Source organism: Streptomonospora wellingtoniae (assembly GCF_031845375.1).
Taxonomy (GTDB): Bacteria; Actinomycetota; Actinomycetes; order Streptosporangiales; family Streptosporangiaceae; genus Streptomonospora; species Streptomonospora wellingtoniae.
This window is the reverse complement of sequence record NZ_JAVREK010000030.1, coordinates 1-57,671: the sequence shown is the minus strand read 5'-3', so window position 1 is coordinate 57,671 and position 57,671 is coordinate 1. Positions and strand designations below refer to the sequence as shown.

42 protein-coding genes are annotated in these 57,671 nt (G+C 72.2%); 13 read left to right on the top strand and 29 right to left on the bottom strand.

What is annotated here, in order from left to right:
* Positions 1-636: 636 nt before the first annotated feature.
* Both recD2 and RM446_RS22265 read right to left on the bottom strand, forming a co-directional pair.
* Positions 637-2,874: an SF1B family DNA helicase RecD2 gene (gene recD2 / locus RM446_RS22270; RefSeq protein ID WP_311547360.1), complete on the bottom strand. Its 2,238-nt coding sequence runs from the start codon at positions 2,872-2,874 to the stop codon at positions 637-639.
* An 89-nt stretch (positions 2,875-2,963) separates the two neighbouring features.
* A complete protein-coding gene (locus RM446_RS22265; RefSeq protein ID WP_311547359.1) occupies positions 2,964-3,248 on the bottom strand; it encodes a winged helix-turn-helix domain-containing protein in 285 nt (94 codons plus the stop codon).
* A 392-nt stretch (positions 3,249-3,640) separates the two neighbouring features.
* Between RM446_RS22265 and RM446_RS22260 the strand changes: the two genes are divergently transcribed.
* Positions 3,641-3,844, top strand: coding sequence for a hypothetical protein (locus tag RM446_RS22260; protein ID WP_311547358.1), 204 nt, complete (start codon positions 3,641-3,643; stop codon positions 3,842-3,844).
* A gap of 180 nt (positions 3,845-4,024) precedes the next feature.
* Here the strand turns inward: RM446_RS22260 and RM446_RS22255 are convergent, their stop codons facing one another.
* The 4 genes from RM446_RS22255 to RM446_RS22240 form a co-directional block, all read right to left on the bottom strand.
* Positions 4,025-5,332, bottom strand: a complete 1,308-nt coding sequence (locus tag RM446_RS22255) for a TIGR02679 family protein (RefSeq protein WP_311547357.1) — start codon at positions 5,330-5,332, stop codon at positions 4,025-4,027.
* A gap of 76 nt (positions 5,333-5,408) precedes the next feature.
* A complete protein-coding gene (locus RM446_RS22250; protein ID WP_311547356.1) occupies positions 5,409-9,797 on the bottom strand; it encodes a TIGR02680 family protein in 4,389 nt (1,462 codons plus the stop codon).
* Positions 9,794-11,050 (bottom strand): TIGR02678 family protein, encoded by a 1,257-nt coding sequence (locus RM446_RS22245; protein WP_311547355.1) that lies wholly within the window; start codon positions 11,048-11,050, stop codon positions 9,794-9,796. Before RM446_RS22245 ends, RM446_RS22250 begins: the two co-directional genes overlap by 4 nt.
* The gene (locus RM446_RS22240; RefSeq protein WP_311547354.1) at positions 11,047-12,663 is read right to left on the bottom strand and encodes a TIGR02677 family protein; all 1,617 of its coding nucleotides are present in this window, start codon (positions 12,661-12,663) and stop codon (positions 11,047-11,049) included. The genes RM446_RS22245 and RM446_RS22240 overlap by 4 nt, the downstream gene beginning before the upstream one ends.
* 91 nt (positions 12,664-12,754) lie before the next feature.
* Here RM446_RS22240 and RM446_RS22235 point away from each other — a divergent pair, with 91 nt between their 5' ends.
* The 3 genes from RM446_RS22235 to RM446_RS22225 all read left to right on the top strand — a co-directional run bounded on the left by RM446_RS22235 (position 12,755) and on the right by RM446_RS22225 (position 16,357).
* A complete protein-coding gene (locus RM446_RS22235; protein ID WP_311547353.1) occupies positions 12,755-13,975 on the top strand; it encodes an ATP-binding protein in 1,221 nt (406 codons plus the stop codon).
* Positions 13,976-13,980: 5 nt separating this feature from the next.
* Positions 13,981-14,991: a ParA family protein gene (locus RM446_RS22230; RefSeq protein WP_311547367.1), complete on the top strand. Its 1,011-nt coding sequence runs from the start codon at positions 13,981-13,983 to the stop codon at positions 14,989-14,991.
* Between the two features lie 295 nt (positions 14,992-15,286).
* Positions 15,287-16,357 (top strand): serine/threonine-protein kinase, encoded by a 1,071-nt coding sequence (locus RM446_RS22225; RefSeq protein ID WP_311547352.1) that lies wholly within the window; start codon positions 15,287-15,289, stop codon positions 16,355-16,357.
* Between the two features lie 62 nt (positions 16,358-16,419).
* Here the strand turns inward: RM446_RS22225 and RM446_RS22220 are convergent, their stop codons facing one another.
* The 10 genes from RM446_RS22220 to RM446_RS22175 form a co-directional block, all read right to left on the bottom strand.
* On the bottom strand, positions 16,420-17,124 hold the full coding sequence (locus tag RM446_RS22220) for a hypothetical protein (protein WP_311547351.1): 705 nt from the start codon (positions 17,122-17,124) through the stop codon (positions 16,420-16,422).
* A 97-nt stretch (positions 17,125-17,221) separates the two neighbouring features.
* Positions 17,222-17,974: a hypothetical protein gene (locus RM446_RS22215; RefSeq protein ID WP_311547350.1), complete on the bottom strand. Its 753-nt coding sequence runs from the start codon at positions 17,972-17,974 to the stop codon at positions 17,222-17,224.
* Positions 17,975-18,011: 37 nt separating this feature from the next.
* Complete coding sequence (locus RM446_RS22210; RefSeq protein WP_311547349.1) at positions 18,012-19,184, bottom strand: C40 family peptidase; 1,173 nt, start codon at positions 19,182-19,184, stop codon at positions 18,012-18,014.
* Positions 19,185-19,877, bottom strand: a complete 693-nt coding sequence (locus tag RM446_RS22205) for a hypothetical protein (RefSeq protein ID WP_311547348.1) — start codon at positions 19,875-19,877, stop codon at positions 19,185-19,187.
* 39 nt (positions 19,878-19,916) lie between these two features.
* On the bottom strand, positions 19,917-22,211 hold the full coding sequence (locus RM446_RS22200) for a type IV secretion system protein (protein ID WP_311547347.1): 2,295 nt from the start codon (positions 22,209-22,211) through the stop codon (positions 19,917-19,919).
* Positions 22,212-22,444: 233 nt separating this feature from the next.
* Positions 22,445-24,958 (bottom strand): ATP-binding protein, encoded by a 2,514-nt coding sequence (locus RM446_RS22195; protein WP_311547346.1) that lies wholly within the window; start codon positions 24,956-24,958, stop codon positions 22,445-22,447.
* A 76-nt stretch (positions 24,959-25,034) separates the two neighbouring features.
* Positions 25,035-30,167, bottom strand: coding sequence for a TcpE family conjugal transfer membrane protein (locus tag RM446_RS22190; RefSeq protein WP_311547345.1), 5,133 nt, complete (start codon positions 30,165-30,167; stop codon positions 25,035-25,037).
* Between the two features lie 12 nt (positions 30,168-30,179).
* Complete coding sequence (locus RM446_RS22185; protein ID WP_311547366.1) at positions 30,180-30,452, bottom strand: hypothetical protein; 273 nt, start codon at positions 30,450-30,452, stop codon at positions 30,180-30,182.
* A gap of 120 nt (positions 30,453-30,572) precedes the next feature.
* The gene (locus RM446_RS22180; protein WP_311547344.1) at positions 30,573-31,547 is read right to left on the bottom strand and encodes a conjugal transfer protein; all 975 of its coding nucleotides are present in this window, start codon (positions 31,545-31,547) and stop codon (positions 30,573-30,575) included.
* 606 nt (positions 31,548-32,153) lie between these two features.
* Positions 32,154-33,014, bottom strand: coding sequence for an ArsR/SmtB family transcription factor (locus tag RM446_RS22175; protein WP_311547343.1), 861 nt, complete (start codon positions 33,012-33,014; stop codon positions 32,154-32,156).
* A gap of 527 nt (positions 33,015-33,541) precedes the next feature.
* Between RM446_RS22175 and RM446_RS22170 the strand changes: the two genes are divergently transcribed.
* Entirely contained in the window at positions 33,542-34,525 is a 984-nt protein-coding gene (locus RM446_RS22170) for an MFS transporter (protein ID WP_398695690.1), read from the top strand.
* On the opposite strand, the gene ychF is transcribed toward RM446_RS22170, so the two are convergent.
* Positions 34,515-35,609, bottom strand: coding sequence for a redox-regulated ATPase YchF (gene ychF / locus RM446_RS22165; RefSeq protein WP_311547341.1), 1,095 nt, complete (start codon positions 35,607-35,609; stop codon positions 34,515-34,517). The genes RM446_RS22170 and ychF overlap by 11 nt on opposite strands.
* A gap of 309 nt (positions 35,610-35,918) precedes the next feature.
* Here ychF and RM446_RS22160 point away from each other — a divergent pair, with 309 nt between their 5' ends.
* From RM446_RS22160 to RM446_RS22150, 3 genes are all read left to right on the top strand, one after another.
* Entirely contained in the window at positions 35,919-36,863 is a 945-nt protein-coding gene (locus tag RM446_RS22160) for an FkbM family methyltransferase (RefSeq protein ID WP_311547340.1), read from the top strand.
* 162 nt (positions 36,864-37,025) lie between these two features.
* A complete protein-coding gene (locus tag RM446_RS22155; protein ID WP_311547339.1) occupies positions 37,026-38,453 on the top strand; it encodes a DNA recombination protein RmuC in 1,428 nt (475 codons plus the stop codon).
* Between the two features lie 32 nt (positions 38,454-38,485).
* Positions 38,486-39,070, top strand: a complete 585-nt coding sequence (locus RM446_RS22150) for a DUF6542 domain-containing protein (protein WP_311547337.1) — start codon at positions 38,486-38,488, stop codon at positions 39,068-39,070.
* Between the two features lie 64 nt (positions 39,071-39,134).
* On the opposite strand, the gene RM446_RS22145 is transcribed toward RM446_RS22150, so the two are convergent.
* From RM446_RS22145 to RM446_RS22130, 4 genes are all read right to left on the bottom strand, one after another.
* Entirely contained in the window at positions 39,135-39,350 is a 216-nt protein-coding gene (locus RM446_RS22145; RefSeq protein WP_311547365.1) for an exodeoxyribonuclease VII small subunit, read from the bottom strand.
* A 201-nt stretch (positions 39,351-39,551) separates the two neighbouring features.
* Positions 39,552-40,787 carry an exodeoxyribonuclease VII large subunit gene (xseA, locus tag RM446_RS22140; protein ID WP_311547336.1) on the bottom strand — a complete coding sequence of 412 codons (1,236 nt, stop codon included), beginning with the start codon at positions 40,785-40,787 and terminating at the stop codon, positions 39,552-39,554.
* A 132-nt stretch (positions 40,788-40,919) separates the two neighbouring features.
* The gene (locus tag RM446_RS22135; protein WP_311547334.1) at positions 40,920-41,759 is read right to left on the bottom strand and encodes a patatin-like phospholipase family protein; all 840 of its coding nucleotides are present in this window, start codon (positions 41,757-41,759) and stop codon (positions 40,920-40,922) included.
* A gap of 247 nt (positions 41,760-42,006) precedes the next feature.
* On the bottom strand, positions 42,007-42,543 hold the full coding sequence (locus tag RM446_RS22130; protein WP_311547333.1) for a hypothetical protein: 537 nt from the start codon (positions 42,541-42,543) through the stop codon (positions 42,007-42,009).
* A gap of 398 nt (positions 42,544-42,941) precedes the next feature.
* Between RM446_RS22130 and RM446_RS22125 the strand changes: the two genes are divergently transcribed.
* Positions 42,942-43,910, top strand: a complete 969-nt coding sequence (locus RM446_RS22125) for a 4-hydroxy-3-methylbut-2-enyl diphosphate reductase (protein WP_311547332.1) — start codon at positions 42,942-42,944, stop codon at positions 43,908-43,910.
* A 126-nt stretch (positions 43,911-44,036) separates the two neighbouring features.
* Here RM446_RS22125 and RM446_RS22120 read toward each other — a convergent pair whose 3' ends face one another.
* Complete coding sequence (locus RM446_RS22120; RefSeq protein WP_398695700.1) at positions 44,037-44,627, bottom strand: TetR/AcrR family transcriptional regulator; 591 nt, start codon at positions 44,625-44,627, stop codon at positions 44,037-44,039.
* Positions 44,628-44,797: 170 nt separating this feature from the next.
* Between RM446_RS22120 and glpX the strand changes: the two genes are divergently transcribed.
* Together glpX and RM446_RS22110 are read left to right on the top strand one after the other, a co-directional pair.
* Positions 44,798-45,829 carry a class II fructose-bisphosphatase gene (gene glpX / locus RM446_RS22115; protein ID WP_311547331.1) on the top strand — a complete coding sequence of 344 codons (1,032 nt, stop codon included), beginning with the start codon at positions 44,798-44,800 and terminating at the stop codon, positions 45,827-45,829.
* Between the two features lie 212 nt (positions 45,830-46,041).
* On the top strand, positions 46,042-47,526 hold the full coding sequence (locus RM446_RS22110; protein WP_311547330.1) for a hypothetical protein: 1,485 nt from the start codon (positions 46,042-46,044) through the stop codon (positions 47,524-47,526).
* An 87-nt stretch (positions 47,527-47,613) separates the two neighbouring features.
* On the opposite strand, the gene RM446_RS22105 is transcribed toward RM446_RS22110, so the two are convergent.
* Together RM446_RS22105 and RM446_RS22100 are read right to left on the bottom strand one after the other, a co-directional pair.
* On the bottom strand, positions 47,614-48,438 hold the full coding sequence (locus tag RM446_RS22105; RefSeq protein WP_311547328.1) for an ABC transporter permease: 825 nt from the start codon (positions 48,436-48,438) through the stop codon (positions 47,614-47,616).
* Positions 48,435-49,502 (bottom strand): ABC transporter ATP-binding protein, encoded by a 1,068-nt coding sequence (locus tag RM446_RS22100; RefSeq protein ID WP_311547327.1) that lies wholly within the window; start codon positions 49,500-49,502, stop codon positions 48,435-48,437. The genes RM446_RS22105 and RM446_RS22100 overlap by 4 nt, the downstream gene beginning before the upstream one ends.
* A gap of 192 nt (positions 49,503-49,694) precedes the next feature.
* On the opposite strand from RM446_RS22100, the gene RM446_RS22095 reads away from it, so the two are divergent.
* On the top strand, positions 49,695-51,083 hold the full coding sequence (locus RM446_RS22095) for a class II fumarate hydratase (RefSeq protein WP_311547326.1): 1,389 nt from the start codon (positions 49,695-49,697) through the stop codon (positions 51,081-51,083).
* A gap of 168 nt (positions 51,084-51,251) precedes the next feature.
* Here RM446_RS22095 and RM446_RS22090 read toward each other — a convergent pair whose 3' ends face one another.
* The 5 genes from RM446_RS22090 to RM446_RS22070 all read right to left on the bottom strand — a co-directional run bounded on the left by RM446_RS22090 (position 51,252) and on the right by RM446_RS22070 (position 55,948).
* The gene (locus tag RM446_RS22090; protein ID WP_311547363.1) at positions 51,252-51,905 is read right to left on the bottom strand and encodes an aggregation-promoting factor C-terminal-like domain-containing protein; all 654 of its coding nucleotides are present in this window, start codon (positions 51,903-51,905) and stop codon (positions 51,252-51,254) included.
* 443 nt (positions 51,906-52,348) lie between these two features.
* Positions 52,349-52,564 carry a hypothetical protein gene (locus tag RM446_RS22085; RefSeq protein ID WP_311547324.1) on the bottom strand — a complete coding sequence of 72 codons (216 nt, stop codon included), beginning with the start codon at positions 52,562-52,564 and terminating at the stop codon, positions 52,349-52,351.
* A 262-nt stretch (positions 52,565-52,826) separates the two neighbouring features.
* Positions 52,827-54,095: a PhoH family protein gene (locus RM446_RS22080; RefSeq protein ID WP_311547322.1), complete on the bottom strand. Its 1,269-nt coding sequence runs from the start codon at positions 54,093-54,095 to the stop codon at positions 52,827-52,829.
* A 375-nt stretch (positions 54,096-54,470) separates the two neighbouring features.
* Positions 54,471-55,232, bottom strand: a complete 762-nt coding sequence (locus RM446_RS22075; protein ID WP_311547321.1) for an isoprenyl transferase — start codon at positions 55,230-55,232, stop codon at positions 54,471-54,473.
* Between the two features lie 128 nt (positions 55,233-55,360).
* On the bottom strand, positions 55,361-55,948 hold the full coding sequence (locus tag RM446_RS22070; RefSeq protein ID WP_311547320.1) for an RNA polymerase sigma factor: 588 nt from the start codon (positions 55,946-55,948) through the stop codon (positions 55,361-55,363).
* A gap of 181 nt (positions 55,949-56,129) precedes the next feature.
* On the opposite strand from RM446_RS22070, the gene RM446_RS22065 reads away from it, so the two are divergent.
* Complete coding sequence (locus tag RM446_RS22065) at positions 56,130-57,503, top strand: serine/threonine-protein kinase (RefSeq protein WP_311547318.1); 1,374 nt, start codon at positions 56,130-56,132, stop codon at positions 57,501-57,503.
* The last annotated feature ends 168 nt before the right edge of the window (positions 57,504-57,671 follow it).

The window sequence follows — 57,671 nt, the reverse complement described above, 5'->3', positions numbered from 1 at the left end:
GGCCGGGCGGGAACCGCTTACCCCGCGCGGTGAATCCGACTCCCCTCGCGGGGCACCGGCGACGGCCGAGGCACTGCGGCCGCTCCGGCGGCCGACCGGCGCACTGCGCCGGTACCGGCAGCCGATGCGGGGCACACCCCGCCCAGCGAACCACGGATTCCCGTTCGGCTTCCGCTTCATAACGGAAGCCTATTCAACCGGGAGCGCGTTCGGGGGCGGAAATCGAAAAAGCGCGGGGGACACGGCGCGACAGGCCGGGTGCCGCCGCCGATCCCCGCAATTCGCGACACCCGGGCGGATGCGGACATCCGCCCCCGAGGGGAAGGCGACGGCCCCGGCCGGCCGTGTCGCCGACCGGGAGGGATCGGACGCGACAACGGCCGACGGGCTGCGGCGCGGGGAGAGGGAGCGGCGCCGCGCCCGACCCGGATCACAGTACTGCACAATCCCGGATATTTCAGTTGTCCACTTATACGAATCTCCCGAGAAGTCCCAGCGGAGCGGACGAGCAGATCAGTCCGAATCGTCGGATTTGCCACAAAAGTTAGGAGTAAAATGGGCGCACCGCGACGGGATTCGCCACATTTTCTGACGGTCTAATACGGAGTTTCCGGAATCAGCGATTCGGGACTGGGGTCAGGAATCAGCCAAACGCTGCGCGAGGGCGGTGAACCGCCGTCCGGCTCCCGCGTTGCGGACCGCCTGGGCCAGCGCACGGCGCGACCCCACCAGCACGACCAGCCGCTTCGCGCGGGTGATCGCCGTGTAGAGCAGGTTGCGCTGAAGCATCATCCACGCGCTGGTCGTGATCGGAATCACCACGGCGGGGTACTCGCTGCCCTGCGAGCGGTGGACGGTCACCGAGTAGGCGTGCACCAGCTCGTCCAGCTCCGCGAAGTCATAGCCGATCTCTTCGTCCTCGTCGGTCCGCACCCGCACCGACTGCTCGACGGCGTCGATGCCGGTGATGACGCCGAGGGTGCCGTTGAAGACCCCGTTCGCACCCTTGTCATAGTTGTTGCGGATCTGGGTGACCTTGTCGCCGACGCGGAAGACCCGGCCGCCGAACCTGCGCTCGGCGACACCCTCGCGCGGGGGCGTCAGCGCCTCCTGCAGCAGGGTGTTGAGGTTGCCGGCTCCGGCAGGGCCGCGGTGCATGGGCGCCAGCACCTGCACGTCGCGGCGCGGGTCCAGGCCGAACCTGCGCGGGATGCGGTTGGCGACCACGTCGACGGTGAGCTCCGCCGTCGCCTCGGTCTCCTCGCTGGGGAACAGGAAGAAGTCCGACATCCCCGCGAACTCCGGCGGGGTCCCGGTGTTCACCCGGTGCGCGTTGGTCACCACGCCCGACTCCTGGGCCTGCCGGAACACGTGCGTCAACCGGACGGCCGGCAGCGGGGAGCGCTCGTCCAGCAGGTCGCGCAGCACCTGGCCCGCACCGACCGAGGGGAGCTGGTCGACGTCGCCGACCAGGATCAGGTGGGCGCCCGGCGGTACGGCCTTGGCCAGCTTGTTGGCCAGCAGCAGGTCGAGCATGGAGGCCTCGTCGACCACGAGGAGGTCGCAGTCCAGGGGGTTGTCGCGGTCGTAGGACGCGTCGCCGCCCGGCTTCAGCTCCAGCAGGCGGTGCACCGTGGAGGCCTCGTGGCCGGTCAGCTCGGTCAGCCGCTTGGCCGCGCGGCCGGTGGGTGCGGCGAGAACGATCTTGGCCTTCTTCGCCGCGGCCAGCGTGATGATCGAGGAGACGGTGAACGACTTCCCGCAGCCCGGCCCGCCCGTAAGCACCGCGACCCTGCGGCTCAGCGCGAGCTTGACGGCCTCCTGCTGCTCTGCGGCCAACTCGGCGCCCGTGCGCGAGCCCAGCCAGCCCAGCGCCACCTCCCAGTCGACGCCGTCGAAGGCCGCCAGCCGGTCCGCCGAGGCGTTGAGCAGAGTCCGCAGCTGCGAGGCCAGCGACGCCTCGGCACGCTGGAACGGCACCAGGTAGAGAGCCGTGACTCCGTCGCCGTCGGGGCCGGCGACCTTCTCCGAGACCACGCCCTCCTCGGCCACCAGCCGCGCAAGGCACTCGATCACCAGGCCGGAGTCGACCTGGAGGATCTTCACCGCCTCGGCGATCAGCTTCTCCTCGGGCAGGTAGCAGTGGCCGTCGCCGGTGGACTCCGACAGCGTGAACTGGATGCCGGCCATCACTCGCTCCGGGCTGTCGTGCGGGATCCCGACCGCCTGGGCGATGGTGTCGGCGGTCTTGAACCCGATCCCCCACACATCCGTCGCAAGCCGGTAGGGCTCGTTGCGCACCACGGAGATGGAGGAGTCGCCGTACTTCTTGTAGATCCGCACCGCCAGCGACGTGGAGACTTCGATGCCCTGGAGGAAGACCATGACCTCCTTGATTGCCTTCTGCTCCTCCCAGGCGTCGGCGATCAGGCGCGTGCGCTTGGGGCCGAGCTTGGGCACCTCGATGAGGCGCTCGGGGGTCTCTTCGATGACGTCGAGCGCCTCGACGCCGAAGTGGCCCACGATCCGCTCCGCGAGCCGCGGACCGATCCCCTTGACCAGCCCGGAGCCCAGATACCGGCGTACGCCCTGGACCGTGGCGGGCAGGACCGTGGTGTAGTTCTCGACCGTGAACTGGCGGCCGTACTGCGGGTGCGAGCTCCAGCGGCCCTCCATCCGCAGCGACTCGCCGGGCTGGGCCCCCAGCAGCGCGCCGACCACGGTGGTGAGGTCGCCGCCCCGGCCGGTGTCGACCTTGGCGACGGTGTAGCCGGTCTCCTCGTTGGCGAAGGTGATGCGCTCCAGGACCCCGTCAAGCACCGACGGACGGAACCCGCCGTCCCCCGAACCGGCCCGCTGCGACCCCTTGGCCATCAGGACACCCCTTCCGCAACCTCGGCCCCCCATGATGCCGCCCGAGGCCGACAGAGCGCTCACATCGGTGTGGCAGTGCCATCAGCGCGCTATTCCCGGCCCTGCCCGATGTTCGGGAGGGCGTCCTGGGCGATGAAGGTCCCCTTGCCATGCACGGTGACGACTACGCCGCGCTCGCGAAGAACCTGCATGGCCCTGCGGACGGTCATGTAGGCGACTCCGTACTCCTCTGCCAGATCGCGTTCCGCGGGCAAACGCGCTCCGGGCACCAGATCACCGGCTACTACCCGCGCAACGACGTGGTCGGCGAGGGCGGCATAGACAAGGTCGGGACCCTGGGGATCGAACTCCGGAATTCCGTTCTGCTCGCTCACGGGCGCAATGTATGGCCCCGGTGACCTACAAGAACGATTGGAGAGCTATACAGAGCTATAGGATTAGCATAGACTCCGCAAAGCGAGAGACCCCCGCGACCGCAGCCACGGTCCGGGGGCACGGCCACCAGCTTCCGAGGAGCTGACGACATGACCGACCTTAGCGGCAGTGTGCTGCGCCGCCTACGTCCCAGGCGTGCCCGCCTGAGCGCGCCGACGCCCGTATCCGATACCCGGCCTCCCTCCCACCGCAGGGCGGCACGGGTGCGCCCCTACGCCCTCGCCGCTCTCCGACGCGGCCGCCGCACCGGCGACCGGCCGTTCGCCGGGTCGCTCCGGCTCGGCGGATCGGAACCGGCGATCCGTCGCGACTTCGCGGGGGTGGTTCTCTAATGAGCGCCGATGACCACCCCGCGCTCCCGCTTCCGTCCGCCGAGTACGGCCTCACCGAGACCGAACGCCGCGCCCTGTGCGACCTTCTGGACGAGCTGGTCGAGGCCACCGAGGACCGTGTCTTCTGGTTCGGCCGCGCCCGCGAGGCGGCACTGGAGATCAAGCGGCGGCTCGACACTCTGCTGACCGACGGCGAGGTATAGCGGCCGCGCACCGGCGTCGACACGCCGGGCGGCTCACACAAGTCGGGGTACTCGGTCCCGTCCTGGACGGAGAACACCGGCATGCGGCGAGCCCGCGCTGCGCGCGGGGTCGCCGCCGTTTCCCATGCCCGTCGAGTCTGTACCTGGGGACGCGCACACCGCCGCCGTGGCATCGCCGGACTAGTCGGCGCGCTGCGTGAGATCGGCCAGGAGCACGTCCAGCACCGCCTCCTCCTCCACCCGCCGCCCGGCGCCGCTCATCGCCGGTGCCAGTTCGGCGTCCCAGTCGGCGGCCACCGGCTCTCCTGACAACTCCCCGCTGACTCCCGCGCCGACCGCCGAGCGGTAGTCGGCGGCGCTGTAGCGCCACGGGTGCCAGTTCAGGCGGCGCAGCAGCGCGTTGGCGATGCGGATGCCGCCCCAGTCGAAGTCGCCGTGGTAGCGGAGCATCGCACCGTCCCGGCACAGCGACCGCAGCAGCACCAGGACCGCTGCGCCGGGCTGGCCGCGCGTGCACACCAGCGGCGGGCACGCCGGCCCCAGCCGGTCGGCCGCGGCCGCAACCACCGCCGGGTTCTCGCAGAGGTGGACGGATTCCGCGCCGTCCAGCGGGCGCACCGGGTCGCGCACCAACTGGCGCAGAGTCAGCACGGCGGGCTGACCCGCGTTCCGCATCTCGGCCAGGGCACGACCGGTGGCGGTGCCCGTGTCACCGGGAAGGCCGGTGGCCAGGACGGTGGCCGACAACTCGTCCTGCAGAAGGCCGACTGCCGCCCACGCTTCCCGCCTACCCTCCGCGCCGCTGTCCGCATTCGCCGCGGAGTCCAGTCCCGCCAGCGCCCGGGCCGCGCTGAGCGCGAGCGTCCCCAGCGGCCGCCCGTGATCGAGCGCGTGGGCGTCGCCGCAGACCCGCGCGGCGAACACGGCCAGCCCTTCGCCCGCGGCCGGCAGCTGCCCCACCACCGCGGCGAGTCTCCGCAGCTCCGGGAAGGCGCCGGCGGGTTCGCCGAGGAGGCGCCGCGCAAGCCCGGAGGCCCGCAGCCGTCCGCACCAGTCCGCCAGTTCCTTGCGCGGCGCGCACACCCCTTCCAGCGGTGCGAACACCCGGTCCCACTCGCGGGCCTCGGCGGCCGCGGCGTCGGCGCGCACGGCGACAGGGCCGCGCAGCTCCTCGACGGCCGCGGCCAGGCCCCGCGGGCAGACCTCCGACCGGCGCAGCACGGCGTCGACCGCCTCCAGTCGGACGCCCAGCGAGCGCCCGGGCGCAGGCCGTCGCCCCAGGAGCCGCTGAACGGCGAGGCGCTGCCCGTCGGTGGCGCGGGCGAGCGTCACCGTTCCCGTGAGGGCGCGGCCGCGTGCGATCCGGCTGCGCACGCGGTCCACGAGCCACCGCGTGTCCTCTCCGCCCAGCAACCGGTGCAGGCGCTCCCGGTCGACGCCGGCTCCGGGACCGGATGCGCGGCCGTCCGGCTCGCCCTGTCCTCTCATCGGCTCTCCTCCCCGTTCACCGGCGACGCGTCCGGGGGTCTCCGCAGCCACCCGCCTCCCGCCCGCCCGGCCGCGGTCACGACCAGAGCGCGTCCTGGCCCGCGGCGGCCGCTTCTCGGGATTCGCCGAGCGCTCCCGCATCTGTGCCGGGTGCCGGTCCCGCCGCGCCGCTCGGCGCCTCCGCCACCCGGCTCCTGCGGTGCCCGTCCCAGCGCCAGCGTGTCACCAGGACCGCCGGGAGCCCTTCCAGCCGGGAGAGCTGGCAGATCGCCAGACCGGGGACCTCCGGGTAGCACCCCCACTCGCGCTCGCTGGTCATGACCACGTCGAGGTCGAACGAGGCCAGCAGGCCCAGGCACTTGGCCCGGGAGTCGTCGTCGACACCGGCGAACGCCTCGTCCAAGGTGATCAACCGCGGGGCACAGGGATCGCCCGCACTGGCGTAGTGGCCCGATGCGGCGGCGAACAGCGGGACCGACATCGACAGCACGCGCTCACCTCCCGAAGCGGGTCCGGTTGCAGGCTGCCACCGGCCGCCCTGGTGGCGCTGGACCGCGAACTCGTGCCAGCTCCGGTAGTCCAGTGCCTGCTTGAGATGCTCGTACCAGGTCCCCCCGCTCTGATCGGCGGCGCGCACCCGATTGATCTGGCCCTGGAGGAAGTCGCCGAGCACGGCCCGATCGTCCGGTGACCACGCATCGCTGTCCTGGAGCAGGCGGGTGCGCGCATCCTCCAACCCGGGGGGCGCGTCGCGGCGCGAGGGCCGCCACACCAGGCGCAGTCGCATTCCGGTACTGGTGGGGCGCTCCTCCAGCTCACCGTTCATCTCGACGACCCGGCGCTCGGCCGCCACGATCAGCTCCTGGAGCGACCCGGCGACCTCGGTGATCAGGTGGTTCTCCAGCAGCTCGCGCTGGCGCGCGGTGAGCAGGCGGTCGCGCTCCTCGACCTCCGCCGCCAGCGCACCGACGAGCTCGGGGACCTCGCGCTCGCGGCCGTTGAACACCACCCGCACCACGACTCCCTCCTCAAGGGACTGGGTGCTTGCCTGGTGGCCGCGTGCCGAAAGGGTCTCGCCGAGGGGGGACAGCTCCGCCGAAAGCCGCTTCTGCACGCGTTCCCACGCGGTGTCGGAGTCGTCGGTGTCGGCGAGGCGGGCTCCGATCGTCCGAGCGAGCTCCACCGCGGGACGTACCGCCCACTCCTCGCCGACCGGCGGTATCTCGGCATCGGGCAGCGCCACACCGAGTAGCCCGGTGGCGGCGAACCTCCGCAGCGCGGCGACGGCCTCGCCTCTGGACGCGACCGCGGCCTCGATCCGGGTGTCCACGTCGGCGATGCGGGTCTGCTCGGACGCCAGCTCCTTGTTCGCCTCGATCAGCTCCTGCTGCGCGGCCTTGCGCCGCTCCGCGCAGTCGCGCTGCGCGGCGCCGTTCTCGGCCAGGCGGCGCTGCAGCTCCTCAACCGCGGCGCCGACGGTCTCTTTCAGGGTGGTGTGGCGCTCCCGGGCGGCCGCCAGCGCGTTCTCGGCGGCCTGGCTGCGCTCGGCCATCTCCTCGGCGTAGGCGGCCAGGCGGTCGGCGTCCTCGCGCTGGACCGCCGCGTCCGCGGCGGCGGCGCCGCGCTCGCGCACGGCCGGCCACACGTCGGCGAGCGCGACGCGGTACTCGCCCAGGGCCGAGCGCAGGGACCGCAGTTCACCGGGGTCGACGGGAAGGCCCAGGTCGGCAGCCGCGGCGCGCAGCTCCGCCGTCGCCGCCGAAGCGGCTCGGGCGGCGGTGGCGGAAGCGTCCTCGAGTTCGCCGCGGGCCTCGCGGGCGCGGCGGGCGGCCCGGTCGGCTTCGGCATGGGCGGCGTGCGCGGCCACGACCGCGTCGTCGCCGGGCAGGTCGGCGAGCTCGGCGTCGAGTACGGCCCGGCGCCCGTCGATTTCGGCGGATCGGGCGTCCAGCTCGGCCACGGCGGCGTCCACGTCGTCGATTCCGGCGCTGACGACCTCGATGCGCGCGCGGCGCGCGGCCTCGCGGGCGCCTTCGCCGAGGAACTCGGCTCGGTCTTTGCTCCAGCGCCCACGCAGCACGCCGAGGCGGAAGCGGCCGCGGACGTCGACGACCGCTGCGGGTACCCGCCCGTTCCCCTCGGCGGCCGCCGGGCCCTGCTCGGAATCGGTGCCGGGCTTGCCGAGGCCGATGGACTCCAGCAGCCGGGCGACGGTGTCGGGGGCGACGGCGGCGGCCTGGGCGTCGCCGGTGTCGACGGCGGGCAACAGGGCAGACGCGAGCGTCGGCTCCGCTGCGGGACCATCGGCGCGCAGCACGGTGTCGTGGGTGCCCGCGTCCGAAACCGAGCCGTCGGGCGCCACCCACGCGTCGAGCAGGCCGGCCGCCTCCAGCGCGGATTCGAGACCCGCGCGCTCGGCGTCGGAGACGGCGTCGCGGAAGTCGACGAGCCGCCACAGCGGGGCGCCGGGCCTGCTGCCGCGGACGCCGGGCGACCGGGTGTAGGGAGTGGGCGGTGCGGACTGCCCGCCCTCGCGCAGCCGGCCGAGCTCCGCAGTCAGCTCGCCGCGCTTCTCGGTGCGGCCGCGGCGCTCCACACTCACCCCGGCGGCGGCGTCGGCGAGGATGTGGCTGGTACCCCGCGCGGCGTCGTCGCATTCGGTCCGCGCCGGGTTGGGTCCCTGCGGATCGGCCGCCCACACCTGGAGGCGGTCGAGCAGGCCCTCGGGGTGGGCCGGCCGCAGTTCGGTGCAGCCGGCCAGGTGCGCGCGGACGCCGTCGACCAGACCGGCAGCGGCGGAGGCGGCGTCCCCCTCGGCGGTGCGGCTGTACGCCTCGCGGGCGGCGAGCTCCTCGTCGGCGTCGGCGAGCCGGGTCTCCGCCGCCGTCCGGGCCGTCTCGGCCTTCGTGGCCGCCTCGGCCAGGCGCTCGACGTGGTCCAGGCCCCGCTCGCGGCGGCCGGCGAGTCCGGCTGCCGCGTCGTGGGCGGCACCGACCGCCGCCGCCACCGCGCCCGCCGTGTCCATCCCGCCGGTCGTGCCGGGCTCCTCGGTGCCCGCACCGGTCCCGTCACCGCCGCCCGCGCCGGCCGCCGCCCGCGCCACCAGGGCTGCGACACCGGTGTCGTGGGCGTCGCCGATCCCGGCGGCGGAAGCGGATTCGTGCGCCCTCCGCAGCGCCCCTTCCACCCGCCCGGCGGCGTCGCGGCGGCGGTCCTCGGCCGCCTGGAGGCGCGTGCGGGCGCGCGTGTGCTCGCGGGCGCTGCGTTCGGCGTCACCACGACGGGAGCGCAGCGTCTCGTCGGCGCCGCGGGCGTCTTCGGCGGCGCGGTCCAGAGCCTGGGCGTCGCGCATCTCGGGGCCTTCGCGCAGCGCCTGCTCCTCGGCGCCCAGGCGGGCCGCGCGCTCCTCCAGGCTCTGCTGGGCCGCCTCGGCCGCCGACACCCGGGACTCGGCCGCGGTCCGGCGGGAGTGGGCTTCCCGCAGCTGTTCACGCAGCCGCTCATAGTCGGCGTGGCGCTCGCGCGGCGGACGGGAGCGGCGCAGCGCGGCCACGCGCGCGTAGGCGCGGTAGTGGCCGAGGAAGCGCTCGGCGGCGCCGTGGGCCTCCTTCATGGCGTCCAGTTCGGCCCGGTCTTCGTCCAGGCTGCGGAACGATTCGGCGGCGTCGGCGACCACAGCGTCGTCCAGCGGCGGCAGCGCCTGGGTGAGCGCCCGCGAGAGCGCAGCCTCGTCGGGCCGCTTGGACAGCTGCGGCTGGCGCAGCTGGATGAGCAGGTCGACCAGCGCGCGGTAGCGCTCCTCGCCGAGCCCGAACAACTCCTCGTCGACCGCGCGGCGGTAGTCGCGGGCGCTGTCGTAGACGCGGCCGTGTTCGCCGATCGCTTCGGCCAGCCGGTCGCGGGTGAGCGCGGTGCGGGTGTTGTCGAGCAGCCGGAGACCATCGTGGTCGCCGGAGCCGATGCGCTGGGTGGTGACGAAGAACCAGTGCCGCGCGATCCCCTTGCCCGCCACCGCCTTGAGGCCGCAGCCCAGCGTCCGGAAGTGCACGGTGCCCGAGGGGTCGGCGCGGCCGAACTCGATCCACGTGTAGCCGAGGCGTTCGGGCGCGTCGTGCTCGCCGCCCAGCAGCAGGTTCCACTCCATGCGCTTCTTCGGGTCGCCGTCGGGCTCGACCCGGCTCGCGGTCATGTTGCCGTCCAGCAGGAACGGCAGGGACAGGGCCAGCACCTTGGACTTGCCGGTGCCGTTGTTGCCGCGCAGCAGCAGGCGGCCGTCGCGGAAGGGGAACTCCTCGTCCTCGTAGTAGAAGAGGTCGACCAGGCCCAGCCGCAGCGGCTGCCACCGGTCGCGGGCGGGGACGGGCAGCCGGTCGCGGACTGCGGCGCCGTGCTCGGGTTCGGCGCTCCCGCCGGGCTGGGCGTCACCGCCCGCGCCGTGCACCGCGCCGGCGAAGGGCTCGCTCATGTCCCACTCTCCTGTTCGTCGTGGCGGCTCCGGCCGGCGCTCCCGCGCACCACGGGCTCGCCCACCCCGAAGCGCGCCAGGGCCGGCAGGGCGTGCACCGACCAGGAACCGCCGGAGGGGTCGGGGGCGGTGCGCACCAGGGCCAGGGCCTCCAGTTTCTCCACCGCCCGCGCCACCAGATCGCGTTCGGCCCCGGATTCCTTCGCGGCCTTGGACCAGTAGCCGCCGTACCGCTCGGCGAACCCGCGCACCTGCTCCTCCAGTTCGGCGCGCGGAACCGCACGCGGCGGCCCTTCGGCGAGGTACTCGGCAAGCAGCAGCGTGACATGCCCGTGCGTGCCCTTCTCGGGCATGCGCACGTCGGTGAGGTCGTCGTCGGGATCGGCCATGGCGATGCCCTCGGCCCGGACCTCGGCGACCAACCCGGTCAGCTCGGAGATGCGGTGGGTGATGGCGGCGCGCTGGCCGACAAGGTACGTGCGCTCCTCCTCGGTTAGCGCCGAGTAGTACAGCACGGGGTCGTCCAGGAGCCGGCGGGTGAGGGTGTGGCGGATCCGCCGGTTGCGCAGGTCGGTGCTGTCCATCGACTCCAGGACCGGGTCGGAGGTCAGCGCCGCGAGCCGGTCGGGCGTGGAGTCGGCCGAGACCAGGGACGGCCCGGGTCCGCCCGCGAGCAGCCCGGTGAGGACGCGGCGCCGGACGTCGTAGAGCGCGTCGCCGGTGGAGCGCAGATAGTCCTCGTCGTCTCCGGCCACCAGGGCGATCACCCCGAGGCGGGAGAGCAGCCGGACCACGGCGACCAGGTCGGCCCGCTCGCCGCGGTCCTCAAGGGTGAAGGAGATGCCTGCTGCGGTCAGACCGGGGTCCGCCGCCTCCAGGACGACCTGCTCGGCCAGTCGCCCCAGGGCGATCTGCGTCTCGGAGCGCTCCAGCACCGCCAGCGCCAGGCACAGCAGTACATAGCGGCGGCGGGTGAACGGCGACCGGGCGCCGCCGGTCTCGCGCGCGGGGTGGGTGGCATCCTCCGCGTTCCCCGGGGACTTGCGCAGCCGCGCGGCCTCGCTGTCGACGTACAGGCCCCATCCCGTGTTGCGCTCGAACCAGTCGCGCAGCTCCCGCGCGTGCTGGCGGACCAGGCGGAACTCGTCGGCGGTGCGGCCTCCGACGCGCAGCAGCGGTTCACGCAGCAGCGCCCGCGCGGCGCGGCGGACCTCGGCCCGCTCCTGGTCGGCGCTGCGACTCGCGGTACTCACGCCGACGCACCGCCTTCGAGGTCGGTGATCTCCACCCGGTGGTCGGGGCCTCGGAACACTCCGTCAGGCGTGCGGATCTCGGCGGTGCGGCCGTCGCCGAGGGTGAGCAATCGGATCCGCAGCCCTCCGTCGTTGCTGGTCGTGGACGTCTCGCGGGCGTTGGGCGGCCAGTGCGCCAAGGCGTCGCCGAGCAGCCCCAGAAACAGCCGGAACGCGGCGGGATCGAGTTCGCCGATGTCGGAGAGCCGGATCTCGCCGCCGGTGTCCAGGCGCGCGCGGGCGGCCGCGACCTCCTCGGCCTGCCTGCGCGCGTACTCGGCGAGGTGGCGGCGCTCGGCGCTGCGGTCGGTGACCTTGCGCGGGCGGCCGCGTCGCTCGTACTGCCCGGTGCGGCGCAGTTGCGGGCTGATCTGCACGGAGCGGGCCTCGGCCCAGGGCGTGGCGGCGGGCTCCGGCTCCTCCTCCCGGGCCTGCAGTGTCTCGGCATCGACGGTCAGGTGGCGCGCGGAGTGCAGTCCGAACGCGGCCCGCCACAGCCGGTGCCGGGAGGCGTCATCCGGCGCCTCGGCGAACCAGCGCGCGAGTGCCCGGAAGTCGGCTGAGCGGTCGGAGCGGCCCGAGCGCCGCTCGTTGAGCGCCGCCACCACCGCCAGCAGTTGCGGGATGGCGCTTCGGGCCGCCGACCTGAGCAGCTTGGCCTGCGGCTCGTGTCCGGGCGCCGAGAGGAACCAGCCGCGCAGCCCTTCCCAGCGGCGGTGCCATTCCGCCAAGGCGGACCGGCGAGCGGAGTCGGCGGCCTCGTCGGCGCCGGGTGCGGAGTCGACGGCTTCGCGTTCGGCCGCGGCGGCCAGCAGCAGGTCCACGGACCGCTCCCCCGCCGGGCCGGTGCTCTCCAGTTCCGCAAGCCGGCGGGCGATCTCCGACCCGGTGGTGATGAGGTCGGCGATGAACCGCTCCAGATAGTCGATCAGCCGGTCCTTGTAGGCGAGGAACGCCTCGACTTCGGCGTCGTGCAGGTCGATGGTGCGCTGGAGCGATCCCATGAACGCGCGGGCGTTGTCGGCCAGCTCCCCGAACCGCCCGGCCAGGTCGCGCAGCGCCCGGTGCACGAGCGCGGGGTCGGGCTCGCCCGCCTCGGGGCCGGTCCACGCGAGGAGTTCGCGCAGGCGCGCCGCGATGTCGGCGAGCGCCACGGCCTGCAGCGCCCCGCGCTTGCCCAGCGCGGAGTCGTAGGCGGCGAGCGCCTCCTCCGCAGCCTCTCCGGCGCGGGTGAGCTGGTAGATGTAGCGGCGCCGGTAGAAGTCCTCGACGGCGGTGACCCGCCCGGTGTCGGGGTCGGGCCGCAGGTTGCCCCACTCGGCGAGGCGGTCGAGGGACTTGGCGACGTCGTCGGAGTCGGCGTAGCAGCCCTCGGGCAGCAGCCGGCTGACGTCCTCGGGCCGGAGGTGGACGGTGAAGCGCTCCTTCTCCGCGACGAAGACGCCCATGATCGCCCGGTAAAGCTCCGCATTGGGCGCGGTGAGGTGGGCGAACGGCTGATGGCGAGCGTGCTGGGAAGCCGGTTCGGTTTCCGCTGCCGAGGAGGGGGTGGTGTCGGCGGACATCATCACCATTGGTACCTGATGCGAGGTGCCTTGTCCCGAGGAATCCGGGATCGGAGCGGCAGCAGGGGAAGGGGGCGCGCCACACCAGGGCGCTCCTACGGTGGAAGATGGCACGGACGACGCCGCAGAATGGATGCCCATGGACAAGGATCTCGCTGAGGAATTGGGGACGCAGGAGACCTGCTCCTTGGAGTTCAAGCGGGAGGCGCGGGACCGCGACCCGATCCGCAAGGCGATCTGCGCACTCGCCAACGACCTCAACGGCATCGGCGGGGGCGACCTCCTCATCGGAGTGGACAAGCACGGCGCCCCTTACGGATCCGTGGACACGTCCGACGAGGCGCTCCTCAAGCTCATCGAATGCCGCAATGAAGGCAAGATCCTCGATCGCCCTTCGATGACGGTCACGGTAGAAAGCTACCGACACAGCCCGGTGATCCGGATCCATGTGCACGCGGCATCCGCACCGCCGGTGCGGCTCGACGGTGTGGCCTACGTCCGTCCGGGCCCTCAGACGACCAAGGCGACGTCGGACGACGAACGCGTGCTCATCGAGCGGCGCCGCGCCAACTCCGCGACACGCGATCTGCACGCAGTCCCCGGTACCGGCGTAGACGACCTCGACCTCAGCCTGTTCCGCGGCACATATCTGCCTTCGGCCGTCGACCTGGCGGTGATCGAGGAGAACCACCGGCCGGAGCGCCAACAGCTCGCGTCGTTGAAACTGCTCGCTGCCACGGGGTGCGCGACGGTCCTCGGACTCGTGCTCATCGGCCTGTCGCCTACGGCCCACGTGCCGGGCGCCTACGTCCAGTTCGTCCGCTACGACGGTGCGGACGTCAACGCTCCGGTCGCCGATGAGCAGGAGCTGACCGCCAACATCATCGACACGGCCGGGCAGTTGGAAAGCACCTTGCGGGGGCACAACCACACCAGGCTGGTCGACGACGGCGGCTTCCGGGAGCGCGAGGTTTCGGACTATCCGTTCCCCGCTCTACGCGAGGCGTGCATGAACGCCCTGATGCACCGGAACTACGAGTCGTCCAACGCTCCCGTGCGGATCCAGTGGTTCGACGACAGGGTCGAGGTCTCCAATCCGGGCGGCCCCTACGGCCAGGTCCGGCCGGACAACTACGACAGGGTCAACGACTACCGCAACCCCTCCCTTGCCGCGGCCATGAAGCATCTCGGCTACGTAAACCGGTTCGGGCGCGGGATCGGGCGCATCCGGGCGGCGATGAGCGAGAACGGGAACCCCGCACCCGAGTTCGACATCGACGACTCGGCCTGGGTGGTCGTGCTGAGGAGGAGCCGCGCGTGATCTCCATGGCGTTGTTCAACAACAAGGGCGGCGTCGGCAAGACGATGCTGGCCTACCACTTGGCGCACATGTTGGCGAGATCGGGAAAGCGGGTCCTCGCCCTCGATCTGGACCCTCAAGCGAACCTCACCTCCTATTTCCTGCCGGAAGACCGGTTGGAGGAGGTGTGGGCTCGCAGCAGTGCACCCGAGGCATCGGGTCGGCCGGAGGCCGCCACCGTGGCGGAGGCCGTGCAGCCCATTCTCGACGGCCTCGGCGACGTCAGGCCGGTGCAACCGCTGGAAATGGCGGACGATCTGTGGCTGGCACCGGGTGATCTCCTCCTAAGCGGATTCGAGGACCAGCTGTCCAAAGCCTGGTCCGACACGATCCTCGGCAAGCCCGGGCCGGTGCGTACCACCACCGCCTTCTACCGGCTCATGCAGGAAGCCGGCCGCGCAGTCGAGGCCGACATCGCGATCATCGACGTCGGCCCGAACCTGGGGGCCATCAACCGCGCCGCGCTCCTCGCGTCGGAGACGCTGCTCATCCCACTGGCCGCCGACCTGTTCTCGTTGCAGGGCCTGCGCAATCTCGGGCCGACGTTTCGAGAATGGCGCGCGACCTGGCGGGGCCCGGTCACAGACAACATGCCGCCGAACATCGAGTATCCCAGGGGGGAGATGACTCCGCTCGGCTATGTGATCATGCAGCCCGGTGTGCGCTTGGACCGCCCGGTCAAGGCGTACCAGCGGTGGCTCGACCGGATCCCGGTCGAATTCCAGCAGCATGTCGTGCAGGGGATGGCCAGCGAGGACGCGCTCACCCCCCACGAAATCGCCACGATCCGCAACTACCGGAGCCTCATGCCTCTGGCCCATGACGCTCACAAGCCGATGTTCGACCTGAAGCCCGCTGACGGGGCCATCGGCAGCACCCAGCAGTATGTCGGCACCTGCAGGGCCGACTTCCGGAAGCTCAGCGAAGACATCCTGGCCCGCCTGCGCACGGCGGCCGAACTGCACGGGGACCGGTGATCGTCGGCCGCCACGAAGCACCGGGCGCTGGTCTTCGACGCTCTCCGTCCGATCGGAAGACACGGCGCGCGCCCGACGGACGCGGACGAGATGACGCCGCGACGCCGCGCGGCGCATCGGGCCGCGTGTCTCCACCGCCGCATGCGCACCGCTTCGTTGACTGACGAGCCGCGCACCCTCGCGCCGCACACGCGGATTGCCGAGCCCGAAGTACACAGTGGGATTCTCGCCGGGCGGCGCTAGACTCCGGTTCCACTGAAAACACGGTCGCCGCTGAGATGTACTGGGAGGCGCGATGAAGGCCCGGGGGACGCGGCGCCTGGGTCGGCTGCTTCCCGAGGATCCGGCCGAGGTGGGCGGATACGACCTGGTGGGCCGCGTGGGCTCCGGCGGGATGGGCATTGTTTACGCAGCAACCGCCCCGGGCATCCGCGGATACCTGGCCGTCAAGGTCGTCGTCGGCGAGCACGCCGCCTCCGCCGGGTTCCGCAGGCAGTTCGCCCACGAGGCCCGGCTGCTGGCGCGGGTCAACAGCCCGTGCGTGGCCCGGTTCGTGCAGGCGGACGTGGAGGCCGATCCGCCGTGGCTGGCCACCGAGTACGTGCCCGGCCCGACGGTGCGCCACCACGTCGAACGGCACGGTCCGCTGCGTCCGGGCATGCTCGTCGGCCTGGCGGCGGGAGCCGCCGAGGCGCTGCGGGCCGTCCACTCCGTCGGGATCGTGCACCGCGACCTCAAGCCGAGCAACGTGGTGATCGCACCGCCGGGTCCCAAGATCCTCGACTTCGGCATCGCCCGCCCCACCGTTGCGGAGGACCCCACCCGGTGGATACGGCTGCGTCGCTTCCGCGACGGGCTGCGGCGCCTGGGCATCCGGGAGCCGGAAGGCCTGCCCGAGCCCGGCGACCGCCCCGCCGCGGGGCCGCGCGACCGCCTGGGAACGCCAGGCTGGATCAGCCCCGAACAGTACCGGGGCGAGCCGGCCACCGACCGGTCCGACGTGTTCCTGTGGGGCTGCCTGGTGGCGTTCGCGGCGGCGGCACACAACCCGTTCGGGCACGGCCATCCCAGGGAGCTGGCCCGGAGGGTGCTTCGGGAGGAGCCCGACCTCGACGGCCTGCCTGCCGGACTGGAGCGGCTGGCGCTCGCCTCCCTCGCCAAGGACCCCGCCGAGCGCCCGGATTCGACGCTGCTGCTGCAGGAGGTGCTCGCAGAGAGCGGCGCCGAGCCGCCTCCGACCGGGGGCGCGACACCGGCCGCCGTCCGCGAGGTGCTGAGCACCCACTGGACCGAGGTCGACGTGCGCCTTCCCCGACCGCCGCGCGAGCTGCCGCGCGGTCTGACGCGTCTGTGGCAGGCGGGATGACGGCGATGGGGGTTGCGCCGGTGCGCGGGGGCCGGCACCGGTGCCGGCCCCCGCGCGCCCGCTCATGTCCGGTCCGCCGTGCGGCCGTCGGTCCGGTTCCCCTCCCCGGCTCCTTCCGCCCGCCGGCGCCCTGTTCGCCGAGCGGCCGCGGCGGGTGCCGCGTGGAGTCCGCGCCGGTGTGAGGCCGCGAGCCTGCGGTGCGGACGCGGGTTGGTTCCGCCGGACACGACCAACCCGCGCCCGACCGCGGCCCCGCACAGGCGCGTGCGCGTACGCTTCCCGCTGCACGTCGACATGTCGCGCAGAGTGCGGGCGACTCCGGTCAGCCGGATGGGAGCGCGGCGGACGACGTCTGCCTCGGAGACGCGCAGCCTGTGGATGCGCACGGCCGGAGACACGGCCCCGTTCGCGGCCGACTGCGACCGCACACCCATGTCCACGGTGCACCCGTCCCACGGCGGCAGCCCGTCCAGCCGCCACAGCCGTGCCGCGGTGTCGCGGCAGGCGAAGGCACCGGGAGCGAGCGCGAGCTGGGCGGCGACGACGGCCCGCTTGAGCGGCGAGGCCAGCGCGCCGAATCCCTTGACGCGGTATACGCCCCAGTGCAGTGTGCGTGTCCACATTCCGCGGCGCAGGCGAGCGGCGACGTCGTCGGCCGAAAGCCCGGCCCGCCGCGCCTGTGCCCGACTGATGAGTCCGAACTGCGCCGCAGCGAAGAGTGCGACGGCTTCGTCTCCCTGGCACGGGAGTGACTGCTTGAAGATCATGCCTCAAGGATCAAGGGGCCGAGGCCGACCGAGCCACTCCGATCACAGGGGTGTGGATAACTTCCGACAACCAGCCCCCTAAAGATAGTCGCCCGCTTCAGGCAGGGAGAATGCGCTCTATACGCGTGGCCAGTACAGGGGCGAGCGACCGCGTCAGCTGCCGAAACTCCTTCGCTGGAACCTCTTGAGAGACGCTTGATATATCCATTCGGAAGACACCGCTTCGGGAGCGACCGAGGAAGATGTAAAGCGACTTGGAACCTCCCTCGCGCGGCTTTCCATACTGCGCGAATCCTTGTTCCCCGATGTCGTCGACCTCTTCCGTGCCCTTCAGTTCGGAGAATTTCCCAGGCATCGTGGCCTGAATGTCGTGGAAGCGGGCTCTGGCATCATCCAATCGAGCTTCCTCCGACCCCTGGACCGCGGAAGCCTTGTAGTAAAGCCGCATTTCCCAATCGCCGTAGTCCGGCGAAATCAACGCCCACTCACAGTCGTCGGAGATCATCCGCCGCTGCGAACCCGGACCCGGATCGGCGTAGTCATCGTCCTCATCCAGGCGCTTCGGGAACATTGACTTGAACGCGCCGGTCTGCGAAGACGTCTCCAAAGTCGAACAGAGATCGAGTGCCCCCGCCGTCATCGACGGAGCCGGCTCCCAACTTCCTCCGGAGACTCCATCCATTGGAGACTCGCCACCCTGCGCTACCGCTGACCCGAGCATCCGAATAGTTCCGACGAACATACCGACCACAAGGAGTGCCGCCGTTGTTCCACAGCCGAACATCAGAAAAAACGCACGCCACCCGCGGACTCCCTGATTCCTTCGCAGCGTACCTGGCTGTTCAGACATTTCCGATCCTCAGCGGTGACGGGGAAGCGATCGCAGCCTACTGCGCCTGATCGCCCAGTTGCGCCTTCACGTCGGGGTGTTCGAGAGGACGGGTGAACCCGAGAATCTCGGACCGCCCGGGAGCATCGTAGTCGTGCACGGCGATCGGTCCGCAGTTGGTGCACCAGGCCTCGACCATCAGTCCGTCGCCGATGACCATGCCTACGTGCCCCGGGCTCCCTGCACCGGCCTGGTGGACGTCGAAGAAAACCAGGTCGCCGGGCTGCTCCTCGCCCTGGGGCACCTTCGGCCCGAATGCCCACTGGTCCTGCGACACCCGCGGAATCGAGGCCCCGATGCTCTCGTAGGCGCGCATCGTCAGTCCTGAGCAGTCGAAGGCGCTCGGCCCGGTGCCGCCCCAGAGGTAGGGCTTTCCGCGCTGGTCCAAGGCCCAGTCGACGACCGCCTGCGACAGCTCGTTCGGCGCCTGGCCGATCGGCTCGCCCGCCGCCGTGACCTCGCAGTTGACGGCCTGCTGGACAGAGCCGCTGGTCTCGAAGTCGCCTTCGGCGTACTGGTCCGCCCAGTTCATGACGTCGTTGACGTACCACCAGGCGTGGTTGTAGCCGTAGACCGCCTCGCGCATGTCGTCGCGCGCGCCGTGGGCGATCAGGTAGTCGGCAGCGGCGGGGATCGCGTCAGCCGGGTCGTATACATTCACGACACCGTCGTCGTCACCGTCCTGCCCGTACCCCTCCTCCGGGCGGTCGTCGGCGTCCATGGTCGGTTCGCCGCCCCAGCTGTTGCCGGCTGCGGAGCCGTCGAGGGCGCCGAACTGCATAGGGCCGGCGGCGCCCCAGTCGTTGTGGCCCTCCCGGATGCCCGGCCCCTCCCAGCGCCCGTGCTTGCTCTCGACCTGGCCGATACCGGCGAGGACGTTCCAGGGGAGCCCTTTCTCCTCGCCGACGGACTTGTAGATCTCCAGGTAGTTCTCCGGTATGGAGTCCTCGGCGTAGCCGCTGGTCTCCGCCTGCTGCGCGGACTGGTCGGAGGTGCACTGCAGGGCACCCACGGAGTTGAGGATTCCCGGGTTCAGCGCGGTCATGGGAATGATGACGACCCCGACGGCGACCGCGCCCACCATGAGCACACCGATCACGATCGCGAGCCGGGTGACGCATGAGCCCGTCTCCGCGTCCCTACCTACCGGTCCGGCGAAAAGTGAGATCATTCAGTCACCCGCCGCATCCCCCGGCCCCGGCGAGCCCGGCACGTCGCCCAGGTTCCCGGCGTCGGCGGGCTGGAAGTCGTAGACCCGCCACTCCCCGCCCTCTTCCACCACGGTGACTGCGAACTTTCCGAGGTCCTCGCTGGCCCCTGCGCTGCCTTCGGTGATCGACTGCGCCGTCACCACGAACGTGACGGACTCGTCGCCGAACGTGCGAATGGACTCGATGTTCGCGCGGCCCTCGGCGACGGACTCCTCATCGGCCATCTCCTGCCACATCGCCCCGGCGCCGGAACTCTGGGCCAGCGTCTCGGCGTAGTCATCGGTCGCGAGAGCTTGCATGCTCGCGTAATAGTCCTCAGGGGACTGCGAGTAGTCGATGGTGCCGTAAGCGCGCGCGAACTCCTGGGCGGTCGCCGCAGCGGATGTGAACTCCTCCTCGCTGAAGGGAAACCAGTCCATCACCTGCATGTCGTGAGCGGCTGTGGTGGGGATCGGGCTCGGCGGCACGACATCGCCGGCGGCGTTCTGGCCCCCGTTCCCACCTCCTGCGGCGGATGGCTGCTCGTCCGACCCGCCGTCAGTCGCGCCGTCGCCCCACCCGCCCAGGGTCAGGTAGACGCCGAAGACCACGAGGACGACGACGAGCGCGCCGAACACGAAGCGCTGCTGTCCTTCACTGAGCGGTTTGGGCATGTCGGGGGTTCCTCGTGAGGGCGGTCGTGGCGTATCGGGTCAGTCTTCGTCCCGCAGCCAGAACGGGACGTCGCGGCGCGCGTCCCGGCGGCGCTGGGACTCCGCACCGGTCCAGAACGGGCTGATGGGCGCATCGTTCTTGCGGTCGCGGGAGCCGGTGAGCCAGCTACCGCCTTCGCCGGATTCGCTGGGTGGTGCCGGACGCTGCTGGCGCGGAGGCGGAGCGCTGCGCCCTTGCTTGGTCCGGGGGCCGCCCCACCTCGATCTACGGTTGATGTTGCCCTGCGGAGGCGTGGCCTCCCGGCCGCGGAAGATACCCGCGCCGGTGTTCGGGTCCGCGCCGCGCCGGCCTTCACCGGAGGGCGCCTGCTCGGCGCCCCGTGGCGGGGCGGAGCGCGACTCTCCTCCCCCGTGACCGAATACCGAGGCCCAGCCGGTGTCGCCCGTGCCGGTATAGCCGCCGGAGGGACGCGGAGGGATGCTGCCCCTGCCGGCGGAGGCCGCGCGGGCGCTGCCGCCCGGACCTCCGGAGGCGGCCTCGCTCAGGCGTGGGGCCTCCGACGTGGAACGGCCGGCCGCGGCGGCGGCACGCTGCTGACCCCGGTCCTGATCCTGCGTCTGGCCGAGCTTGAGCGGCGGTGGAGCGGCGTTGCCCCTGACCCGGCCGTACCCTCCGCCGGCGCGCGCACGTCCCGTGTCGCCGCGGACAGGGCCGCCCTCGGCCTCGGCCGCGTCCGGCGCGGCTCCGCCGCGCCCCGCTTCGCCCGCATCCGGAGTCGCGGCGGCCGCTCCCCGGCCGCCGGCGGGGACCGCCGCCGCTGCCGCAGCGAGCTGAGGGCTCCGCTTGAGCCCCCACTTCTGGGCCCGCATGTAGGCGACGGGCGGGAGGACGTTGGCACTTCTGCTGAGAGCACTGCTCGACACGGCGTCGCTGACCATCCGCGACGTGAAGGTATTGGCGTTCACCGACTGGAAGAGATGAGCGAATGGGCGGCGGTATATGAACAAGGCCAGGGTGAAGAGGGCAAGCAGGATCATCTGCAGCCCCCAACCCAGATTCGTCGCCATCACCAGGCCATAGCACACGACAAGCAAAGAGACGATAAGCATTACGAATATCTGCTTTAGAAGCAACCCCAAAAGCATTTCAAACCAACGAAGAAGAACAGTCCTTCCATATCCCGGATGAATCCCAATCAACAGGAATATCGGCGACAGCAAGAGAAGTAGAAGAAATCCGATCTTCAGGACAATCAACGCCACTGAGGCCGCGAGTATCAATCCACCCGCGAACACCGAGGCGAACAACGCCAGCGTCGCCACTCCTAAGCGACTACCCTGCTGCTCCCCCTCAAAAAGTGGATAGACTTCGGGATAGGTTCTTTGAATGGAGCTGGCGATCTCCTCATACGACTCCTGCTTCTCGGAGACTAGTTCAACAGCGTCGACTTCGCCGTTATTGATCTGCTGCTGTTCAACCCGACTGATTGCCTGCGACTTGAGAAGCGGCATCGCGTACTGCTCGGCAGCAGTGTCGGCGGTGACACCGCTACCGAACTCCCCGGCAATCCACGGGCGACACACCAGACCCGCCCAGAGCATCTGAGCGTTCTGCCGCACCGCGAAATCACTCTGACTCTCCCATTCTGCCTTTTTTATTTCAGGAGCAGTAGCAGGACAAACCGTTCCACCACTGGGAGTCGAAACTCGAGAAATAGCCGAGTTCACGAGCTGGCCGCCCGAATTTACAATAGTCCCCGCATAGCCAAGTATTTGGCCAGGGTTGACGAGAATCCAAATCCCCAACGCCGTCGCCAATACCATCCAGACCGCGCTCTCGATGGTAAGCGTGACACGCTTGCGGATCAGCCCGTACCAGCCTAGCCAAACGGCACCGAGAATGATCACCGTGGGGAGCAGCGGGCGCCATATCCCCTCGCGAAGCTGCATGACGACATCTTCCACCAGCGTGTTGAAACTGGCCAGAAGCCCATCGCTGGTGGCTGCCTGATAAACCGTGATCGTCGACTGGTTGATCGTCTTTGACAGGTTCCACGCAGTATTGCTCAATGTCGCGACCGCTGCCGAGCCCATCTTGTCGACGCAGGACTCACGAATGACGTGCCATTGCTGCCCGGCAGTACCGTACTGACCGTACAGGCTGGAGTCCGGCGGCAGCCCGTCCGGCGACGCAGCGGCGGCCTCCGCGGCCTGTGGCGGCACCAGCAGGCCGTCCGCTCCGCTGCCTGCCGCCTCCGGTTGCGGAGCGGGCTCACCCTCGCAGACCGGTGCGGCCTGCGCGCTGCCGAGCGGAGTCATCAGGAACGCGAGCATCAGCCCGGCCATCACCAGGTTGCGCTTGAAGCGCCTCCCGCCCTGGCCGCTCCTGCCGCCCCGGCCGGAGCCACCGCCCCCGCCGCTCCTTCCGTCCCCCCGGCTCCGTGCGCCTCGGCGCAGTTGGCCGGACGGGGGCTCGTCCGCCGCCGGCCCGGCCGACAGCGCGCCTCCCGAGGTCGGTGAATCGCCCTCTCGCCCGAACCCTGCGGACGACGGCGTAGCGGTGTTGGTCACTGGTCCTGCCCCATCCTCGTGGTACCGCCGGTGCCGCCCGTTCCAACCAGGGCACCGGCGCCTGCGCCGTCGTCTTCGGGGATGTCGTCCGGCCGATGCCGGGTGGGGTTGGTGTCCAGCCACTCCAGCAGCTCCTCGGACACCAGGTCCACGGCGACCCGTCCTGCCCGGCCGTCGAGGTCGCGGAAGATGGACTCGCCGTTGCCGAGGTTGCGGAGCATCGCCTGATGCTCCTCGGAGGACTCGACACCGAGGAGGGACATGACGCTCTCCACCTCGTACCGCTCGCTCGAACGGAAGGCGAATACGCTGGACAGGCAGTTGGTGACCTGTTCGTTGAGGAGGTCGCCCGCGTTCTGGCTGACGAGGATCAAGGCGGTGTTGCGCGAGCGCCCCATCCGGGAGACCTCGGGCACGAGCTTGGCGCCCTCCGGGGTGGAGGTCACGGCCCAGGCCTCGTCCAGGAAGATGGCCTTGGGCAGGTGGCGGTCGAGGCCGTTCATAAGCCGCCGGGCGAACTGGCTGACCAGGTAGAGAAGCGCGACGCTGAGCCGCTGCTCGTAGGAGTAGTCGTCGCGCTGGATGGCGGAGTCGGGCAGGGTCAGCCCGCCGAGGGTGAAGACCGTGGTCCAGCCTTCGGTGTCGATCTGGGTCTGGCCCTGCGGGTCGAAGCACAGGCCCGCCAGCCGCATCTCCGACATCGACCGCAGCACCGCGCCGAGGTTGCGCGACGCCGGGTCCTCGGAGGCCTCCAGATGCTCGACGACCTTGGCGAGGCTCGGGCGCGGCTGGTTGGCGACGGCGGCGACCGCCTGGATCATCGCCGACTCCCGCTCCTCGCTCATTCGCGGCAGCAGGAGGCGGAGCGTCTCGGTGGCCATGGTCTTCTGCGTGGACAGGTCGTCGCCGAAGGAGAACGGGTCGAGCAGCCCCGGTTCGGCCGAGGCCATCGACATGATCCGCGCCTTGCGGCCGCGCCGCTGCAGCAACCGCACCAGCGACTCCGCGTCGCCCTTGGGATCGATGGCCGCGACGGTCACGCCGCGCAGCGCGAGCTGGTGGATGAGCAGCAGCGCCAGCGTGGTCTTGCCGCCGCCCGGCTCGCCGGTGATCGCGATCGCCGTCGGGCGGTTGCGCGCGGCCGCCACCATGGGGTCGAAGTGCACGACCGAGCGGGCGCGCCCGATGGTCTCGCCGATGTAGGGGCCGGTCCACCCCGAGCCGGAGGAGTCGCGGCGGTCGCCCAGGTCGATGGTGGCCGTGGGCATGCCGCCCGCGATCGTGCGCAGCGGCTGGCGCTGGGCGTAGGCGTTCAGCCGGATCCGGTCGCCGGGCAGCGACTCCGCGAACAGCGAGAACTGGTCGCCGGTGGAGTTGACGACGTCGATGCCGATGTCGCGGTAGTGCTCGACGACGGCCTCCACCCGCTGCACCAGCAGGTCCTCGGCGGGCGCCGACACCATCAGCCGGTGCCATCCGTAGACGAACGGCAGACGCTCCTTGGTGATGCCGTGCTCCAGCATCCGCGCGGCGTCGATCTGCTCGGCCAGCGCGATGGGCGCGGCCACGCCCGCCTCGCGGATGTGGGCGTCCATGTCGCGGGCGTGCGCGAGCTTGCGGCCGACGTCCTTGCTCGCCTTCGCGGGGGGGATGAGCTTCATCCGCAGCGACAGCTCGACGGGGAACGGGAGCGCGTCGGCGTAGTGCAGCCAGGGCTCGCCGTCGGGGAAGGGCATCAGGTCGGGGAACCGGGAGAAGGACAGGTAGGCGACGTAGGTGGACCCGGTGGGCTGGTCCAGCCGCAGCATGGACCGGCCGTTGTGGACGACCCCTTCGACGAGCTGCTCGATCTCGCCCTTGCCCCAGGTGCGGCGGCCGGCGGCCGAGCGCCGCCACTCCTCGATGGTGCCCGTGACCGCGTGCCGGATCAGCCAGGCGATCTCGTCGGACGTGGCGTGGCGGGCGTGCAGCGAGCTCGCGGCCAGCGCACGGCCGAGCCGCTCGGCCTGCTCGCTCCAGCGGGCGATCTCCTTGGCGTCGGTGGCGTCGTCCTCCATGCCCAGCACCTGCTCGGTCCGCTGGTAGGCGCTGACCAGCTGGGCGAGCATGCCCTGCGACAGCTGGCCGCGGACGCCGCCGCGCTGACCCAGGCGGACGCCCAGGTAGACCTCCTTGGTCCAGAAGTCCTTGGCCCACACGTGCCGGTACATCTCGTCGAGGTAGTCGAACCAGCCCGGCCCGGAGTCGGACGTGGCGTCGAGCCGGGTGGCCCAGTCGGCCGCCGGGTAGGTGCGGTGGGCCACGCGCAGGTGCACCTCCGCGTCGTTCATCCGGATGGCCGCCAGCGCGATGGTGACATTGGTGGCCAGCGCCTCGCGCTCGTCGGGGGTGGCGAACTCGTAGGAGACCGTGGGCAGCCGGAAGTAGGCCCAGGCGTCGGCGTCGCTGAGCAGGATGCGGTCGTCGAAGTAGCGGACCGAGAGGCGGCTGCCGCTCCTGCTGCCGTTCATCGGGTGGCCTCCCCAGTGGTGCGTGTGGTGGTGCGATCGCTCGGGCCGCGTGTGCGGAGCCGGTGTTTGGAGCGCGTCATCCGCGGGTCTCCGAAGGGCTGCGCCGCCTGCCGCCCGGAGCGGCCCGGCCCGAGGGCGCCGTGCCGCCGTCCATGCCGCGCACCAGGACCCCGCCCAGGGCTCCGTGCGCACGCCGGGTGGTCGGCCGGAGCGCACCGACGTCGACGACCTTGCCGGCGGCGAGGTGGTCGTCCCAGGGCACCCGCACGATGGCCCGGCAGCGTCCGCGGGCCACCTGCTCGGCGGCGTCCACGTCGGCCAGGCTGCGCTTGCTGACCCCGTTGATCACCACCACGGCGGTGGAGCGCAGCGCCGAGTAGCCGTGGCCGTCGAGCCATTCGAAGGTCATGGCGACGGCGCGCGCGGCGTCCTCGCTGGCGGGCGCGACGAGCACCATGCCGTCGGCCGCGGGCAGGGACCGCGCGACCCCGGTCGCGGCGGGGTCGAGCACGGTGATCTCGTAGAACCGCTCCAGCAGCCCGGCCAGGCCCGCGTAGTCGCGGTCGTCGAGGGTCTGCACGTAGGGGTCGTCGAGCGTGGCGACGACCTCCAGGCCGGTGGCCGCACGGGACGTGTAGCGGCGCATGCCCGCGTAGCCGTGGACGCTGTCGGCGTTGGCCAGCAGCGAGGTGACGGTCTCGGGGGTCTCGGTGCGGATCCGCCGCGACAGGCCTCCGCCGCCCGGGTTGACGTCCACGGCGACCACCCGTTCGTCGCGGTAGGCGGCGAGCGTGTGGCCGAGCATGAGCGTGGTGGCGGTCTGGCCGGCGCCGCCGGTGCAGCCGAGGACGACGACGTTGCGCGGGCTCGGCAGCGGCGTGCGCAGCCGCTCGATGTCGCCTGCGGGCAGGTCGGACTTGGTCGCGGCCGCCGATCCGCCCGTGACGACGCGGGCGAGGCGGCGCCAGCCCCGGGTGGCTCCGGAGTCGCCGGGAGCTGCACTGGCGGGGCCGGTCGGCTGGTCCCGCTGGGAGGACGCGCTCTTGCCCGTTCGGCCCATGCCTTCCTGTTCGCCGGTGCCGTGGTCGAGCTGGAGCTCGGGCTTGTCGGCGTCGGAAGAGGCGGATCGCGGGCGCTCGGCGGCCTGGTGAGCGGGCGGTTCGGCGGTGCCGCCTTCGGGCGTGCTGCCGGTCCGGTGCGGGGACTCGGGGGGTGTTCCGGGCGGCGTCTGCCCGAACAGGTGGCTGAGGCGGCGGGCGTTCTGCGCGACGCGGCTGAACACCCCGTCGTCGACGCGGGCCGCGGGGGCGCTGCGCATGCGCCGCTGGGCGGTTCCCGGTTCGATGCCGGGGCCGCCCTCGTCCCGGTCGTCGTCCCCGTCCCGGTCGTCGGCCGGGGCGCGGGCGGGCGGAGCCGAGCCGCCGGTGGGGCTGGACCGGATCGTGCGTGCGAGCCGGTCGGAGCGGTCGGGGTGGTCGGCGGTCTCGGCGGTGTCGGCTGTCTCGCCGCCGACGGCGGCCCGGCCGGGACCGGCCGGGCCAGAAGCGGCGTCGGCCGGGTCGGCCGGTTGGGCGCGCGCCGGCTCGTCGGCGCGGTCCGCGTCCCCGGGGGGCCCGGTCCGCTCGGCGCGGCCGGCGCGCGACCGGATCGCCGCCGCCTCGGCGGCCTCCAGGTCGGCGGCGGTCGTGCGGCGGTGCGGAGCGTCCACTTGGCCGAAGGACTCGTGTTCGCCCGTGCCGTGGTCCAGCTCCAACGGCGGTTTCGCGGGTACGGCGACCGACGCCGCAGCGGCGGAGGCGCCGGTCCGGTGACCGGTGCCGGCCGCGGCGGCAGGCTGCCGGTCCCCCTCGCCGTCCCGACCTCTCGCGCCGGATTCCCCCGGTTCCCGGCCACGCTGGAGTGTGTCCTCCGCGGCGCCGCCTCGGACGGGCGCGTTGGCTCCGGACTCCTCGGGAGCGCCCGCCAGTGGCGGCAGGGGCCCCTGGGCGGCCGCCGCGCTGCGCTCGGCTCCGGGCGCAGCGGCCCGACCGGCGGGAGCTCCGGAATCGGCTTCCTCGGGTGCGTCGGCGGCGGCGGAGGCGTCGCCGCGCAGCGACGGCGTCCGCCCGGTGTCGAGCGGCGGCCCCGCCAGAGGCGGAAGCGACTGCCGGCCGACTGCGGGGCCGGGGTCGGGGTCGGGAAGGCCGGAGGAGGGCACCGGGGTGTTCCCGGCCTCCGGCCTCTCGGCGGGGGCTCGACCGCCGTCGCCGGTCCCGGCAATGACGTCTGCGCCCCGGGACGGCGCGCTGTCCGCATCCCGGTATCCGGCGGCGCCTGCGACGCCGTCCGGATGACCGGAGCGTTCGGCGGTGCGGTGCCCGCCGTCATCCTCACGCGCGGGCTCGCGGCGGACGGCCGTGTCCGCGCCCGCGGCCCGGCTCGCGTCGGAAGCGGCCTCGTGGCCGCCGGGCGACTCGCCCGATCCGACCCCGCCGCCGCGCGCGACCTCGTCCGCTCGCTCTGCGCGCCCGCCTGAAGGACCGGAAGCGGAGGCAGTCGGCGCCCCCTCGCCGGATGCGCCGCCGCCGACCGGCTCGCCGCCCTCATCCCGACCGGCGGAACCGGCGGTCTCGGAATCAGAGTCGTGTCCGTTCGACCGGGACGCCGGCTCTCCACCCCGCGACTCGCCCGCGTCAGAGCGGCCGCCGTCGCCCGCGGCGCCGGACACCGGGTCGGGGCGGATGCCGGGAGCGCCGGGGGCGGCTGCGGGGGCGCCGTGCGGGTCGGCGGCGTCGGTGAACCAGGCCACCGGGCGGCGGGGTTCGTGGCCGCCGGCCTCGGCGAAGCGCGGCGGGCGCGGCGCCGGAGTGTCGGTACGGCTCAGGTGGCGGTCCAGGACCGACAGCCGTTCGCCGGGAGCACCGGACGGGCCGCCGGCGCCGCGGTTCCCGCCGGCGCGTCCGTCGTCGCGGCCGCCCCCGCCCTCGCCGTCCGCGCGGCGATCGCCGGTGTCGGAACCGGCGTCCCCGGCCGCCTCCGGTTCGGCCGCGGCGTCGGCGGTTCGCGCCTCGGCGGTCCCCGTGGTCCCGGCTTGGGCGGCAGCCGGGTCCGGCGCGCCGGACCCGGCTGCCCAAGCGTCTCCCGGCCCGGGATCGGCGCCCGGATCGGTCCGCTCCGGGGCGCCTCCGTCCTGCGGAACGGAGAACACCCGCACGACCCCGGAGAGGCTTTCATGCTCGTCCGTGCCGTGGTCGAGCTGCAGCTGCGGCTTGGCCTCACCGTTGCTGCCGTTCTGCGGTGCGGCCTCGGGGCCGTGGTGGTCGGCCGCGCCTCCGTCTTCGTCACCGGTGGAGGGGCGCCCGTGCTCTGCCGATGGCGCGTCCGTGGCCGAGTGAGCGGGGAGGCCCCCCAGCACGCCGGAGAGGTTCTCGTGCTCCCCGGTCCCGTGGTCCAGCTCCAGGGCTGGCTTGGCCGCCGCCCACGGGCCGTCCTGGGCGGCGCCGACCGGACTTCGGGAGTCGGCGGAGACGGGGGCCACCTGCTCCCGGCCGTGGCCGGGAACGCCGTCCGCGCCGGGTTCCGCGCCAGCGCGGCGCTCCTCGCCGCCGTCGGGGCGGTCGGAATCGGCTCCGGCCAGCGGAACGGGCAGGTCCCACGGTGCCGCGTGCGGGCGGCGCTGGGCGCGCCGCTCGCGCAGGGACGGCCGCGCCGCCGGAGCGCCGTCGCCGCGTGCGGGCCGCGCCGACGCGTCCTCGACCGACCGCTCGCGCTCCAGCCGGCGGGCGACCTCCATCCCCTGCGCGCGGCCGCGCAGGCGGCGCTGCGGGCCCTCGGCCGCCGCGGCGGCCCCGTCGCGTTCGGCGGCAGGGCGGGTGCCCTCGGCGCCGTGCGGGGCCGCACCGGAGGGCGCCGGTTCGGCGGGCGCCGGTGCCGCCATCATCTCCTCGGCCCGTCGGCGGGCGCTGGAGTCGACTGACGCCGGGCGGTCGGCGAACGCCGGAGCGTCCGCGGTGTCGGCGGTGTAGACGGGCGCCGCCGTGCCGGGCGACTCACCCCCGCGCTCGCGTCCGGCCGGGCGCTCGGCGGCGGCGAGGTGCTCGGCGAGCTCCACCGGGGTGCGGGCCGCGCCGGGCACGGGCCCGGAGACGGGGCCGCGCGCCGGGCGCCGACGCGTTCCCGGTGCCGGATCGGCGCGGCGCTCGGCCGGGGTGCTGTGCCCCGGCCGCCGGTCGAGGGCGAATCCGAAGTAGTTGAGGACCCGGAGCCCGATGCCCCGGCGCCGTGCGCCGCGCTGCGGCTCCCCGTCGTCGTCCCGCTCCCAGTCGCCGCGGAGGTCCGGTGGCTCGGTCGGCGCGGGCGCCGCGGACGCGGACGCGCCGGCCGGTTCCGGCTCCAGCGGGAGGAGGCCGGGGGCGGCGGCGTGCCCGGCGGGCTCGCGATCGGAGGCCGGTCGGGCCTCGCGCCCCCGCTCGTCCACGCCGCCCGCCGAACGCTCGTAGGCGCCTCGGTCGCGGACCTCGGGCTCCGACTCCTGCGGAGGCAGGGGAACCGCGGTCGCCCCGCCGGGTCGCGCGGCGGAGTACGGCGGCTCCGGCCGGGAGCCGTTCGCCGTCGCCTTCGGCGCGGCGACCGCCTCGTCGTCCCACAGCGGCTCGGGCGCGGTCTCCTCCGCCTCGGCCGGGCCGCCGGTCCGCAAGGGCGCGGACGGCAGCGCGCCCGCGAGGGAGGGCGCCTGCCCCGCCGTGCGGTTCGGCCCGGTGGACGTGCGGCGTCCCGGGACCCGGCCGCGCTCCGCGCCGCGCTCCCGGGCGCGCTCGCGCACACCGGCGTCCGCGGCGACCGCGGGCAGCGGCCCCGCCTCGGGATCGCGGTGCCAGACCCGCACCGTCACCTCGATCGCAGCGGGTTCGCGCTCGGGGCGCAGCCGGGTGAAGACCCGCGGCTCGGCCATGAACCGGATCTGGGAGACGACCAGCTCGCTGAGCCGCTTGCCCTCGACGACCGGCCTGGTGGCGAGGAAGGCGATGACGAAAGGCGGAACGATGTAGACGACGTGCAGCGGCATCTCCAGCGGGACGCCGATTAGCCGCAGCAGCATGACCCAGACGAAGCCCACACCCACGACGACACCGATGTAGACGACCGAGACCGGCTGCGGGAGCCGGAAGTCATACAGCTTGTAGAGCTTCTTCTCGATACGCCAGATGTTGGTGTACGTGGGCAGGTCCACGTCTGGGGCCTCCTACTCGGTCGACACACCCATCGCCTGGGCGATGGCCCGCGCGGTCACCTCGATGATCCCCGGCACGTAGAACACGATCCCGATGAAGATGGCGAGGAGAATGAACTGCGCGAATCGGGTGATCTCCCTGGTGAACAGGAAGAAAATGGCGACGACCGAGACGATGACCAGGAACAGGGGACCGAAGAAGCCGCGGAGGAAGTCGGCGAGCCCGGAAGTGTCCGGGGCGTCCTCGGTGGCGGCGAGGGCAATCGGGCCCGCGGTGTCGGCCATCGCCTGGGTGAGACCCGTGACCAGGGGGTGCATGTCAGTCGCCGTCCCCTCGCGTCTCACATCTGCGCTGCATGGTTTCTCGTCTCCTCGGCTTCAGGGCCCTGCCGGACGCCGCCGCGGCTATTCGCCGAACGACTGCGGGGCTCCATGGATCTCTCGCACATACCAGTTCTCGCCGTCCTTGACCACGGTGAGCTCGTAGTTCTGGGTGAGCTCGGCGGCCGTGGACTCGTCCGCCCCTGCGGGGCGCCACACCACCTCTGCCGTGACCTGCCGCCCATCATTGTCCCCCGAACCGGAGGCGGGGACGGCGATGTCCACAAGTTCGACGAACTCCAGAGTCTCGGGCGGCAGCCGGTCGATCCGGGCCCCGGGCTCGACGAAGTCCGACAGGTAGTCGGGGTCCTCCGCGTAGGCGCCGAAGAAGCGCTCCAGGCGTGGGAGAAGCTCCTTGCGGGCCGCGGCGTCGGCCTCGGGGACCTCGGGGTCGGGCAGCTGCGCGCGGCCGGGTGCGGCGAGCAGGGCCGGCCGCCCCGAGACGACGAAGTTGTCGGCGTCGGCCGCGTAGACCGGGACGTCCAGGCTCATCGGCGATCCGTTGACGTCGGCGCTGAGCGTGACGACCGCGTTGCGGTCGTCGCGGACCTCGATGCCGACGACCCCGATGTCGTCTCCGGTGAAGGACTCCCCCTCGGCGGCGAAGGACGAGGCGCGGCCTTCGGGGACGAACGCGGCCAGGGCGTCGGCACGCTCCTCGCTCTGCAGACCGCCGGCGTTCAGGTAGACGTCCGCGAAGCGCGCGGCAAAGCCGGATGCGGCGGTCTCGGGGAACTCGGGCCCGCCGGAGGACTCCTCCTCGTCGGGCGAGGGATCGGCCATTCCCTGGCGCAGCGGCATCCAGACGCCGTTGAAGAGGACGACGACGATGAAGGCCCACAGCACCGCCCGGCCGACCCAGATCCACCAGCGCCCGCCGGCACCGGCGCGGGGCCGCCGACTGCGTCGCGGGGGGGCGCCGAACTCGTCGAGACCGTCCGCCTCAGCGGGCTCCTCAACGGGTCCGCCGCCGCGTCGCGCGGTCGGCTTGCGCGCCATCACGCCTCCCCATCCCCTCGTGGGCACAGTCCACCGGCCGGATTCCCGATGCCCTGTCTACCCCACACCTATAGTGCGCCATTGTTCCGCATCTCGGCCGCCAATACTCCTCCGTGTTTCGTGCCGGACCACTCGGTGTACTCCCGGCACACTTCGTGATCAAGGGGCGTTCGAGGCATGCCGGGCAATACAAGCAAAACCCAGGAAACAGGCACGGTCAACGTGCCGATTGCGGGCCGACCGGAAAGGAAGCTACCGCCGAGCAGGAAGCCCCCTATGGCGTTTACGTCTGCAGAGAGGTCGCTCCTCTCACCCGATTGCGGCTTCGACCTGCGCATTTCCGCACAAGAATGATCGTCGGCCCCATGGTGGCCCATGCCCCGGAGGACGGCGCCGCGAGACGGGTGTGACGTCATTCATCAGGAGTTCCCAACCGATTCACGCCGCACCAACCACAATCCCCTGAACTGGGACTACTACACACAGTGCAGAAATGGTCCGAAAACCGGACAGAGATCCGGAGCCGTAAAAAGCTGTCCGAAACACGGGCACCGCACGCGCTCGCCGAGGAGGAGAGGCCACCGGGAGCGCGGCACCGCCGGGCGCTCAGGCGAGCAGGTGGTCGCCCCGGGCGGTCCGGGCGTAGTAGACCTCGCGGCCCACCCGCGACTTCGCTGCGAGCCCGGCAGCGACGAGCCGGTGCAGCTGGGCGGACACTCCCCCGGGCGCGAGCCGCAGAGTCCGCGCGAGCTGCTCCGTCGTCGACGGCACGTCCAGAAGCGCGAGCAGGCGGGCGCGGGTGGCTCCCAGAGCCGCGGCGACGTCGTGGTCCGGCTGCGCGGGCTCCCAAAGGGCTCCGACGCCCCGCACCGGGTACCTCACGACCGGAGTCCACGGATGGGCCGTCTTGACGTAGGCCCGCGGCCAGGCGAAGACCGACGGCACGAGTACGAGCCCTCGCCCGACGAGGGTGCGGTCCGGTTCCCGTACGGCGGCCGAGCGGTTGCCGACCACCAGTGTCCGGCTCTCCCGGTCCCAGCGGACGTCCTCGTGCAGACCGTTCAGCATCGCCCCCGGCCCGGAGTCCGCCAGCGCGATGGCCCGGTGGTGGATGTCGCGTTCGAGTACGCCCGTCATCAGCGGCCACGCGGGCGCGATGGCGCGCTGCCAGTACGCGCGCAGGTCGGCGACGAGCCGGGGCAGTTCCGTCCCCGGCGATTCGAGCAGCGGGGAGAGCACGTCCGCGGCCGCGCCCCGTGCGCTCGCCTCCACGTCGCGGCGGAGGACGCCGGCCGGAGTCGCCGCGACGAGTGCCAGTTCGTCGTCGATGCCGGCCAGCGGCGACTCGGGGGTTGGCGCGAGGAACCCCGGGAGACGACCGGGAGGGTATACCGCCAGTTCGCGGACGGCCCGGTGGTCTGGGCGCGTCAGCAGCGGATCGCCGCGGTGCCGGGACAGCCACGGCATGTGGACGGCGTGCGCTCCCGGCCGCCCCAGGACCCGCAGGCTCGAGAGAAGCTCCCACGCGGGCGAGATCGCTGAGGTCCGCCGCTTCCAGGCGGATGCGGACCTCGTTCACGGATTCACCCTAGCGTGAATCCGATGCGCCCCACGGCCGCGCTCACCGACGCTTCCGCCATGACCGCACACCCCGGTTCGACCGGAACGGAAATCACGGACACGCCAGAATCGACGCGGGATCGGCGCCGGTACCTCGTCGCGTCGGGGGTTGCGCTGTGGGGCGCGCGCCTCGGCGCGGTCGCGATCCCGCTGACGGCCGTGTCGTCGCTGTCCGGTGAAGCCCAGGACACCGCGCTCCTGGCGGCCACGGCGGCCGTCCCCTTCCTGGTCCTCGGGCTACCCGTCGGAGCGTGGCTCGACAGGGTCCGACGGCGGCCGGTGATGATCGCCGCGGACGCGGTCCGCGCCGTCGTCCTCGCAACGGTCCCCGTCGCCGACCGGCTCGACTCCCTCACTTCGCGCACCTGTGGATCGTGGTTCTCGTCAACGGAGTCGCGACGGTGTTCTTCGACCTCGGGACCCAGAGCCACGTGAAGGACCTCGTCCCGCGCGACCGGCTGGTGAAGACGAACGGAACCCTGGCGACCCTGACCCAGACGGCGATGGTCTGCGCCCCGCCGCTCGCCGGATGGGCGGCCGGGCTCCTCACTCCGACCACCATCCTGGCCGCGACGTCGATCGGATACGCCTGGTCCGCCCTCTGGCTCTCCCGGCTGCGCACGCCCGAACCGCAGCCCGCCGCACCCGAAACGCGGCAGCGCCTCCTGGGCGACATCCGCGAGGGGGTGCGCTTCCTGCTGCACCAGCCGACGCTCGTCGCCGTCCTCGGCGCCGGCTGCCTCGTCAACCTCGGTAGCGCCGCATTCACCACGGTGCTGCCCGCCTACGCCCTCAACGGCCTTGGCTGGTCGGAGTCGCAGCTCGGCCTCTACCTCGGCGCCGGTGGAGTCGGCGGCCTGCTGGGGGCCGTGACGGCCGAAAGGGTCGCCGGTCTGCTCGGTGCCGGCCGGTCGGTCCTGGTCGTCGGCGTGGCCATCGCCCCTATGGCGGCGCTGCTGCCGCTGACCGGGGACCCCGTCCCCGGTCCTGCCGCCGCGGCCGCCTGGGCACTCGTCCTCTACAAGGTCGGCTTCGACGCGGTCCTCATGATGAGCTTCCGACAGGCGGTCACACCGTCCCACCTGCTGGGGCGCGTCAACGGCACGATGCGGGTGCTCCTCACCGCCGCGGTCGCGGCAGGCGCGGCCGGCGCGGGAGCGACCGCCGCGGCGGTGGGCGCGAAGGGAGCCCTCGTCCTGGCCGCGACCGCGCTCGGGCTGGTGTGGCTTCCGATCGCGCTCTCTCCCCTGCCGCGGTCGACGACCCTCGGCGGCGGCCGCGGAGGGGAGGGCGGCGACGATACGGCCGCCGCGGACCGGGGACGGCCCCGCGGCTCAGGCGGCCCGGCTACACGTTGAAGCGGAACTCCACCACGTCGCCGTCGGACATCACGTACTCCTTGCCTTCCATGCGCACCTTGCCCGCGGACCTGGCCGCCTGCATGGTTCCGGCCTCGACCAGGTCGCCGTAGGAGACGACCTCGGCCTTGATGAAGCCGCGTTGGAAGTCGGTGTGGATCGCCCCGGCCGCCTCGGGCGCCGTGGCGCCCGTGCGGATCGTCCAGGCGCGGGCCTCCTTGGGGCCGGCCGTGAGGAAGGTCTGCAGCCCGAGCGTGGCGAACCCGACACGGGCGAGCTGGGCGAGCCCGGATTCGGTCTGGCCCAGCGACTCCAGAAGCTCGGCCGCTTCGTCCTCGTCCAGCTCGGCCAGCTCCGCCTCGATCTTGGCGTCGAGGAAGATCGCCTCGGAGGGGGCGACCAGCTCGGACAGCTTGGCGCGCAGCGCGGAATCGCCGAGCTCGTCGGTGTCCAGGTTGAACACGTAGATGAAGGGCTTGACCGTCAGCAGGTTCAGCTCGCGCAGCAGCGACACGTCGATGTCGGCCGGCGCGGCGCCCACCGACAGTCCCACGCCCTCGTCGAGCACCCGCCGCGCCTCGCGTGCGGTGGTCAGCACCTCATGGGCGGCCTTGTCCTTGGCATTGCGCTTGGCGTCCTTCTCCAGCCGCGGCAGCGCCTTGTCGAGCGTCTGCAGGTCGGCGAGGATCAGCTCGGTGTTGATCGTCTCGATGTCGCGCGAGGGCTGGATGTCGCCGTCGACGTGCGTGACATCGGGGTCCTCGAATGCGCGGATCACCTGGCAGATCGCGTCGCTCTCGCGGATGTTGGCGAGGAACTGGTTGCCCAGGCCCTCGCCCTCGGAGGCGCCGCGGACGATGCCGGCGATGTCCACGAAGTCGACCGTGGCCGGGATGACCTTGGCCGAGGAGAAGATCCCGGCCAGGGTCCCGAGGCGGGAGTCGGGCACCCCCACTACACCTACGTTGGGCTCGATGGTGGCGAACGGGTAGTTCGCCGCCAGGGCTTCGTTCTTGGTCAGGGCGTTGAACAGCGTGGACTTGCCGACGTTCGGCAGGCCGACGATCCCGATGGAGAGGCTCACGTCGACCGAGTCTAGGTGCTCGCGCGGAGCGGACTCGCCGCACGGTACGACGCGGACTTTTCGGTGGCACGCGCTCCATCTTTGGATGAAACGCCCTGCGATCGGCCGGGTTTCGGAGTAACTTCATGTTGAACCGGTCACGTCTGCGCGAAGGCACGTCGAAGGCGGCGCACGGACCTGGGAGGGGCGCGACCCGGCCGCTGGGGGGCTGCCGGGCGGCCGCGCCGGTGCGCCGCGATCGACGCGGATCCCGTGCGGACCGCAGCAGCGAGGTACACGAGTGGGGGTCCGACAGTGGTAAACGGCCAGATGCGCGCCTTCGTCCACCGATACCCGGCGGTGCGGTACGCCACCCGCCAGATACGGATCCGACTGCCTCAGCGCCTCGGCGGGCTGGATCCGGCGCACGTTCCTCCGTGGGAGCGCCGATTCGAGCTTGCGCTGCCCCGCTTGGAGGGTTCGTCCGGCGCAGGCGCCGCGTCCCTGACCATCACCGCGCCCGGCGACTACGGGGTGGCGCGGCGGCTGCACCACGGCGGCCTGGCCGCCTACGAGCCCGAGACACTGGCCTGCTTCCTCGCCGCGCTGGAGCACACCCGCCCCGGAGCGGTGCTCGACGTCGGCGCCAACATCGGTCTCTACGCCGCGCTCGCGGCGGCCCGCAGCCGCCGGCGGGTCTTCGCGTTCGAGCCCGCGCCCCGCGTCGCCGACACCGCCGAGGCCATCGCCCGCACCAACGGGCTCGGCATCGATGTGGAGCGGCTCGCGTTGAGCAACCACAGCGGAACCGCGGCCCTGCGGCTCTCGCCGTTCTCCGACACCGCGAGCTCCCTGGCCGCCGACAACCGCCCGCAGCTCGGCAGGGTGCTCGTGCCGGTGGAGTCCCTGTCGCACTGGCGCGAGCGGGCGGGCGCGGCGCCCTCGATCGTTAAGATCGACACCGGGGGCACCGAGCCGGACGTGATCGGCGGTGCCCTGGAGGTGCTGCGGCGCTTCCGGCCGTGGATCTTCTGCGAGGTGCGCCCCGAGCACGGTGTGGCGGAGAGGCTGATGGCTCTGCTGGAGCCGTTCGGCTACAGCTGGTACCACCTGTGCGGAGACCCGCCCTACCCGCTGCGCGCGGTGATCGTCGGCCGCGGCCCCGCCCCCGGCCAGCGGATGTGGCTTTTCTCCCCCGAACCGGTGCCCGAGCGGGTCTGGCGCGCCGCCCGCGGCTGGTACCGCGCGCTGGGCAGGCCCGCTCCGCAGGGCTGAGCCCGGACGCTCCCGCGGCCGCACGGAGCTCGGCCCGGGCTCCGGCCGGCGGCGCGACGGCGGCGGCGACGGCCCGCAGAGGGCGCACACCGCCCATTCCGGCCCATGACCCGCGCGTGGCGGACGGTGCCGCGGGTGCACGGGTTGAGACGATGGGCGGCTATGGACGGCCTTGACTTGATCCTGGTGCTTCTGGTGGGACTCGCGATCGGCGCCGCGCTGGGCTGGATGCTGGCGCGCAGCCGGGTCGCCGAGGCACGCGCACACGCCCGCGCGGCCGATGAGCGCGCCGCCTACATCGAGGACCGTCTCGGCGAGCGCTTCCGGGCGCTGTCGGCCGAGGCCCTGGACGAGACCAACCGGCGCTTCATGGAGATGGCGGAAGGGCGGCTGCGGGCCGTCGGCGCCGAGACCGGCAAGGAGATGGATCAGCGCCGCGCAGCCGTCGAGCAGCTCGTCTCACCCCTGAAGGACACGCTCACCCGCGTGGAGAACCAGCTGCGTGAGGTCGACGCCGGGCGCCGCACGGCCCATGCCGAGCTGGCACAGCAGGTCGACCAGGTCCGCCAGGGCTCGGAGCGGCTGCGCGACCAGACCCAGGCGCTGGTGACAGCGCTGCGGCGGCCCGAGGCGCGCGGCCGGTGGGGCGAGCTCCAGTTGCGCCGGGTGGCCGAATTGGCGGGCATGGACGCCTATTGCGACTTCGAGGAGCAGGCGGGCGCGAGCACCGACAACGGCCGGCTCCGGCCGGACATGGTGGTCCGGCTCGCGGGCGGGAAGAACATCGTCGTGGACTCCAAGGTGTCGCTGGCCGCCTACCTGGAGGCGGTCGAGGCCGACGACGGCGACGCACGCGCCGAGCGGCTGCGTGCGCACAGCAAGCACCTGCGCGCGCACGTCGACCAGCTCTCCGCCAAGTCCTACTGGGCCGCATTCACCCCCGCGCCGGAGTTCGTGGTGCTGTTCGTGCCGGGCGAAGCGTTCCTGGCACCGGCGCTGGAGCACGATCCGCAGCTGCTGGAGTACGCCATGGGCCGGCGGGTGCACATCGCCACGCCCACCACGCTCATCTCGCTTCTGCGCACCGCACAGTACGCCTGGCAGCAGGAGGCACTCAGCGAGAACGCGCGCGCGGTCTTCGACCTCGGCAAGCAGCTGTACTCGCGGCTGTCGACACTGGGCGGGCACGTCGAGGGCCTGGGTAAGGCGCTCTCGCGGACCGTGGCCGCCTACAACCAGACGGTCGGCTCGCTGGAGAGCCGGGTCATGGTGACGGCGCGCCGGTTCGAGGAGCTGGGTCTGGTCGACGGCGACCTCGGCCGCCCCGAAGGCGTCCAAGAGCAGGCCCGGCCGCTCGCCTCGGCGGAGCTGGCGGGAGAGGCCTCAGAACGCGGAGGGAGCGCCGAGCGGGGAACCGGAGCCGCCGATCCCCGCGTCGAGATCTACGGCTCCGCGTTCGGTTCTGCGGCGGAGGCGGCCGCCGGTGGGTCCGACCGCTCCTACGGCTCCGATCCGGACCGGCTCGGGCAGCCCGCAGGGGACACGGCGCCGACCGAGGAGACGAATATCTCACCTAGAGTGACATACTGATCACTGTGAGCCACACGAGGGAGCGTGCCTGAATGGTGACGCGCAAACCCCAGCGCGTGAACGAAGCGCCGACCTCCGTGCAGCGGCCGCCGCACCGACCCGCACCCCGCACCGAGCCCGAGGCTCCCGCGGGAAACGAGGCGGCGGGCGGCCCGGCAGGCGGTACGGGCGGCATGGGCGGAATACGCCTGACGGGGCGCGGCGGCATCCTGCTGATCTCCGCCGTCAGCCTCGTTGCCGCCCTCATCGGCCACGTGGTCGGCTCGCCGCCGGTCAGCGGTGTGGCGTTCACTGCGGCCTGCGTGACGGCGGCCCTGCTGGTGCGCCCCGGCGACCTGCTGTCGCTCGCCGTGAGCCCTCCGCTGGCCTACTTCCTCGCCGCGCTCGGCGCCGAGATGTGCCTGGCGGCGGGCGAGGCGGACTACGCCCGCGCGGTGGCCGTGGGCATGGCCACCCGCCTGGCCGACGTCGCGCCGTCGCTGTTCCTGGGCACGGCGCTGGTTCTGGTGATCGCGGTCTTCCGCGGGCTGCCCGCCGACATCCGCGCCTTCAGCGACGAGCTCAACGGCCGCAGCCCCCGGAACCCGCCGCAGGACAAGACCCGGCGGACGGGCTGACGCGACGGGCCGGCCAGCCGCCGCACCGCGCGCCCACCCCGGTCGGATCCGGAGTCCGGCCCCGTCAGAACGGGGTCTCCGCATCGGAGCCGCCGCCCTGGCCGCGCTCCTCGATCGCGACGGCGAGCTTGGCGCGCGCACCTTCGAGCCACTGCTCACAGGTGGCGGCGAGGTGCTCGCCGCGCTCCCACAGCGCCAGCGACTCCTTCAGGCTCAGACCGCCGGCTTCGAGCCTCCGGACGACGGAGTCGAGCTCGTCGCGGGCCTCTTCATAGCTCAGTTCGGGTGCGGCGCCGCCGTCGGCGGCGTCCGCCGGAGCCCCGCCCTTCTGCGTGTCGCCGTCTGCCGAGTCGCCGTTCTCGGGATTGCCGTTCTTCGGGGTGGCGTTCGTATTTCTGTCCTTGGCGGCCACTGCGCAGCCCTCCCTGCTCTTCGTGCGTCGCGCTGGTGTCGTCGGTCGCGCCGCCGGCGCGCCGTGCGGTCAGCCGTCGGTGCCGGTGTCGTCGACCGGATCGGTGCCGTCGACCGTCACCGTGATGCTGTCCTGGGCGAACCGCACGCGCAGCGGATCGCCGTGCTCGACGCCGGCGGCCGAGCGGACGACGGCGCCGTCGTCCCGCTGCACGATCGCGTAGCCGCGCGCCAGCGTGGTGGCGGGCGAGAGCACGTGCAGCCGGGCGCGGGTGTGGGCGAGACCGTCGCCGGCGCGGTCCAGCGCAGCGGTCATGCACCGCCGCGCACGGTCGCGCAACCCGGTGACCTGCTCGGTGAGCCGGTCCATCTCGCGCACGGGACTGGCGAGCACGGGCCGCGAGCGCATGCCGGCCAGCCACGAGCGCTCGCGCTCGATGCCGCCGAGCAGGACGCGCCTGCCGCGGTCGCGCAGCTGCCGGACGAGCTGGAGCTGCTCGCCGACGTCGGGAACGGTCCTCTTGGCAGCGTCGGTGGGCGTGGAGGCCCGGACGTCGGCGACCAGGTCGAGTAGCGGACTGTCCTGCTCGTGCCCGATGGCGCTGACGACCGGCGTGCGGGTGGCGGCGACGGCGCGCACCAGTGCCTCATCGGAGAAGGGCAGCAGGTCCTCCAGCGACCCGCCGCCGCGGGCGATCACGATGACGTCGACCTCGGGACGCGAGTCGAGCTCCTTGAGCGCGTCGAGGACCTCGCCGACCGCGCGATCGCCCTGCACCGCGACCTCGCGCACCTCGAACCGGACCGCGGGCCAGCGGCGGCGGCCGTTCTCCAGCACGTCGCGCTCGGCCGCCGACTCGCGTCCGCAGACCAGCCCCACGGTGCCCGGGAGGAACGGCAGCGACCGCTTGCGGTTGTCGGCGAAGAGCCCTTCGGCCGCCAGCGTGGCGCGCAGCCGCTCCAGGCGGGCCAGCAGCTCGCCGAGCCCTACGTGCCGGACCTCCAGGGCGAGCAGCGAGAACGTGCCGCGGGCGACGTAGAAGTCGGGTTTGGCGTGCACGACGAGCCGGGCGCCGGCCTCGGGCACGGGTGCGACCGCCTCCAGCACCCGTACCGGGCACACCACGCGCGCGGAAATGTTGGCCACCGGGTCGCGCAGGGTCATGAACACGGTGCCGCCCCGCCGGCTCATCTCGGCGACCTGGCCCTCGACCCAGATCTTGCCCAGCCGGCCGATCCACCCGCCGACCGCCTGCATCACAACGCGGACGGGCTGCGGGGACTCGGGCGAGCTCTCCATACCCATGCCAGCGAGCCTAGGGCAGCCCGCCGACAGAACACGCTCCGCACGCCGAGCGCCCTGGCGGCGCACGGCCAGCTTCGCGCTGCCCGGCGCCCAGGACCGTGCCCCGTCCCGCGGCAGCGACCGGGCCGGAGCTCACTCGCGGCCCCACACCCCGGCTATCCGTTCGGCGACCGCGGGGGCCTGGGCCCGGCCCGCCCGTGCGGATGCGGCCCGCGCGGCGGGATCGAGCACGTTGGGGCCGATGGCCGCGACGGCCGCGGCGTCCGGGCTCACCAGGGCGGTGCGGGCGCCCGACGCCTCCAGGGCGGCGAGCTCGTCGGCTGGGCCGGGCAGCGGTCCGGCCCCGCGGGCTATCGGGCACAGCGCCACGACGCCTCCGCTGCCGGCGGCCAGGTCCGCGTTGGACGTGGAGTGCACACCGCCGTCGATGTAGGGGCGGCCGCCGATGACGGCCGGCGGCCAGACACCGGGGACGGCGCAGCTGGCCGTCACGGCGTCGACGAGGGCGGCTCCCGTGGTGCGCTCGAAGACCGCGCGCTCACCGGTGCGCGCGTCGACGGCGGCGATCAGCAGGTCGGTGCGCGGCCACTGCACGGACGGCAGGCGCGAGGCGATCACGCGCCGCCGTTCGGCCACGGAGCTCCCGGACCCGGCGTGGGCCATGCGACCGATGCGGGCGCGCGCCCGGCGCGGGTCGCGTTCGCGGACGAACGCCCAGGCCCAGCGCGCGAGGACGCCCGGGTGCAGGCGCGCCGCGATCTCGCCGTCGGGCGGGCGCAGTTGGCGGGCGTAGAGGTCCTCGATGGCCGCACCGGAAGTGATCTGCGCGCCGACCACCGACCCGGCCGAGGTGCCGACGACGGTGTCGGCCGCCGACAAGTCGAGTCCGGCCTCCCGCAGTCCCGCAAGGACGCCCAGCTCCCAGGCGATCCCGGTGACGCCTCCGCCGCCCAGCACCAGTGTCCGCCCCATGTCGCCGCACGCTCCTCGCCTCTGCCGCGTCCTCGCCCCGCCGCACGGCGCGCCGGAGGGGCCGGGCCGCTGTGCGGCGCCCGGCCCGTGCACCCATTGTGCGCCCGCCGGCCCTCGGCGGCACCGCGCCGGCGATCGGGCTGCGGGCATGCGAACGCCCCGGCCGCGGTGGCGGCGGCCGTGTCCGCGCGGCTCCGGAAATGCCCGGGGGAACCGGACGACCGGTAGCGGGGCAGCGAGGGGCGCCCTACTCCTGGCCCTCGCTCTGCAGCTTGGCGATGCGGTTGTCGTACATCTTGATGAACTCGGCGCGCTCGCCGTTGGCGACCTCGTACGCACGCAGCTCGCGCACCTGTTCGATGGTGAGCTTGCGCAGGCGGGCGCGGATGGAGGGGAGGGTGAGGCCGTCGTAGCCGGGCACCGGGAGCTCGTCGGCCGCGGGGGCGGCCTGGCGCCGGACGTCCTCCAGGACGGAGTCGTCGGACTCCTGTGTGGTGGCCTCGGCGGCGGCGAGCTCCTCGGCGACGCCGACCTCCTCTCCGGGAGCGACCAGGTCGGCGGCCTCGTCGGCGCCGCTCTCCGCTCCGGCGCCGGCGGCCTTCTCGTCGGCCGGCGCCGCGGTCTTGGTGGCGCCGGCCGGAGCGGCGGTGCTCTCAGCCGCGCCCGCCTCCGCCTTCGGCTCCGCGGACGCGGACGCCGGACTGGGCGCGGCGGCCTGTTCCTTCTGCCCGAAGACGCCCTTGACCATGGACATCAGCTTGCTGGCGATGGACGGATTCGACATGAGACTGGGGGCTCCTGATGCTCTCGTCAAAGAACGGGGCTGCGCGCGGCCCCGCGTACACGGCTCGGACGGTACACGGAGCGGACTCTCGCCCGCCCCGTTCCCGAGCGGTCTGACGCCGCCGCGGCGGCCGTCGTTTCACAGGTGAGTCAAGAATAGGGGAGTAAGCGTCGCCGGAAGAGCCTCGAAAGTGAATGCTTTCGCCTCGTCGCGACGGAAACGAGTGCTGACCGTTATCGCGGGGTCACCTGCCGCGGTGGCCGCCTCCCGGTCTCCGCCGCCGCACAGGCAGACCCCGTTCACCCGCCCGGGCGCGTTCCGGGCCGCGCGGGCCGAGTGACGGATGCCGCTCCCCCGCCGCAGCGACCGCGGCCCCGAGCGGCCCTTAGGATGGGGGCATGACTGCGACGAACAGCCGCCGTGTCCTGCTCGCCAAGCCCCGCGGCTACTGCGCCGGCGTGGACCGCGCCGTCGTCACGGTCGAGAAGGCCCTGGAGCAGTACGGCGCGCCCGTCTACGTGCGCAAGCAGATCGTGCACAACACCCATGTGGTCAGCACGCTGGAGGAGCGCGGCGCCGTCTTCGTCGAGGAGACCAGCGAGGTCCCCGAGGGCGCCATCGTGGTGTTCTCCGCCCACGGCGTCTCGCCGATGGTGCACGACGAGGCCCACCGGCGGCAGCTGAAGACCATCGACGCCACCTGCCCTCTGGTGACCAAGGTGCATAAGGAGGCCAAGCGCTTCGCCTCCGAGGACCGCGACATCATCCTCATCGGCCACACCGGCCACGAGGAGGTCGAAGGCACCAGCGGCGAGGCGCCCGAGCACATCCAGATCGTCGACGGCCCCGACGAGGTCGACAAGGTCGAGGTACGCAATCCCGAGAACGTCTCGTGGCTGTCGCAGACCACGCTGTCCGTGGACGAGACCAACGCCACCGTCGACGCGCTGCGCTCGCGCTTTCCCAATCTGCTCGACCCGCCGAGCGACGACATCTGCTACGCCACCTCCAACCGGCAGGACGCCGTGAAGGAGATGGCGGCCGAGTGCGACCTGGTCGTCGTGGTCGGCTCGGAGAACTCCTCCAACTCGGTCCGGCTCGTCGAGGTGGCCCTGGAGGCCGGCGCCACCAGCGCCCACCTCATCGACAACGCCTCCCTGATGGATGAGGACTGGCTGGAGGGAGTCGCGACCGTGGGCGTCACCAGCGGCGCGTCGGTGCCCGACCTTCTCGTCCAGGACCTGCTGGACCGGCTGGCGCGCTCGGGTTACGAGAACGTGCACGAGGTCGAGACCGCGCAGGAGAGCCTGACGTTTTCACTGCCCAAGGAGCTCCGCCGCGACCTGCGGAGCGAGACCGCAGGCTGACCGGGGCCGGGCGGACTCCCTGCCCAAAGAGCTCCGCCGCGACCTGCGGAGCGAGACCGCAGGCTGACCGCTTCCGCGTGCGGCGGCCGGTCCGGACCCGTTCCGGCGGCCGTTCGCGAGGCGGGCTCAGCCGGTGCGCTCGCGCCGGTCCCGCGGCTCCAGCCGTGACAGCAGCGAGGTGATGTCGTCGGCGAGGCGGCGCGCGTCGGCGTCGCCGCGGCGCACCACCTCGGTGACCGCGACCAGCATCGCGCCGCTGACGACCATGAGCAGCGCCTCGTCGACCGGTTCATCGGCCTTGCGGAACAGGGCCACGTTGCGGTCGGTCCACTCCCGCAGGCGCTCGCGCAGCTGTGACTCGAACCCGGGCGGGCCGTCGCCGGAGAAGAACAGCAGCGTGGTGGCGCGCTCGTCGATCGCGCCGTCCAGGTAGGCGCGCGCCGCGGTGTACATCAACCGGGTGGGGTCGCTCTCGCCCTGGGCGCGCCCCCGCGAGACGGCCTGGTGGGTGCGCTCCTGCTGGCGCTGCTGGTAGTCCTCGTACAGCGCCATGTACAGGTCGGCCTTGCCGGTGAAGTGGTGGTAGAGGCTGCCCACGCTGGCTCCGGCGTGCTCCACGACCTCGCTGACCCCGGCGCGCGCGAAGCCGACCGTCCGGAACACGTGCGCGGCCGCGTCGAGCAGGGCGCTGCGCGTGGCCGCTCCGCGGTGCGACATCCGGGCGGGCTTGTGGTTCGCTCTGTCCACAGTCAACGTCGGCTTACCGTCCTTTCCGTGGCGGCGTGCCGTCGGCCCGCCTAGGTCGACATTACGTCAGGTGATTACGCTTGTCCCAAAACCACCGACCGCGTCCAGGTGGCGCGCAGCCGGCTTGGAAGGGTTGACAGATGAGCGTTCCCACCACCCCGCCGGAGTCACCGGGGGCACCCGATCGCAACCTGGCGCTGGACCTGGTCCGGGTCACCGAGTCCGCCGCGCTCGCCGCCGCCCGCTGGGTGGGACGGGGCGACAAGAACGGCGCCGACGGCGTCGCGGTGCGGGGAATGCGGCACATGATCAGCACGGTGTCGATGCACGGCACGGTGGTGATCGGCGAGGGCGAGAAGGACAACGCCCCGATGCTCTTCAACGGCGAGTCCGTGGGAGACGGCAGCGGCCCCGACTGCGACGTGGCGGTCGACCCCATCGACGGCACCCGGCTGACCGCGATGGGCATGCCCAACGCCGTCTCGGTGCTGGCCGTGGCTCCGCGGCACTCGATGTTCGACCCGTCCGCGGTGTTCTACATGGAGAAGCTGGCCACCGGCCCGGAGGCGGCGGCCGCCGTCGACATCAGCGCACCCATCGGCGACAACGTGCGGGCGGTGGCCCGCGCCAAGGGCGCGACCGCCCAGGACGTGACCGTGGTGATCCTGGACCGCCCCCGCCATCAGGAGATCGTCCAGGAGGTCCGCGAGGCCGGCGCGCGGATCAAGTTCATCACCGACGGAGACGTCGCGGGCGCCATCATGGCGGCACGCGCCAACACCGGGGTCGACCTGCTGCTGGGGATCGGCGGTACGCCCGAGGGCATCATCGCGGCCTGTGCCATGAAGTGCCTGGGCGGGGTGATCCAAGGCCGGTTGTGGCCAACCGACGACGCTGAGCGCGGAAGAGCCCTCGACGCCGGCCTCGATCCGGAGCAGGTGCTGACCACCGACGACCTGGTCGCATCGGAGGACGTGTTCTTCGCCGCTACCGGCATCACCGACGGCGAGCTGGTGGGCGGTGTGCGCTACGAGGCCGGGGGGGCGATGACGGACTCCCTGGTCATGCGGGGTCGCACCGGCACGGTCCGCCAGGTGCGCAGCGAGCACCGGCTGGCCAAGCTCGCCGCTGTCAGCGGAGTGGACTTCGCATCGGCCGCAACCCCGCCGTGACCTCCCCGATCGGCCGCAATGCCGCGATTGCGCATTGGTACCTTCGTATCGGATAAGTGCGTCGCTGCGGAGGTTCGATGTCCTACCCTGATCCCCCCAACCAGCCGCCGTGGGGAGCCCCGGGCCCGCCCGGCGGCCAGTACCCGCCTCCCCCGGCCGGGACGGGTTATGCGCCGGCGCCCGGTGCGCCGCAGCGGTCGAACCGCATCTGGATGGTTCCGGTAGCGGCGGGGCTGGGTGTCGTCATGATGGCCGGAACCGTGTGGGCGGCCACGTCGGTCGCCCAGAACGTCTTCGTCGGCGCCCGGCCCGAGTCGGTTCTGCCCGGTTCCTCGATCGCCTTCGCCAAGCTGGACCTGAAGCCCAGCGGAGGCCAGTTGGCCGACTACGCGCAGTTCGTGAACCGGCTGCCCGACTCCATGCGCGACGAGATCGACCCCGACGCCGATCCCGCCGAGGAGCTCGTCGACTCCTACATCGACGAGGCGGGCCTGGACGGCATGTCCTACGAGGAGGACTTCGAACCCTGGCTGGGCCAGCGCTTCGGCTTCGCCATGTGGGTGCCGGGCAACGAGGAGGCCGCCACCGAGAGCGGCGGCACGACCATGGCCGTCGCCATCGAGGCCGAGGACGAGGAGGCCGCCGAGACGGCCCTCGACGAGATCCGCAGCACCACCGACGAGGACACGGCCTTCGACGTGCGCGACGACTTCGCGATCCTCGCGCCCAACTCCGCCGCCCTGACCGACCTCGAGTCCCAGGTGGAGTCGGAGGGCACCCTGGAGGACCTGGACACCTACAACCAGGACATGGAGGCGATCGGCACCGAGAACGTCGCCTCCGCGTGGATGGACCTCGGACAGCTGGCCTCGTCCGCCGCCGAGGACTCCGGGGGCACGGGCGGCTACGGCCTCGACGAGTACGGCGGCGTGCAGCAGCCGGACCCGATGGAGTCGCTGGGACAGTACGAGGACGTCAGCGGGCGCATGGCGCTCGGGCTGCGCATCGAGCCGGAGTACATGGAGCTGCGCGGCGACACCTTCGGGCTGACCGCCGACGGCGTGTCCACTGCCGACTACGACCTGCCCGAACCCGGCCTCCAGCTGCTGGGCGACCTGCCCGACGACACCGTCTTCGCCGTCGGCGGCAGCGGTGCCGCCGAAATGATGGGCCAGGCCTACGAGCAGAACCCCGAGGAGTTCTCCGACCTCGACGGCCTGATGTCGGAGCTCGGCCTGACGATGCCGGACGGGCTCACCAGCCTGCTGGGCGAGCGCACCGCGCTGGGCATCACCGACCTCGGCGGTTCGGTCGACGAGTTCTTCGGCGGCGCCACCGGGCCGCCGTCGCTGCAGTACCGCGCCGAGGGCGCCGACTCCGGCGCGGTGCAGGACGCGATCGACACCATGTGGGAGAACTCCTACAACGCGCCCCCGGGCGTCACCAGCGAGGGGTCGGTGACCGTCGCGACCTCGGGCACGACCGGCACCGGGCGGCTGGGCGACGACCCCGTGTTCGAGCAGACGATGGCCGGAACCGAGTCGGCCCACATGGGGATGTACCTGGACCTGCGGCCCGTCGCCGAGAGCGCCGAGGAGAACGCGCCCGAGCAGTGGGGGGCGGTCGGAGCCTCGGTGACCTTCGACGCCGAGGTCATGTCGATGCGGGCCCGCTGGGCGCCCGACGGCGGCAGCTGAGTCCGGGACCGTTCCCCGGTGGGTTCCGGCGCGTCTCGCATCCGGGACGCGGGAACCCACCGGGACGGCCCGGCGCGGCAAGGGCCCTCAGTCGATCAGCTTGCGGCGCATCTGGAACACCGCCAGGCACCACACGACCACGATGAACGCGGCCAGCGCGGCGAAGTGGCCCGCGGCGGTGGCGACGTCGGTGCCGAACGCGGTGCCGCGCACCAGCTCCACGCAGTGGTACAGCGGATTGATCTTGGCCGCGACCTGTGCCCAGGGAGGAAGCGTCTCGATGGGGAAGAACGTGCCGGCGATGAGGAACAGCGGCGTGATGACGCCGGAGATGATGTAGTCCATCGTCTTGATGGACGGCACCGCCGCCGACATCCAGATCCCGGTCAGCGCGAACCCGAAGCCGGTGACGAAGGTGATGACCGGCACCAGCAGCATCGCCCACGAAGCGGGCAGCCCGAACCCGATCGCCACCAGCAGCGGGGCGCAGCCGTAGACGCCCGACTTGCAGGCGATCCAGCTGGCTTCGCCGGTGACGAGCTCGCGCACGTCGACGGGCGCGGCCAGCATGCCGTCGTAGGTGTGCTGGAAGACCCGGCGCACATAGGTGTCGATCAGGCCCGGGAACATCGAGGTGAACAGCACCGAGGTGGCGACGATCCCGGTGCCCAGGAAGTGGATGTAGTCGTATCCGCGGATCGCGCCCACCAGCGAGCCCAGACCGACGCCGAACGCCAGCAGCATGAGGATCGGCTCGACCACCGCGGCGAACGTGGTGGGCTTCCAGCTGCGGCGGTACAGAGCCCACTCGCGGGCCAGCACGCCCGCGATCGGCGCGAGCTCGAACCGCCCCGGCGGCGCGTGAGCGGCGGGGGCCGCGGCTCCTCCTGCGGTCCCGGTGTCCACACTCATTCCACACGCTCCCCGGTCAAGGTGACGAACACGTCCTCGAGGTTGCCCGCGCGGGCGCTGCCGCGCCCCAGCGAGTCCCGCAGCGAATCGGGGATCTCGTCGGCGCGCAGCACGGACAGGGTGGCGCCGGTGCGCCGGGCGGTCAGCCCCGCGGCGGCGATGCGCGCCTCGATCTCGTCGGCCCGTGACCCCGGCTCCAGGGGGAACTCCTCCACGGTCGAACCCGCGTAGCGCGCGATGAGCTCGGCCGGGACGCCGCGGGTGACCACCCGGCCCTTGGCCATGAGCGCCACGACGTCGGCGAGGCGCTCGGCCTCCTCGATGTAATGGGTGGACATCAGCACCGTGACCCCCTCGGCGCGCAGCGCCGTGATCAGCCCCCACAGCTCCTGGCGCACCTGGGGGTCGAGCCCGACGGTGGGCTCGTCCAGCAGCACCAGGCGCGGGCGGTGCACCAGCCCGCGGACGATCAGCAGGCGGCGGCGCATTCCGCCGGAGAGCTTGTCGGCGCGCAGGTCCGGGCGGTCCGCGAGGTGGGCCAGGTGAAGGGCGCGCTCGACGGCTTCGGCCCGGCGGGCCCGCGGCACCCGGTACAGGTGCGTGAACACCTCCAGGTTCTCGCGGACGGTCAGCTCTTCGTCGAGGTTGTCGTGCTGGGGTACGACGCCCATCTCGGCGCGCGCGAGCTTCGAGGCGCGCGGCACCGGGTGGTCCAGGACGGTGATCTCACCGGAGTCGGCGCGGCTCTGCGCGGTGAGCATCTTCATGGTGGTGGACTTGCCCGCGCCGTTGGGGCCGAGCAGCCCGAAGACGGTTCCGGCGGGTACATCGAGGTTCAGCCCGTCGACCGCGGTGAACGAGCCGAAGCGCTTGACGACGTTGCGCAGCCGGATCGCGGGAGCGGTGCCGGTTTCGGCGCCGTCGGCCGACGGCGCGCCGACGGCGCGCTCGACGTCGGGACCGGTGGCGCGGACGGGCTGTGAGCGGTCGGAAGGGCCGTCGGAACCGTCCGGTCCGGATGGTTCGCCAGGGCCCGGAGACGGGCGGTGTCCCGGTAGCGACATGGGACAACCGTAGAAGCGCCGCGCGCGTGATATCCACTCCTTTTCCCTCCCGGGAGCGGGGGCGCCGCCGCGCCCGCTGCGGTCCGGGCGTGCGTAGCCGCAGGCGGTACGGGGTTGCCGACCGGGCCCGGGCGCGAATCTGGCACTCTTGGGAGCAGGTTTCCCGGACGTGTCATGAGGTGTGATTCAACGATGGGCGATTTCCGCATCGAGCACGACTCGATGGGCGAGGTGAAGGTCCCCGCTGAGGCCAAGTGGCGTGCGCAGACGCAGCGCGCGGTGGAGAACTTCCCGATCTCCGGGCAGGGTCTCGAACACGCCAACGTCGCCGCCCTCGGCCATATCAAGGCCGCGGCGGCGAAGGTGAACACGGAGCTGGGGGTGATCCCCGAGGAGTTCGGCAAGGCGATCCGCGAGGCCGCCCTGGAGGTCGCCGAGGGGAAGTGGAATGCCGAGTTCCCCATCGACGTGTTCCAGACGGGCTCGGGCACGTCGAGCAACATGAACACCAACGAGGTGGTCGCCACGCTGGCGAGCGAGCGCTCGGGTGCCGCCGTCCATCCCAACGACCACGTCAACGCCTCGCAGTCCTCCAACGACGTTTACCCGTCGTCGATCCACATCGCCGCCGTCTCGGCCGTGGTGAACGACCTCGTCCCCGCTCTGCGCCACCTGGAGGCCGCGTTCGCCGCCAAGGCGGAGGAGTTCTCCACCGTCGTCAAGAGCGGGCGCACCCACTTGATGGACGCCACGCCGGTCACCCTCGGCCAGGAGTTCGCGGGTTACGCGGCCCAGGTGCGCAACGGCGTCGAGCGGCTGGAGGCGACCCTGCCGCGCGTCGCCGAGCTGCCGCTGGGCGGGACCGCCGTGGGTACGGGCATCAACACCCCCGAGGGGTTCGCCGCGAAGGTGATCGCCGAGATCGCCTCCGCCACCGGCCTGCCGCTGACCGAGGCCCGCGACCACTTCGAGGCCCAGGGCGCCCGCGACGGCCTGGTGGAGCTGTCGGGTCAGCTGCGCACCGTCGCGGTGGGCTACGTGAAGATCGCCAACGACATCCGGTGGATGGGCTCGGGGCCGCGCACCGGCCTCAGCGAGATCCGGCTGCCGGACCTGCAGCCGGGCTCGTCGATCATGCCGGGCAAGGTCAACCCGGTGCTGTGCGAGGCCATGCTCCAGGTGTCCTCGCAGGTGGTCGGCAACGACGCCGCCGTGTCCTTTGGCGGGGCGGCCGGCAACTTCGAGCTCAACGTGCAGCTGCCGGTTATCGCGCGCAACGTCTTGGAGTCGGTCCGGCTGCTGGCCAACGTCTCGCGGGTCTTCGCCGACCGCTGCGTGTCGGGCATCGAAGCCGACGAGGACCGCTGCCGCGAGTACGCCGAGTCCTCCCCCTCGATCGTGACGCCGCTCAACCGCTACATCGGCTACGAGGAGGCGGCCAAGGTCGCCAAGCAGTCCCTGGCCGAGCGCAAGACCATCCGCGAGGTCGTGCTGGAGCGCGGCTACATCGCCGACGGCACGCTCACCGAGGCCCAGCTCGACGAGGCCCTGGACCTGCTGCGGATGACCAACTCGCAGTAGGCCGCCGAACCCGCCGCGCCGCCGCGTCCCGCACTGCCGGGGCGCGGCGGCGCTGTGTCGGCGCCGCTCGTGCCCGGGCACGGCTGCGGCCCCGGGCGGGAGGGGTGCCCGGGGCCGCGGGTGCGGCCGGGAGGCGGTCCGAGGGGCCGCCTCCCGGCCGGGGCGGGTCTAGTACCAGCCGTTGGCCTGGGAGTGGTTCCAGGCCTCGCACGGGGAGCCGTAGCGGTCGTCGATGTAGCCCAGTCCCCACTCGATCTGGGTGGCGGGGTTGGTCTGCCAGTCGTCGCCGGCGGAGGCCATCTTGCTGCCCGGGAGGGCCTGCGGAATGCCGTAGGCGCCGGAGCTGGGGTTCTGCGCGGTGTGGTCCCAGCCGCTCTCCTTCTCCCACAGGGGTTCGAGGCAGGAGAACTGGTCGGCGCTCCATCCGTAGTCGGCGAGCATGGACTCGGCGATGGCCTTGGGGTCGCCCGTGGGGGCCGATCCGCCGCCGGAGCCGGAGTCGCCGGATCCGGAGTCGTCCGGTTCCTCGGGCTCCTCCTTCTTCTTCTCCTTGGTCGTCGCCGAGCCGTTCACCGCGCCCGTGACGTCGGAGAGGCGGTCGCGCACTTCGTCCCGCTGCTGCTTCAGCTCCTGGTCGGAGACCTGCTCCGCCGCGAAGAACTGCTGCGGGTCACTGGTCGCCTTAGGGACCACCACCGAGGCGCTCTCCTGAGGGCCGCCCCCCTGTTCGGCGAACGCGGTGACGGCGAACGCCGCGCCTGCGACCACCGCTGCGGAGCCGACCGCAGAGGCGACTCGCAACGAGATCCGGTTGAGTAGCAACAATCGCCCTTTCGCCAGTCGCGCACCCGGCGATGCGTGCGCGAACGAGCTTGTGCCCTGGGTCTCCGCTGATTTCGAGAACGGGAGAGCGAGACGTGCTTCGTGCTGAACGCCGGCCGGTCCCGCCCGGGGAGAAGACCGCGTGGAGGTCGGGGGTCAAAGAACCGTCACACGCGCCCCAAGGGCTCCTAATCACAACGGGACCCACCCTGCCGCATGATCACGACCGCGTAACACGGTTTGAGCTATGACCTAGTTCACATTGCACACTGTTATCCAGGAATATCCCGGAAGGAGTGCCCATTGCGCGACCCACCCCGGTCGACTGCGGTGATTCGTACACGGAGCCGAACCCGCGCAGCCCTCGACTACCGTACGTGTCGGAGTGGGAATCGCCATCGCGACCGGCCGGTGCGCACGCGTCCGCCGAGGCCTGCCCGGTCTCAGTCGAGGGGCAGGTGTCGGTGCTCCTTGCCGGTCCCGGCGCACATGCGGCACTGCTCTTCGGCCCGCTCCCAGGTGATCATCCCATTGCCGTCCGTGACGGGACGCTCGGGCGACCACAGGCCGCGGCCGTCGCAGTAGTGGCACACGAGGTCGGCGCGGCCGCACCACGGGCAGTCGGTGAGCGCGCAGCATTCCCGTGTCGGTGTGTCCATGGGCCCCTCCCGAAACGGCTGTAGCTTCCCACAGCGCCGGGACACCGTCCACCCCGCCCGTGCGGCGCGGACGATCACCGACCCACCCGCGAACCACGTTGATCTTGTAGCCATCGTGAAGGAAAACGATTTCCAGTGACGATGGCTACAAGATCGACGGTGCTGTGCACCGGCGGCGCGGCTCGTCCGCGGGAGCCGCCCCGAAAACAGGTGACCGCGCCGCCCCCGGTCCGGTTCCGGAGGCGGCGCGGTCGGCGGAGGCTCAGCCCTCCAGCATCTCGGTCACCAGCGCGGCGATCGGCGACCGCTCGGACCGCGTGAGCGTGATGTGGGAGAACAGCGGGTGCCCCTTGAGCTTCTCGACCACGGCGACCACGCCGTCATAGCGGCCCACCCGCAGGTTGTCGCTCTGGGCGATGTCGTGGGTGAGCACCACCCGCGAGTTCTCGCCCAGCCGCGACAGCACCGTGAGCAGCACGCCGCGCTCCAGCGACTGCGCCTCGTCGACGATGACGAACGCGTCGTGCAGCGAGCGCCCGCGGATGTGGGTCAGCGGCAGGACCTCCAGCATCCCGCGGTCGACCACCTCGTCGACGACGTCCTGCGTGGTGACCGCCGAAAGGGTGTCGTGGACCGCTTGGGACCATGGCGACATCTTCTCGTTCTCGGTACCGGGAAGATAGCCCAGGTCCTGGCCGCCCACCGCGTACATCGGCCGGAAGACCATCACCTTGCGGTGCTGGCCGCGTTCCAGCACAGCCTCCAGGCCCGCGCACAGCGCGAGAGCGGACTTGCCGGTGCCGGCCCGGCCGCCCAGGGAGACGATGCCGACCTCGGGGTCGGTGAGCAGGTCGAGCGCGATGCGCTGCTCGGCGCTGCGCCCGTGCAGCCCGAAGACGTCGCGATCGCCCTTGACGACCTTGACCGACTTGTCGGGGAGCACGCGCCCCAGGGCCTTGCCGCGCTCGGATACCAGTACGAGACCGGTGTGGCAGGGCAGGTCGCGTGCCGCCTCGATGTCGGCGGTGCCGTCGCCTTCGAACAGCGCCGACACCTCGTGCGCGGGCACGTCCAGTTCCGCCATCCCGGTCCACCCGTGCTCGATGGGCAGCTCGGCGCGGTATTCGTCGGCCGCGAGCCCGATCGAGGACGCCTTGATCCGCATCGGCAGATCCTTGCTGACCAGGACGATGTCGCCGCCCTCGGCCCGCAGGTTGGAGGCGACGGTGAGGATGCGGGTGTCGTTGTCACCGAGTCGGAATCCCGCCGGAAGTACCGACTGGTCGCTGTGGTTGAGCTCCACCCGCAGCGTCCCGCCCACCTCGTTCACCGGGACGTCGGCGTCGAGGCCGCCGTTCTCGCGGCGGAGGCCGTCCAACCGGCGAAGGGCCTCGCGGGCGAAATACCCCAGTTCGGGGTGGTGTCGCTTACTCTCCAGCTCGGTGATGACGACTATCGGCAGGACCACCGCGTGCTCGGCGAACCGGCCGATAGAGGCGGGATCGGCCAGCAATACGCTCGTGTCCAGCACGTATGTCCGCCGCTCGCCCCCTCGGTCGGCTAGGTCGGGAGTTTCGTCGGCACGGAGGTGGGTCGAGGAACTAGCCACTCGTTCTCCCCTTTGGGCGCGACTGGGCGCCCTGGTCTCACGGGATACCAAGGACCGGGACCAGCCCCGCAAGGGCCGGGACCGGCCCTCGTCACCATGAGTTCCTTCACTGGCCAGGACCTCAAACGCTCGGGGCCTCCCGAGTGAGCGGGTACGCACCGCCCACTTGATTCGACGGTACCCGGCTGCGGGCAAAGAGCAAGGCCCCCGGGCCGCACGGCGTGTGAACGCCCCGTTGCGCAGGTTCTCCTCCGTTCCGAGCGCGGGGCGGTGCGGCCTGCCCGATGCGGGGGCGGCTCAGGTGCCGAAGCGCCGGTTGCGTGCGCCATAGGCACGCAGCGCACGCAGGAAGTCCACCTTCCGAAAGGCCGGCCAGAAGACCTCGCAGAAGTAGAACTCGGCCTGTGCGCTCTGCCAGAGCATGAATCCGGAGAGTCGCTGCTCGCCCGAGGTCCGGATGAGAAGATCCGGGTCGGGCTGGCCACGCGTGTAGAGATGCTCAGCGATGTGCTCCAGGTCGAGTCGCTCGGCGAGCTCCTCGAGACTGGTGCCTCTGGCCGCCTCGGCGACGAGGAGCGACCTAACCGCATCAGCGATCTCACGCCTTCCTCCATACCCGACCGCAACATTCACAATCAGGCCGGAGTTTCCGGATGTGGCCGCGTGTGCCTCTTTCATCACCCGCGCGGTGGAGTCGGGCAGCAGGTCGAGAGCGCCCATGGGGTTGACGTTCCAGCCTTCGCGGCGCAGGCGCGAGACCGTGTCCTCGATGATCCCCAGCAGGGGTTCGAGCTCCTCGCGGGGGCGCGTGAGGTTGTCGGTGGACAGCAGCCACAGGGTGACGACCTGCACGCCGACCTCGTCGCACCAGCCCAGCAGCTCGAAGATCTTCTCGGCCCCCGCCTGGTGTCCCGCCTGCACGCTGTCGAGACCGCTGATCCGCGCCCACCGGCGGTTGCCGTCCAGCACGACGCCGACGTGGCGCGGGATCTCGAAGCTGCCCAGCGAACGCTCAAGCCTGCGCTCGTACAGCCAGTACAGGGGGTCACGGAGCCCCATGGGACGCTACCTTTCGCCGCGTTCGGGGGACAGACGCGGGCGCGCCCGTCCATGTCACCGCACCCCGGCGCAGCGACCACGAGCTTGCGCGCCAACGTGTCCAGCCTAGGGCGATTCGCCGGACTCCGTCACTGTAGTGACGCTCTGACGTGCTTGCGCCCCTCGTGGATACGGGACTTCACCGTGCCCAAGGCGAGATCGAGCTCGTCGGCGATCTCCTTGTAGTCCATCTGGCAGAGGTCGCGCAGGACCAGAGGGGCGACCAGGTTGGGGCGGTCGCGCTCCAGCTGGTCGAGGGCCTCCAGCAGGTCGATCCGGGAACCCGCGATCACGCTCGTAGTGCGGGGGTCGCGCTGGTTCGGGATGCGGTCGGCCTCAGTCGGCATCTCCGCGGAGCGCCGCTTCATCGACCGGTAGGTCTGCCGCGCCGAGTTCGAGACCACCGTATACAGCCACGTGGTGAAGAGCGAATCGCCCTTGAAGCCGCCGATGTTGCGGGCGACGCGCAGCAGGGCGTCCTGGCAGGCCTCCTCGGCGTCCTGGCGGTAGGGGAGGAAGCGCGCGCACCGGCGCAGCACCTCCGGCTGGATCCTGCGGAGCAGGTCGTCCAGGGCCGCGGCGTCCCCGTCGCGCGCCCGGAGCGCAAGCTCCTCAAGGGAGTCGTCGACCCGGGCGGCCGACCGGCGGGTGGTGGGGCCCTTGTCACTGTTTTCCACGGCTGCCAGCTCCCTGCGAGAACGAATGCGCTCTACACGTGTTACACGTCCATCCCCCACTATGAGGTTCACATCCCCTTTCGACGCGTACGTGCGCCCGGCGGCTCCGCGACCGCTTCCCCGCCCTGCGCGCGAACTCACCTCCACGTTTGGCCCTCGCGGCACTGGTAAGGCACACCCTGTGGCACAACCGGACACTTTCGGCCGATACCGCGTCGTTCGGCATCTCGGCTCGGGCTCGTTCGCGACAGTATGGCTCGCGCACGACGACTGGCTGGACACCCCCGTGGCCGTCAAGGTCCTGGCCGAGAACTGGACGCACCAGCTCGACGTGCACCACCGCTTCATGGAAGAGGCGCGGATCCTCCGCCAAGCCGACTCCGCATGGCTGATCAGGGTGCACGACATCGGGACGCTCCCCGACGAGCGGCCGTACTTCGTCATGCCCTACGCCGACCAGGGCAGCGTGGCCGACCTGGCCGCGAAAGGACCGCTGCCCCTGGACGAGGCCCTGCGGCTGCTGACCGAAATCGGCCAAGGCGTCACCGTCCTCCACCGCCACGGCACCATCCACCGCGACATCAAGCCATCCAACGTACTCCTGCAGTCGTCGCCCGTGGGCCAACGAGTCCTGGTGGCCGACCTCGGGTTCGCCAAGGCGATCGACGGCGCGTCGGGCTTCACCGCCGCCGCGGGCACGCCCGGCTACATGTCCCCCGAACAGCGCGGCTCCGGCGGCGACCTCGACGTGCGGGCCGACGTCTACTCGCTCGGCGCCGTCGCCTACGAGCTGATAACCGGCCGCCGACCGCCGCAGCCGCCGGTGCGGGTGCCCCCGCGGCGGCTGCGGCCGGGCGTGCCGCGGGCCCTCGACGCCCTGATCATGTCCGCGCTGGCCGAGGACCGCGCCGCCCGCCCGACCGACGCCAAGGCGTTCACCGACCGCATCCGCGCCATCCGCATGACCCCCGACCTGCGCTCGGAGCTGCCGTGGTGGGTACGGCACCGCTCGCTCTGGCGGCGGGCGGCGGCGGCGTTCTGCTCCCTCGCGGTGCTGATGGCCGCCACGACCGGCGCCGCCGCCTCGACCACCGGCGTGCTGACCGAGGTGCGCTACGCGGGCGACGAACTGAGCCTGGCGGTTCCGCAGGCCTGGGCGCAGCAGTTCCACAACGGCCGCGCGGTGCCCAGCGCCGTGGAGTCCGACACCGCCTCCGGCGTGCTGGTGGCCACCGACCTCGATGCCTGGGACGACCCCCAGGCGGCGGTGTCCGGCGTGTTCGCCGCGCTGCTGCACGGTACCGGGCACAATCTCGACTCCGCGCTCAGCGGCGCCCCCTGCCGGGGGCCGGTCGAGCGGCGCCCGTTCGAGGGACCCGAATGGTCGGGCCAGATCCGGCAGTGGCCCTCCTGCCCCGGGCGGCCGGGCGCCGTCGCCGTGGCCTCGCTGGCCAGCAAGCACCGCGAGGCGACGCTGTACCTGGAGGTCCGCCAACCCGGCTCCCAACCCGATGTGATCGACCGCATCGTCTCCGCCACCCGGCTCGCGCGCTGAGCCGGCCCTCACGCATCCGCCGCCGCGGCGCGCACCCCCGATGACCCTTCTATGTCAAGCGGCGAGATGATGCTCGATCGCGGCATGGACCCACCCCGCCCGGTCCCGGACCATGGCCCGGTAGATCACATCGATCAGATGGCGTTTGAGTACCCGGTAGGCGCCCCG

Coding starts and splice junctions, on each gene's coding strand:
- RM446_RS22175 (WP_311547343.1), bottom strand. CDS start 33,014: ATGCCGTGGCTGTCCCGGCACCGCGGCGATCCGCTGCTGACGCGCCCA.
- RM446_RS22135 (WP_311547334.1), bottom strand. CDS start 41,759: ATGGGGCGGACACTGGTGCTGGGCGGCGGAGGCGTCACCGGGATCGCC.
- RM446_RS22205 (WP_311547348.1), bottom strand. CDS start 19,877: ATGCCCAAACCGCTCAGTGAAGGACAGCAGCGCTTCGTGTTCGGCGCG.
- RM446_RS22195 (WP_311547346.1), bottom strand. CDS start 24,958: ATGAACGGCAGCAGGAGCGGCAGCCGCCTCTCGGTCCGCTACTTCGAC.
- RM446_RS22230 (WP_311547367.1), top strand. CDS start 13,981: ATGGCGTTGTTCAACAACAAGGGCGGCGTCGGCAAGACGATGCTGGCC.
- RM446_RS22225 (WP_311547352.1), top strand. CDS start 15,287: ATGAAGGCCCGGGGGACGCGGCGCCTGGGTCGGCTGCTTCCCGAGGAT.
- RM446_RS22250 (WP_311547356.1), bottom strand. CDS start 9,797: ATGAGCGAGCCCTTCGCCGGCGCGGTGCACGGCGCGGGCGGTGACGCC.
- RM446_RS22155 (WP_311547339.1), top strand. CDS start 37,026: ATGGACGGCCTTGACTTGATCCTGGTGCTTCTGGTGGGACTCGCGATC.
- RM446_RS22210 (WP_311547349.1), bottom strand. CDS start 19,184: ATGATCTCACTTTTCGCCGGACCGGTAGGTAGGGACGCGGAGACGGGC.
- RM446_RS22125 (WP_311547332.1), top strand. CDS start 42,942: ATGACTGCGACGAACAGCCGCCGTGTCCTGCTCGCCAAGCCCCGCGGC.
- RM446_RS22160 (WP_311547340.1), top strand. CDS start 35,919: ATGCGCGCCTTCGTCCACCGATACCCGGCGGTGCGGTACGCCACCCGC.
- RM446_RS22120 (WP_398695700.1), bottom strand. CDS start 44,627: ATGTCGCACCGCGGAGCGGCCACGCGCAGCGCCCTGCTCGACGCGGCC.
- RM446_RS22240 (WP_311547354.1), bottom strand. CDS start 12,663: ATGGTGATGATGTCCGCCGACACCACCCCCTCCTCGGCAGCGGAAACC.
- xseA (WP_311547336.1), bottom strand. CDS start 40,787: ATGGGTATGGAGAGCTCGCCCGAGTCCCCGCAGCCCGTCCGCGTTGTG.
- RM446_RS22180 (WP_311547344.1), bottom strand. CDS start 31,547: ATGGCGCGCAAGCCGACCGCGCGACGCGGCGGCGGACCCGTTGAGGAG.
- RM446_RS22075 (WP_311547321.1), bottom strand. CDS start 55,232: ATGGGGCTCCGTGACCCCCTGTACTGGCTGTACGAGCGCAGGCTTGAG.
- RM446_RS22085 (WP_311547324.1), bottom strand. CDS start 52,564: ATGGACACACCGACACGGGAATGCTGCGCGCTCACCGACTGCCCGTGG.
- glpX (WP_311547331.1), top strand. CDS start 44,798: ATGAGCGTTCCCACCACCCCGCCGGAGTCACCGGGGGCACCCGATCGC.
- RM446_RS22185 (WP_311547366.1), bottom strand. CDS start 30,452: ATGGCCGACACCGCGGGCCCGATTGCCCTCGCCGCCACCGAGGACGCC.
- recD2 (WP_311547360.1), bottom strand. CDS start 2,874: ATGGCCAAGGGGTCGCAGCGGGCCGGTTCGGGGGACGGCGGGTTCCGT.
- RM446_RS22255 (WP_311547357.1), bottom strand. CDS start 5,332: ATGAGAGGACAGGGCGAGCCGGACGGCCGCGCATCCGGTCCCGGAGCC.
- RM446_RS22095 (WP_311547326.1), top strand. CDS start 49,695: ATGGGCGATTTCCGCATCGAGCACGACTCGATGGGCGAGGTGAAGGTC.
- RM446_RS22150 (WP_311547337.1), top strand. CDS start 38,486: ATGGTGACGCGCAAACCCCAGCGCGTGAACGAAGCGCCGACCTCCGTG.
- RM446_RS22110 (WP_311547330.1), top strand. CDS start 46,042: ATGGTTCCGGTAGCGGCGGGGCTGGGTGTCGTCATGATGGCCGGAACC.
- RM446_RS22260 (WP_311547358.1), top strand. CDS start 3,641: ATGAGCGCCGATGACCACCCCGCGCTCCCGCTTCCGTCCGCCGAGTAC.
- RM446_RS22215 (WP_311547350.1), bottom strand. CDS start 17,974: ATGTCTGAACAGCCAGGTACGCTGCGAAGGAATCAGGGAGTCCGCGGG.
- RM446_RS22105 (WP_311547328.1), bottom strand. CDS start 48,438: ATGAGTGTGGACACCGGGACCGCAGGAGGAGCCGCGGCCCCCGCCGCT.
- RM446_RS22220 (WP_311547351.1), bottom strand. CDS start 17,124: ATGATCTTCAAGCAGTCACTCCCGTGCCAGGGAGACGAAGCCGTCGCA.
- RM446_RS22130 (WP_311547333.1), bottom strand. CDS start 42,543: ATGTCGAATCCGTCCATCGCCAGCAAGCTGATGTCCATGGTCAAGGGC.
- RM446_RS22200 (WP_311547347.1), bottom strand. CDS start 22,211: ATGCTCGCGTTCCTGATGACTCCGCTCGGCAGCGCGCAGGCCGCACCG.
- RM446_RS22100 (WP_311547327.1), bottom strand. CDS start 49,502: ATGTCGCTACCGGGACACCGCCCGTCTCCGGGCCCTGGCGAACCATCC.